This window comes from Neorhizobium phenanthreniclasticum (assembly GCF_040066075.1).
Taxonomy (GTDB): Bacteria; Pseudomonadota; Alphaproteobacteria; order Rhizobiales; family Rhizobiaceae; genus Neorhizobium; species Neorhizobium petrolearium.
The window spans coordinates 113,775-171,445 of sequence record NZ_JBEAAL010000011.1; the positions used below are offsets into that span (position 1 = coordinate 113,775).

The following is a 57,671-nucleotide window of genomic DNA, read 5'->3' on the forward strand; positions in this document are numbered from 1 at the left end:
TGGTCATTCGGTCGTCTTCTGCGCCATCATGGGCACGGGCATTGGCGGAGGGTTGGCAATCGACGGGCGGCTGGTGCGCGGCGCAGGCGGCGTCACCGGCGAATGGGGGCATGGCCCGATCCTCAACACGACCGTCGAACTCGACGGTGAGACGCTGCATATACCAAGGTTTTCCTGCGGTTGCGGCCAGTCTGGCTGCGTCGACACGATAGGCGGCGCACGTGGCATCGAGCGGCTGCACCACTTTCTGCACAGCCAGGAGGAGACGAGCTACCGCATCCTCGAAGACTGGCAGATCGGCGGGGCGAGGGCGGTGAAGACCGTTGCCGTCTGGCTTGAACTGATCGCCGACCCGTTGGCGCTCGCGGTCAATGTCACTGGCGCTTCGATCGTGCCGGTGGGGGGCGGGCTTGCTTCCGTGAGGCCGCTGATCGATGCGCTTGACAAGGCGGTGCGCAAACGCATCCTCAACCGTTTCGATCATCCGCTGGTGACACCCGCACTCCGCCAGGAAGACGGCGGATTGGTCGGTGCTGCCGTGCTCGGCCACCAGGGAGGCTGATTTGCCGGTGCTTCTCGAAGTCTGTGTCGATAGCCCCGAGGGGCTTGCCGCCGCCGTCACCGGCGGAGCGAACCGTGTTGAACTCTGTGCCGCGCTCGATGTCGGAGGCCTGACTGCACCGCCCGGCATGATGGCGCTTGCCGCAAGGGTACCGATCCCGGTCTATGCGATCATTCGACCGCGTGCGGGCGATTTCATTTTCGATGCCGACAACGAAGCGGCGATGATGACCGATATAGAGGCTGCGCGGGCGACGGGCCTGGCTGGCGTAGTGATCGGTGCGAGCCGACCGGACATGACCCTCGACCTGCCAATGCTCAAGCGTCTGATGGCATGCGCCGAAGGCCTGGGTGTGACGCTGCACCGGGCTTTCGACTTGGTTCCCGACCCTTTTGAAGCTTTAGAACAGGCAATCGAGCTCGGGGCCGAGCGCGTCCTGACTTCGGGTCTCAAGGTGAGTGGTCCGGAAGGGGTCGACCTTATCCGTCAGTTGATGGAGCAGGCGGAAGGGCGCATCTCGATCATGCCCGGCGGCGGTATCAACCTTTCCAACGTCGAGCGGGTCGTGCGCGAAACCGGGGTGCATGAAGTTCACAGCTCCTGCCGCCAGCCGGTCGAATGCAGGGACGAACGCGCGATTGCCTTCGGATTTCAGGCGCCTGTCTCCCACGAGACGAGTGGCGAGATTGTGCGCAAAATGCGGAGCCTGCTCGACAAGCTATGTTCAACGGGAATCTGATCGGCATAGGCGAGGCGATCTGCGGTGCTTTTTCCGCATGACGCCGGATATTGCTACTTCAGTTCATGCACAGAGACTGCGGAGCGTTTCGAGCTTCTTAAGTTCGACGCAACGAATGCTGCGCAGCTTGATCAGACCGGCCGAACGGAGTTTTGCGAAAACGCGCGACACCGTTTCGATTGTCAGGCCTAAATAGTCGGCGATATCCAAACGGCTCATCGGCAGGTCGAAATATTCGATCCCGCCCTGGCGATCCGCCATGTCGACCAGGAATCCGGAGATCCGCTCCACCGCCGTCTGGCGGCCGATCATCATGATATGCTCGTGGGCGCGCAGCATGCCGCGCAGCGCCAGCGTGAGAAGCTCCGGAGAGGCTTCGCCGTTTGCAGGGCGGCTGATGGCACGCAGCCCTGTTTGGGTAATGGCTTCGGCGAAGAAACTATGGGTCCGGTCTGCCTCGAACCCAAAGGTCTCCCCGGCCAGATGGAAGGCAATGACCTGCCTCCTTCCATCCGACAGCAGGCGATGCACGCGCACCGCGCCGAATTCGACCTGGTAAAATGTGCCGGCCTTGTCGCCGGGAGCATAGATTTCCGCTCCTGCATTGAAGGTGACGACGGAATATGTCGGCGGGAAACCCGCTGTCGGAGATACGATCGACATGGGCCGGCCCGGTGCAAGTTCCCGTCGCATAGCATGAGCGGCTGCGGTCTGCATATCGTCCTGCATATCGTCGATTCTCCCCTTTGCGATCTCAGGATGCCTCACGACGGAGCAGGGATAAATTCGGTTGTATCACTAGGGGTATTTACGTAGTGGAGGGGGAGGAAGCGGTTCGGACAAATTGTCAGGTTGCTCGTGCGACGTGTTTCACGAGATCCACCAGATCGGCGCCATCAAAAGGCTTTGTGAGGGTGAGCCATGGATTGTTCTCCATAGGCGGAGACATGCCGTCGGTGAGCAGGATAATCGCATGGCCCGAAGCGAGGAGTTCTTGCCGGAGGTCGTGATGGCCACGCAGTATCTGATCATCGACGATCATACAACGCACTGGCGTGACGGGAACCCGGCCCTTGCCCCAGGAATCATAGGCTTCGACCTGATATCCCTCCACCTCGAGCGCGAATGTCAGCGATTGCCGGAGACCAAGATCCGGAGCGATAACGATGATTATCCCCGATGATGCCAGCACAGAACTTCCCGCGGATGGGACGGTCGAACTACCGCTTGCATCAGGCCTCTAGAGGCTATCGGAGTTATGCGCTTTGCGTTAGATCAAGAAATCCAAAATAATTTACGGCCTCATTGCCAGGAGAAGCCGACGGCTATCGCCATGCGGACGAGCTGAGGCAAGCTCCTCGCCTTCATCTTGGCCATGACGTTTGCTCGATGTACCTCGACCGTTCGAGGGCTGATATCGAGATCATAGGCAATGGACTTGTTCGGAAGACCGGCAACGACGGCAGCCAGCACTTGCCGCTCCCGGTCGCTTAGGCTTTCAAGGCGCGTCAGCACTTCCGTTGTGCTGTCGACATCGAGTGGTTTGTCCGGGATCTGTCCGGCGGCACGCCGGATCGCTTCGATGATGATGATGTCTTCGAAGGGTTTTTCGATGAAATCGACAGCGCCAGCCTTCATCGCCTCCACGGCCATCGGAACATCGCCATGACCGGTGATGACAACTGCCGGGATCTTCGCGCGGGTTGAAGTCAATCTGCGGATCAGCTCGACACCCGTCATGTCAGGCATGCGCAGGTCCGTCACCAGTATGCCATTGCGGATGCTGGGCGCGAATTGCAGGAAGGATGAGGCCGTTTCATGGACGCGCACGGCAAAGCCGTTCATGGTCAGCATGAAGGCAAGGGACTTCCTGACCGCCTCCTCGTCATCGACGATATGGACCGTATAGTCACCTGTCTGCATTCTCACGTTCCCCCATGTCGATCGGAAGCGTGAAACGGAACGTCGCCCCTCCAGCCGGATTGCGCGACACCGTCATCTCCCCGCCGTGAGCTTCAATGATGCGTTTGGAAATCGAAAGGCCTATCCCCATGCCGCCTGCCTTGGTGGTGACGAATGGTTTGAAAAGCTGGTCGGTAATCTCGCCAGAGATGCCCGGCCCGGTATCCTGGACGATCACGGCCATCATGTCATCGTTTTCCTGGACGGTCCGGATTGCGAGCTCGCGCCGCGGGCTGCCTTGCATGGCTTCGATGGCGTTGCGCATCAGATTTGTCAGAACCTGCTGTATCTGTATGCGATCCGCTACGACTGTTTCCGTGCCAGGCGTGAACTCGAAAATCGTCTGGACACCTTTCTCGCGCGAACCGACAAGCGCCAAAGCGCCGGCGTCTTCGATCAGCCGGCGAATGTTCTGAGGCGATTTTTCCGTTTCGCCTTTGATGACGAATTCACGCAACTGCTTGATGATCTGCCCGGCGCGGAGCGATTGATTGGCGGTCTCCTCCAAAGCCTCGCGCATACGAACCGCAACCGGTTCGTCCATCTCGCGCAGAAGGCGTGCACACCCGTGGACATAGTTGGCGATGGCGGAGAGCGGCTGGTTCAGCTCATGGGCAAGGGTGGAGGCCATTTCGCCCATTTCATTGAGGCGCGCGAGCCGTGCCAGCTCTCCCTGCATTTCCTGCAGGCGCGCGGCCGATTCCTCCCGTTCCGTCAGGTCTCGGACGAAGCCTGTGAAGAAGATTTCTCCATCTGTACGAGTTTCGCCGACAGCGAGCTTCATAGGAAAAGTCGAGCCATCCTTGCGGCGTCCGAAGACGACGCGATCGATGCCGATGATCCGCTTTTCGCCGGTCCTCAGATATCTCTCCATGTAGCCGTCATGCTCCCGACGATAAGGCTCCGGCATCAGTATGCGGAGATTCTGCCCGATCACCTCGTCTTCCGAATATCCAAACTGACGGACCGCCGCCGCGTTGAAGGAGACGATCGTTCCGTCCTTGGTGGCGACGATGCTGGCATCAAGCACGGTGTCGAGCACGGAACGAAGCTGGGCCTCACGGGAATCCGCCTTGACCTGAGCTCTTTCGATTGCCTTGCGGGCGGAATGGAGCATTTGTCCGATCAGGGCTATGATCACGCCGACAATGCCGATGGATACCATTTCCGAAGATGTGGCACCTCGTGGCGAAAACTCCCTGATCGCATAGACTGACAGAAGCGAAAGGGCCACGGCGAAAAGAGAAAAGCGCATGCCGCCGATAACCGCGGCGATCAGAATTGGCGGGACGAAGAAGACGAATATCGGCCCCTCGACAGACACGCCGTAAAAGGCAAGGCGCAGCACAAAGGCGATCAGCACGCCCGCTGCCGCGATGAAGTAACCTTCGGCGGCAGAAAACCGACGACTTAAGAAAGATTGGATGAAATCATCCGTTCTATCGGCGACCGTGCGCATATCCATGATGCTCACCCGCCGCCGACTGCTCGAAGAAAAATCCCTTCCATCTGTGCATACGAAACCCAGCTGCCTCTCCCGGAACGACTTTTAGCATGATGTATGACACAACGTCCAATAGGGGGATGGTCACACTCTCGGCAGTGCATATGCTTTTTTCGTGTTTGCCCAAATAAAGAGAGATGGTCCGGTTCTGAAAAAGAAAAGCGGTGCTTACGCCGCTTTTCGCCGGTGACGGCCAGTCTTCTGAACTGATTGTGGCGAATTGGGCCACATTATTGCTGCGGGATGTTGGCGATTTTGACGTAGTCTGCCCAGGCCGCGACTTCTTTCTTCAGATATTCCTGGGCTTCTTCCGGCGTGCTGATGAAGATATCGCCGCCCTGATCGGTCACGAACTTCCTGACGTCGTCCTGGCTGAGGACTTCCTTGGTCCAGCCATTGATCTTGTCGACGATGTCCTTCGGCGTTTCGGAGGGAACCATCATGGCAAACCAGCCGACCTGATCCATCGGATATCCTTCCTCTGTCATCGTCGGAACGTCGGGTGCGCCTGGAATGCGCTTGGCAGAGCTGACGGCAAGCAGGCGATAGCGGCCCTCGCGAAGCTGGGAGAGCGAGAAAACCGGATCCTGGGCTGCGAAAGTCATCGCGCCGCTCATGATATCGTTCATCGAATCGGCGCTGCTCTTGTAGGAGACCTCAACCGTCTCCAGGCCGGCCTTCTCCTTGTAGATGGCGGCCAGAACCTTGCCGGAAGTGTTGTTGACGGCGTAGCTTGCGTTCGAACCTTCTTTTTTCAGGTATTCGGTGAGTTCCTTCATATTCTTGATCGGGCTGGAAACCGGTACGGCGATCATGTGCGGCTGCTTGTTGATCGTTGCAGCGATCTGAAGGTCCTTTACGACATCGATCGGTGGCTTCTTGAACATGTGCATATTGCCGGCGACGGCGCTGCCGGTGTGGAAGAAGATGGTGTAGCCGTCCGGCTTTGCGCGGGCGACATATTCGGCAGCGATATTGCCGCCGGCACCCGGCTTGTTCTCCACGATAATCGTCGCACCCGAGAGCTTTGCGATCTTTTCCGCAAAGTAGCGGACGATGACGTCTGCGCCGCTGCCGGCCGGAAACGCACAGATCATGCTGATAGTCTGGCTTGGAAAATCCGCCTGGGCAGCGGCTGGCGACAACCCGAGGACGGAGCCTCCGAATGCGAGCGAGGCTGCAAGCATGAAACAACGAGTGATCTTCTGCATAAAGTTCCTCCCAATGAACGACCCAGCGTTGCATCAAAGCCGGTCAGTCGCGTCTCCCAATGCGACTTAATGCAACATTGTATAATTATATTTGATTTAATCAACTGTTCCGGATAGAAAACGACGCACACAAAACTGCTTCCGGGAGAGGACAGAATGACCATCAACACGACAACCAGATCCGCTGCCGCGCTCAACCTTGACCGCTTTCGGCTCAGGAACTTTGTCGAGGGCTTGAATGCCGATGAGTTGGATGTCCGGGAGGAGAAAGTCGACCTCGCCGATGTCGCGGCCATCCTGCAGAACAATCCGAAGGCTGTCTGGTTCAGGAATGTCGGCCCGGAGGGGCAGGAACTGGTCGGCAACGTTGTCGGCAGCCGGTCGCGTCTTGCCAAGGCTTTCGGCGTGCCGGCGGGCGAGGTGGCTCTCGAAATGCGCCGCCGTCTGTCGCTGAAGCCCGAACTGGTCAAACTTTCGAAGGATGAGGCTCCGGTGCAGCAGGTCGTTTTGACCGGTGCGGATGCGGATCTGCTCAAATTGCCGGTCCACGTGCAGCACGCGCTCGACGGTGCGCCCTATATATCGGCAACGATCGATTACACGATCGACCCCAAGAACGGCCGCTACAACTGCGGCATGCGACGCCTGATGCTGCGTGGCCCGCAGGAAGCCGGTGTCGACCTGATCGCGCCCAGTGATCTTCGCGTCATGTATATGGCCTCTGCCGAACGCGGCGAGCGCCTTAACGTCGCCTATGTGGTCGGGTGCCATCCGATCGACATGGTTTCCGCGACGATGAAAGAGCCCGTCGATGAGCTCGAGCTCATTTCCTCGCTGAGGGCTGCGCCGCTGCCGGTCGTCAAATGCGTTACGAACGACATCATGGTGCCGGCCGATGCCGAAATGGTCATCGAAGGCTATTTCGACGAGCGTGGCTATGTCGAAAAGGAAGGCCCCTATGGCGAGTATCTCGGCTATTACGGCGTCGTGAAGACCAATCCGGTTTTTCACGTCACGGCGATCACTCACCGCAAGGATGCGCTGTTCCAGACCGCCACCATCAGCGGCAATCGCATGGACTATACTGATACGTCCAATCTTGAGGCGCTCCGCATGGAGATGAACGTCTGGAAGATCCTTGGCGAGGTGGTGCGCCAGCCGGTTGCCGTCTATGCGCCGGTCGCCGCCGGCGGCTCGATGAGCATGCGCTTCTCCATCCGCCAGACCTATCCGGGCGAGGCGCGTTCTGCGCTCTATGCGGTCCTTGGCGCGGTCGGCGTCAAGAACGTCTTCGTCGTCGATCCAGACATCGACATCTTCGACGACAGTCAGATGGAATGGGCGTTCGGCACGCGTTTCCAGGCGGACCGCGATCTCGTGATCGCCACAGGCGTGCGGCTGTCGCCTCTCGATCCGTCGCTGCACGGCGCCCGTTCCGGCGCGAAAGCCGGTTACGATCTAACCTGGCCGGTGCAGCATGCGCAGAACTGGGAACTGGTGACGCCACAGGCTCCTTCCTATCCTGGCGAGCGTTATCCTTCGCTCGAAGCGGCGCTGAAGGCGGGCCCGAAATATTTCGAGGAATTGATGGCTGCCGTCGGCAGCCGTGATGGCCGGGAGGTGGTGCGTGAGCTCGACACCTTCCGGTCGAGGGGGCTGGAGCGCGATGAGCGCGGCCGTTATTATCTTCCGAAATAGGCTGGATTACATATCGGCACGTTGTGCCTTGCTGGTGCGGCCTTCCGGCGAATGATCCGGAGGGCTTTCATTGTTGAGGTGATATCGGCTCGTTCAGTCCCTGAGGCTTTGTGCAGTTTCTCCACGACGTGGCACAGGTGCGGCACGTGCAACTCCCGCGTATCAGAACTGGAACCAGGATTGCGACTTTAGGTATTTTTTAGTGCATTGCGATGATGCTGTGGGAGTTTTTCAGCACTCGCTTGAATTCAATTGTCAATAGTCGCGGAAATTCTATAACCTGATACCGCATTGGCATCGGGGGCGACGCATGTTCCGATTGACGGAGTTTTCCGACATCGACTTGGATCGGCTGTTCCACCTCTCGCCCAATCCCTATGTCCTTCTCGACCGGGAATTGCGGTTCGTGAGGACAGACGATGCCTCTCTCGCGGCTATCGGGCGCAGCCGCAAAGAGCCTCTCCCGCGTCGTGTGCGCGATGCGTTTCGCGAAGCAAGCCCGGCAACGGGACGATCTCGCATATATTTGCCCCATTTCATAGGCGAGGAGGACGTCATTACCGAGAGCTCCAACGTGCCGATTACCGTGCTGCTGGTCGAAGACGAAGTCCTGATCCGCATATCGACGGCGGACCTCCTGCAGGATTCCGGCATGAATGTCGTGGAAGCAGGCTCGGCCGATGAAGCGCTTGCCGCCATGCGAGACCATCCGGTCGACATCCTCGTCACCGATGTGAATTTGCCGGAGATGAGCGGTCCGCAGCTCATCCTGAAGATAAGGGAAACGCTGCCACTCCTGCCGGTTATCTTCGCGACGGGCGACAATAACGTGCCGGGGGTGGAGGAGCTCGAACATTCCGCGGTGATCGTCAAGCCGTACGAATACGAAATACTCGTCACCCATATCCACGCTATGGTCCCGTCGCGAGACGGCGGCTGAGCCGCTAATCCTCCTTCATGCCGGTAGCCACTTCGGTCTTGCGCAGCAGCCAGAGGATGATGATGCCGATCATCGTTGCCGCGAACGCAACGACCCACATGCCGAATCCGACGCAAAGCCCGATGGCACCCGATAGCCACATGCTGGCGCCGGTGGTCAGCCCCTTCACGTCGCCGCGCGTGTAGATGATCACTCCGGCGGCCAGGAAAGCGATGCCGGCCGTGACCGCCTCGATAAGGCGGATGGGATCGATCCGGACAGTATTCGGCAGATCGCCGAACTCGTGCATGATTTGAAGGCCGACGAGTGTGAACACTGCGGCGGCAAGCCCGATCAGCATATTGGTGCGCAAACCCGCCGGGTTCCTGCGGAATTCCCGTTCGAGGCCGATAAGGCCGCAGAAAATTGTGGCGCCAATCAATCTTGCCAGCAGCACGCCGATCGTCACGGGCGCCTCGTGCGAAAATTCCTGAGCGAGACTGTTCAGCATGAGTGGTCGAGTTCCGATGTCACGTTTCAGTGACACAGGAACTGGTCCAGGCTCTTATGGTTCCGTCGCCCTGGTTGATGCTTTCAGATGTGCCCGCCGGCTTCAACAATGACCCTGGTTAGGCTGCCGGCTGCCGGAAAGAGTGGGATGAGGCAGGCCTGCAGGGCGTGATAGATGTCACCCTTGCCAGGAAAGAGGGTATGGACCGGGACGAGGTCTTCCGTCAGTTCCTCGTGCCAGCCGCCGTTCCCATGGTCGATGAACCGGCTCGCAATGGTTCCCCAGATCAGCCGATAGCTATCCTCATAGAAACGATCCGCCGGCAAAAGCTCATTCAGGAAATGCGCCGCTCCCACCGCCTCGCACATCGGCCACCAGAGCTTGCTCACCTTGGCCGGCCTGTCCTGCCAGTCGAGCGTGTAGAAGAAACCGCCTTTCTCCTTGTCCCAACCGAGTGACATGGACTGTACGAAGAGCGATTTCGCGGCCTCGGGCATCCAGGCGTGCTTCTTGCCGCCGAGGGTCCAGAGCTGTAATGCGAGGCGCGCCCATTCCAGCCAGTGGCCGGGCGTCGTGCCGGCCGGGCGGAACATCTCGTCGGGATGGTAATAATCCTTGTCGATTGTCCATTCCGCATCGAAATGCTCGGCGACCCGGAAGCCGACACTGCCGGCACACCGGCGGATGACGAGATCGGCGATGCTTTCGGCCTTGTCGAGATAGGCATTCTCTCCGGTCGCCTCGAAGGCGGCCATCAGCGCCTCTGTCAGGTGCATGTTGGAATTCTGGCCGCGATAGGTTCCGCCATCGACCGGCGTCCAGTCGCGATTGAATTCTTCCGCGATTGCGCCGTGGCGGGCTTCCCAGAACTTTGTCTCCAGGACTTCAGTGATGTCGGCCAGCATCCGGTCGGCGAGCGGGTGGCCGGCAACCTTGGCGGAGGAGGCGGCCAGCAGTACGAAGGCGTGGCCATAGCCCTGCTTGGCGGAATCGGCCGCGCCGTCATCATTGACCTGCCAGAAATAGCCGCCATGCTGCGTGTCGCGATGGCGTTCCCAGAGATAACGCATGCCGTGGTCGATCACGTCACCGGAGCCGGGACGGCCGAGCAGGTAGCCGATCGAGAAGCAGTGGACCATCCGCGCGGAAGCATGGATGCCCCGGGTCGGATTGGCGCCGCCGAGCGGTGCTCCCCGGTCATCGAGATCGAAGAAACCGCCTTTCTGGTTCACGGACCGGTATTGGAAGAAATCGAAGAGCCCGTCCGCCTGATCCAGCAGCCAGCGACGATGATAGGGAAGGCTCGCCCAGTTGGCGGCTATCTGACTGTTGTCGCTCATGGGATACCTCGGAATCTCTGGTGGGTTACGTAGCTCAACGCGTATAACGCCAGGTCGGTTTCCTGTCATCGCTGAATCCTCGACCTGGTCACATCAAATCCGATCCAAGTTATATATTGACATAAAGATATGTTTATGCGGTTATTGAACAATCCAAAGATGATAAGGATATGTCATGTTCGATGAACTTTTCGGCCCCGAAGCCTCTCGGCGCGACGGCGCGGAAATTCTTGCGGCGCTTCAGGCCGCAGCGCGGGAGCGCATCCTCGTCATCGACGGCGCCATGGGCACTCAGATCCAGGGCCTCGGCCTCGACGAGCAACAGTTCCGAGGCGAGCGTTTCGCCGGCTGCGCCTGCCATCAGCAGGGCAACAACGATCTTCTGATCCTCTCGCAGCCGCAGGCGATCGAGGAAATCCATTATCGTTATGCAAAGTCAGGGGCGGATATCCTCGAGACCAACACCTTCTCGTCGACCCGCATTGCCCAGGCCGACTACCAGATGGAGAATGCGGTCTACGACCTGAACCGTGACGGTGCGCGCCTGGCGCGCCGTGCAGCACTCAGGGCCGAGAAGGAGGACGGTCGCCGCCGCTTCGTCGCCGGCGCCATCGGGCCGACCAATCGCACCGCCTCCATTTCCCCCGATGTCAACAACCCCGGTTACCGCGCGGTGACATTCGACGACCTGCGGCTTGCCTATGGCGAACAGCTCGACGGCCTCATCGACGGCGGCGCCGATATCATCCTCATCGAGACGATTTTCGATACGCTGAACGCCAAGGCGGCGATCTTCGCCTGCGCCGAACGTTTCGCCGAGAAGGGCATCCATCTGCCTGTGATGATCTCCGGCACGATCACCGACCTGTCCGGCCGCACGCTCTCCGGCCAGACGCCGTCCGCCTTCTGGTATTCCGTGCGCCATGCCAGGCCGTTCACGATCGGCCTCAACTGCGCGCTCGGCGCCGATGCCATGCGCCCGCATCTGCAGGAGCTTTCGTCGGTTGCCGATACCTTCATATCGGCCTATCCGAATGCCGGCCTGCCGAACGAATTCGGTCGCTACGACGAGACGCCGGACGACATGGCGCGCCAGATCCGCGGCTTTGCAGAGGAAGGTCTGGTCAATGTTGTCGGCGGCTGCTGCGGCTCGACGCCCGAGCACATCCGGGCGATCGCTGATGCCGTCGCGTCGTTCGGGCCGCGCGAAGTGCCGGAGCACAAGCCGTTCATGGCGCTTGCCGGCCTCGAACCCTTCGTGTTCACGAAGGACGTGCCTTTCGTCAACGTCGGCGAGCGCACCAATGTCACCGGTTCGGCCAAGTTCCGCAAGCTGATCACCGCCGGCGACTTTACCGCAGCACTCGCGGTCGCCCGCGACCAGGTGGAGAACGGCGCCGCGGTCATCGACATCAACATGGACGAGGGCCTGATCGATTCCGAAAAGGCGATGGTCGAATTCGTCAACCTGATCGCCGCCGAGCCGGATATTGCGCGCGTGCCGCTGATGCTCGATTCCTCCAAGTTCGAGATCATGGAGGCCGGCCTGAAGTGCGTGCAGGGCAAGCCGGTCGTCAACTCGATCTCGATGAAGGAAGGCGAGGAGAAGTTCCTCGCCCAGGCGCGGCTCCTGCGCAATTATGGCGCGGCGGTCGTCGTCATGGCCTTCGACGAGCAGGGGCAGGCGGATACCTACGAGCGCAAGGTGTCGATTGCCGAACGGGCTTACAAGCTCCTGACCGAAGAGGCGGATTTCCCGCCGGAAGACATCATCTTCGACCCGAACATCTTTGCCGTCGCAACCGGTATCGAGGAGCACAACAATTACGGCGTGGCCTTTATCGAGGCGACCCGGACGATCCGCGAGAAGATGCCGCTGGTGCATGTCTCGGGAGGCGTCTCGAACCTCTCCTTCTCCTTCCGCGGCAACGAGCCGGTGCGCGAGGCGATGCATGCCGTGTTCCTCTACCATGCCATCCAGGCGGGCATGGACATGGGCATCGTCAATGCGGGCCAGCTCGCGATCTACGAGAACATCGATCCGGAATTGCGCGAGGCCTGCGAGGACGTGGTGCTCAACCGCCGCGACGACGCGACCGAGCGAATGCTTGAAATCGCCGAGCGTTATCGCGGCGCCGGAACCAAGGAAGCAAAGGCTCAGGATCTCGCCTGGCGTGAATGGCCGGTCGAGAAGCGGCTTTCGCATGCGCTGGTCAACGGCATCACCGAATATATCGAGGCGGATACGGAAGAGGCACGCCAGTCGGCCGAGCGGCCGCTGCATGTGATCGAGGGGCCGCTGATGGCCGGCATGAACGTGGTTGGCGACCTGTTCGGTTCGGGAAAGATGTTCCTGCCGCAGGTGGTGAAATCCGCCCGCGTCATGAAGCAGGCGGTGGCCGTGCTCCTGCCCTATATGGAAGAGGAGAAGCGCCTCAATGGCGGCGACCAGAAGAAGTCCGCCGGCAAGGTGCTGATGGCGACCGTCAAGGGCGACGTCCACGACATCGGCAAGAACATCGTCGGCGTCGTGCTTGCCTGCAATAATTATGAGATCATCGACCTCGGCGTCATGGTGCCGGCCACGAAGATCCTCGAGACGGCCATCAACGAGAAGGTCGATATCATCGGGCTTTCGGGCCTCATCACGCCGTCGCTCGACGAGATGGTGCATGTCGCCTCCGAAATGGAGCGGCAGGGTTTCGATATCCCGTTGCTGATCGGCGGAGCCACCACGAGCCGTGTCCATACGGCCGTGAAAATCCATCCGCGCTATGATCGCGGCCAGGCGGTCTATGTCAACGATGCGAGCCGCGCCGTCGGCGTCGTCTCCTCGTTGCTCTCGCCCGAAGCGAGGTCCGGCTATATCAGCACCGTGCAGGCGGAATATGCCAAGGTGGCCGCGGCCCATGCCCGTTCCGAGGCCGAGAAGACACGCCTTTCGATTGCGCGCGCCCGCGACAATGCGGAAAAGCTCGACTGGTCGGACTACAGGCCGACGAAGCCGCAGTTTACCGGCACGAAGGTCTTCGAGACCTACGATCTGGCGGAATTGGCGAAATACATCGACTGGACGCCATTCTTCCAGACCTGGGAACTGAAAGGACGTTTCCCGGCGATCCTCGAGGATGAGAAGCAGGGCGAGGCAGCCCGTCAGCTCTATGCCGATGCTCAGGAGATGCTGGAAAAGATCATCGCCGAAAAGTGGTTCCGGCCGCGCGCAGTCATCGGTTTCTGGCCGGCCAATGCGGTTGGCGACGACATCCGCCTCTTCACGGACGAGGGCCGCAACCGGGAACTGGCGACATTCTTCACGCTGCGCCAACAGCTTTCGAAGCGGGACGGCCGGCCGAACGTGGCGCTTTCGGATTTCGTTGCGCCGGTTGCGACGGGCCTTCAGGATTACGTCGGCGGTTTCGTGGTGACGGCAGGCATCGAGGAAGTGGCGATCGCCGAGCGTTTCGAACGGGCGAACGACGATTATTCGTCGATCCTCGTCAAGGCGCTGGCAGACCGTTTTGCAGAAGCCTTTGCGGAATGCATGCACACGCGTGTCCGCAGGGAATTCTGGGGCTATGCGGCGGACGAGACACTTTCCTCCGACGATCTGATCGCGGAAGCCTATGCCGGTATCCGGCCGGCCCCCGGTTATCCGGCCCAGCCTGACCATACCGAAAAGGCGACGCTGTTCCGGCTGCTCGACGCGGAAAACGCGACCGGTGTCGAGCTCACGGAAAGCTACGCCATGTGGCCGGGCTCGTCCGTTTCCGGCCTCTATATCGGTCACCCCGCATCCTATTATTTCGGCGTCGCGAAGGTCGAACGGGACCAGGTCGAAGACTATGCCAGGCGCAAGGGCATGGCGATCGAGGAGGTCGAGCGCTGGCTCGGCCCGGTTCTCAACTATGTACCATCGTCCGGCCGGGATGCAGTCGACGACGCAGCATAGGTGGAACGCGAAAGGGGCGCTGGATGGTGCCCCTTCAGCCTGCTCGCAAAGATTCGAAAACCTTTGATCCGTCATGCTCGGGCCTGTCCCGAGCATCTGCAAACCGCTGACGTCTGTAGATCCTCGGCACAAGGCCGAGGATGACGTCGAGAGTTATCAGGTTTGCCGGATCACATCACTCGCGGACGATCAGGAAGTCGCTGGCGTTGAAGCACAGCGTCACGGTCTCGCCCGCCTGTGGCATGACTGCGTCCGGCGCATTGAACATGTCGAAGGAAATCTGGTCACCGCCGACGTCGATCTTGGTGCGTATCACCGAGCCAAGGAAGTGCGAGGAGGTGACCTTGCCGGTCAGCGACGTATCGCCTTTGGCGTTGTCGGAAAGCGAGCCGGCTTCCGGGCGAAGTGCGATGGACAGTTTGTCGCCGCCTTTTAGCGCACCTATGGGTTCCCGCAACTTCACCACATTCTCGCCGACCTTGATCGTGTTGGCCGCAGGATCGACGACGACCGCGTCGATTATGTTGAGCGTGCCGACGAAGGAGGCAACGAAGCGGGTGGCAGGACGATTGTAGATTTCCGATGGCGTGCCGATCTGGTCGGCCCGGCCGGCATTCATGACGACGATGCGGTCGGAAATCGACAACGCCTCTTCCTGGTCGTGGGTCACGAAGACCGTGGTGATGCCGAGCCGGCTCTGGATCTGGCGGATCTCCTCGCGCAGCGACACGCGGATCTTGGCGTCGAGCGCCGAAAGCGGTTCGTCGAGCAGCAGGACTTGCGGCTTCGGGGCAAGTGCCCTCGCCAGTGCCACGCGCTGCTGCTGGCCGCCGGACAGTTGGTAGGGATAGCGGTCGGCGAGATGTTCCAGATGGATGAGTTCCAGCATCTCCTTCACGCGCGTCTCGATCTCGCTCTTCGGCTTGCCGGCAACCTTGAGGCCGAAGGCGACATTGTCGAAGACGTTCATATTCGGGAAAAGCGCATAGGCCTGGAAGACCATGCCGATATTGCGTTGGTTGGTCTTGAGCCGGTTCTGGTTCTTGCCGTTGATAACGACCGTTCCGTCGCTCGGCGTCTCGAAGCCGGCGATCATCCGCAGCACGGTGGTCTTGCCGCAGCCGGAGGGGCCGAGAAAGGAGACGAACTCTCCCTTTTCGATCGCCATGCTGAAGTCCTTCACGACCTGAACCTGTCCGAAACTCTTCTTGATGTTTTCGAGTACCAAGAACGACATGCAGGAAATTCCTCAAGGACGCGAAGGCGCCAGTTTGCTGAAACGGGACACGAGCTGGATGAGCCCCATCGAAAGCCAGGTGACGGCAAACGCGATGATGGCGAGCGCGGACGGCTCGTAGGCCTTGTTGGCGCCGACGAGTTGCAGGTAGGGGCCGAAGGCAGGGCGGTTGAGAAGCGCTGCCATGGTGAATTCGCCCATGACGATCGCAAAGGTAATGAAGGCGCCGGACAGAACGCCCGACATGACGTTCGGAAAGATGCAGCGGAACATGATGGTCGGCCATTTGGCGCCCAGGATCTCGGCGGCCTCCGTCAGCGTTCTCACATCGATCGCCCGCATCGCCGTATCGACGGAACGATACATGTAGGGCAGTGAAAGCGTGATGTAGGAAAGCACGAGCAGCGCGTTCGTGCCCTGGGTCGAGCCGGTGAAGGGCAGCCAGGACGAGGAGTTGTAGAGGCGCAGGTAGCCGAAGACGATGACGATGGCCGGGATGACGAGCGGCATCAGGGTGATGAATTCGACGACCGGGCGCATCTGCGGCAGGCGCAGCCGCACCCAGTAGGCGGTCGGCACGACCAGCAGCATGCCGAAGATGATGGTGAAGAGCGCCATCAGCATGGAGAAGCCGAAGGTCTCGCGAAACTGCATATCCGAGAAGACGGATTGATAGGCGTCGAAGGAATATTCGCCGCGCCGCATGCGCAGCGAGAACTCGAAGGTGCCGATCAGCGGCACGAAGAAGTAGATCAGGCCGATGGCGATGGCGATCCAGGCCAGGATCTTGCTCGTCTTCATTTCTGCCACCGTTCAGCGCGGGTGCGCAGCCAGATGTAGAGGATGTTGGAGATGCCGGTGATGACGATCATGCCGAGTGCCAGCGCATAGCCGAGATTGGCGTTGTGCAGCACATCGCCGCGAATCTGGGCGTAGAGCAGGATCGGCACGATGTTGAGCGAGGAGCCGGTCAGCGCATAGGCCGTTGCGATTGCGCCGAAGGCATTGGCGAAGAGAAGCAGCGTCGTGCCCATCAGGCTTGGCCAGAGGATCGGAAGCGCCACCATGCGCCAATATTGCCAGGTCGAAGCGCCGAGAATTTCCGAGGCCTCGCGCCATTCCCTCTTCATGCCGTCGAGTGCCGGTGTCAGGATCAGCACCATCAGCGGAATCTGGAAGAACATGTAGGTGATGGTCAGGCCGAAGAAGGAGAGGATGTTGAAGCCGGTCGAGTAGAGGTTGAAGCCAAGCCAGTCGCGCAGCAGAATGGTGACGAGACCCGTGCGGCCGAGCGTGGCGAGGAAGGCGAAGGCAAGCGGTACGCCGGCGAAGTTGGACGCGACGCCGGAAAACGTCAGCAGCCCCGAGCGGACCCAGGGGGGTACGCCGCCGAGCACGATCGCCCAGGCGAGAAAGAAACCGATCACCGCGCCGCCGATGGATGATGCGACCGAGACCCTGATGCTGATCCAGTAGGCGCTCATGATCGACGGCGTGAAGAGGTCGACGATGTTCTTGAAGGTGAACTCACCGTCCGGCGTGAAAAAGGCGCCCGTCACCAAATAGAGCGTCGGGATGATCAGGAACATCAGCGCGAAGATCATGAACGGCGCGATGCCGAGCCAATCGACGACAATGCGGCGGTCGATGAAGGACGTGGTGGCGGTGCTCATGCGTTCCGGTTTCGCCCGAGAAAGAAGAAGGTCTCCCCGCAAGTCGCGGGGAGACTGATTGCGTCACATTACTGCACGTTGGCGCCGACAGTCGCATCCCACTTCGTGGTGATCGCGGTCTTGCCGGCTTCCTGCTCGGCAAGCGTCGGGAAAACGGCCTTTTCATAGGCTGCGGCCGGCGGCAGGGCGTCGAGGAGTTCCTTCGGGATCTTGTTGTTCTTGGCAAGATCATTGAAGCGGATCGGGTGGCAATAGCCCTTCAGCCAGCCGAGCTGACCTTCGTCCGAATAGAGGAATTCCATCCAGAGCTTGGCGGCGTTCGGATGCGGGGCGAAGGCGGAGATCGCCTGGACGTAGACGCCGGCGACGACGCCGGAAGCCGGAACGACGACTTCGACGGGCGGGTTGCCTTTGAGGCTGTCGCGCCAGGAGAGGCCGTTATAGTCCCAGGCGATGACGATCGGGGTGGAGCCTTGCGCGAGTGAGGCGGATTTGCCGATCACCGGAACGAAATTGCCGGCCTTGTTGACCTCGGAGAAGAACGAAAGACCGGCTTCGCCGGCCTTGGCTGCATCCTTTTCACCGGCAGCCAGACCAGCGGCATAGACGGCCTGAACAGCCTGGTTCGACGCGCGCGGATCGCCGGCGAGAGCGACGGAGTTCGCGAGCTCCGGCTTCTTCAGGTCGGCCCAGTCCTTTGGCGCGTCCTTCACGATGTCGGTGTTCACGACGAAGGAGAGAACGCCGTAATAGTCGCCATACCAGTAGCCTTCGGCATCCTTGGCGCTATCCGGAATAGTATCCCAGGTGGAGACCTTGTACGGCATCAGCAGGCCCTCTGCCTTGGCGGAAGGGCCGAAGGAGAGACCGACGTCAATCACGTCCGGAGCCTGAGGCCCCTTGTTGCCCTTGTTGGCCTTGATGGCTTCGATCTCGTCGCCCGAGCCGGCATCCGGGTTCAGTTCGTTCACTTCGATGCCGTACTTGGCCTTGAAGGCTGCGATCACGTCGCCATAGCCGCACCAGTTATGGGGCAGGGCGATCGTGGTCAACGTGCCCTCCTTCTTGGCGGCAGCAATCAGCTCGGCGCTCGGCTCGGCGGCGGCGAGGCTCGCCGAAGCGATGACGATGGCAGTCGTCATCGAAAGAAGACGTTGGGTCCTGTTGAGCACGGTATCCTCCTAGGGTTCAGGTCGCGTCGGGCGCGACTCGTAGAGCCAGTTTATGTATCGTATATGACAGCCCGGAGCGTGAGCATTTGCTCATAAATCCCGGATTTGCCGGCATATTCCATTTGCCTCCGATGTCAGTCGGAGCGGGTCTGACGGTTGGGGCGGCGGAAAAGTCTTGACCGCTCGAACAGGCCTTCCAGAGAGTTCATGCGTTCGCGTGTCTCCTCCCATGTGGCGCTCTGTACCGCCTCGATCAGCGCCTCCACAACGAAGAGAGTGATAACGGAAGAATCCCAGGCGGACGGCGCTTCGATCCGTATTTTGAAGACGTGTTGCGCGTATTTCGCAACGGGGGACGACCAGACATCCGTGAACAAGATGATGACGACGCCGTTTGCCTTCGCGGCCTCCGCCAGCGTCGCCATCTCCTGCTCGTAGCGGCGGATATCGAAAATCACCAGCACATCACCGGCGCTCATATTGAGCACGTGCTGCGGCCAGGAGCTGGAATTGTTGGAAATCAGCGTCGTCTTCGGACGGATGACCTGCATATGGGTGAAGAAATATTCTGCCAGAGCGCCGGTGATACGGCCGCCGACGAAATAGATGCTGCGATCGCGGTCACGCAAAAGTGCAGCCGCGTGCTCGAAGGTCGTCGTGTCCAGATCAGACAAAGTATCACGCAAGTTGGCAGTGATAGCATCGGCAAAACGGTTGAGGATATGTGTGCCGGGCGCGTTGGAGGCCCAGCGGTCGTGTTTCGCTATCGGGTTGGAGATCGTCGCTTCGAGCTCCTGGTGCAAATGCGACTGGAACTCCGGGTATCCCTTGTAGCCGAGCTTCTGCACCATGCGCGCGACCGTCGGCGTCGAAACGCCTGCATTGTCCGCGATCGTCGTGATGCTGCCAAGCCCCGACACGGGATAGTTCTCCAATAGGCTGTCCGCCAACTGTTTTTCCGCGCGCGTCAGGCTGTCGTAGCGAACACGAATGACATCCGATACGGTGCGTGCTGTTGGTGGCACGAAAGCTGTTCCCTCCGGTCTGCGCCGGTTTCCTGACGGAATTAACAATCGTTTCCGAGGAGAAGTCAACGGTGCTTTTGAAGAGAAATTTTCAGAATCTCATTGACGGCGACAGGAAAGTGAAGAATTCTCTTCTTATTCCCATTTTGATCAGATTGTGCGGGACGCATTGATGCTGGTGCAGTCGGAAGTTCTCGGCGAAATGGATGGCGAGCCCGTTGCCGTGGAAAATCCCAACGGCAGGGGAGAGGTGGTGCTGATCTGCGAGCACGCCTCGCAGCGCCTGCCGCAACGCTATGGCAATCTGGGGCTTTCCGACGAGGCCCTGTCGTCTCATATCGCCTGGGATCCGGGTGCGCTTGCGGTCGCGCGACGCATGTCAAAAAGCCTCGATGGGACCCTCGTCTATCAGCGTTTTTCCCGCCTTATCTATGACTGCAACAGACCGCCGGAGTCACCCGCGGCGATGCCGAGCGTCTCCGAAGTCTTCCGGATCCCCGGCAATGAAAACCTGACGGAGGACGAGCGCTCGCGCCGCACTGCCGCGCTTTATATGCCCTTCCACGGCCGTATCCGCGAGGAGATCGCAGCGCGACGGGAAAGAGGACAGCCGACGGTGCTCGTCACCATCCACAGTTTCACCCCGGTCTATTTCGGCAGGGAGCGGTCGGTCGAGATCGGCATCCTGCACGATACCGATAGCCGGCTTGCCGACCGGATGCTGAAAGCGGCGTCAGACACGCATCTCTACCGTGTCGAGCGCAACGAACCTTACGGCCCTGCGGACGGCGTCACCCATACTCTGGAAGTCCAGGCCTTGCCGGCCGGGCTTCTGAACGTGATGATCGAGATCAGGAACGACCTGATAGCAGACGAAATCGGCCAGGGGGTCACGGCCGATTTTCTGACTGGATTGCTGCGGGAAAGCCTCGCAGACATCCAGGAATAAGACCCCGGGGGAGCAGCGAAAGCTGCGGGCGCGCCGACACCGACAAAAGCGGGCGGCGCCATGGCATGTCGACTGGGGTGGGGCTGGCCATGGCGGCCAGCCGCCCGTTTCTTTGATCAGGAGAGAAGGGCATGGAAAGTTCATCTGCAGGTGTCAGCTACAAGAAGGCCGACGCATCCTATTTCGAAAAACGCGGGCTTTCCCGTTATGCAGGGGTCTGGTCGCTTTGGGCGCTCGGCGTCGGAGCCGTCATTTCCGGTCACTTTTCCGGCTGGAATTTTGGCTTTTCGACCGGCGGCTGGGGCGGCATGCTGGTCGCCGGCATCATCATCGCCATCATGTATGTCGGCCTCACCTTCTCGATTGCAGAGATGAGCCCGGCCCTGCCGCATACGGGGGCGGCCTATTCCTTCGCTCGGACGGCCATGGGCCCTTGGGGCGGATTTGTCACCGGACTTTGTGAAAACGTCGAATACGTTCTCACGCCGGCAGTCATCGTTACCTTTATCACCGCTTACGTGAACCAGATCTTCGGTTTCGATCCCGCCTATTCGCCGCTTATATGGATAGTCTTCTACGCGATCTTCCTGGCGCTGAACGTCTTCGGCCTGGAACTGTCCTTCAAGGTGACCTTGGTCATCACGGTCCTGTCGCTGGCGGTTTTGGTGTTCTTCTGGATCAGCGCAATCCCGAGCATGGATTTCTCCCGCTGGGCCCTGAACATCGGTGTCGGCCCGGATGGCGCCGCGGTCGAACTGCCCGAGGGTAACGGTTCCTGGTTCCCCTTCGGCTTTTCCGGCGTGCTTGCGACACTTCCTTTTGCCGTCTGGCTCTTCCTCGCGATCGAGCAGCTTCCGCTGGCGGCGGAAGAATCCGTTGATCCGAAGCGCGACATGCCGAGAGGTATCATTCTCGGAATGATAACGCTGATGGTCTCGGCCTTCATGATCGTCCTGCTCAATCCGTCGGTACCGGGTGTTGGTTCCTTCCATCTTGGGTCGTCGCTTGAGCCGCTGCTCGACGGGTTCAAGGCGGTCTACGGCGATAGCGGCGTGGTGGTCCTTGGTCTCGTGGCGCTGACGGGCCTTATCGCCAGTTTCCATACGATCCTGTATGCGCAGGGGCGTCAGGTTTATTCTCTGTCTCGTGCCGGCTATTTCCCAACCGCGCTGTCCGTGACCCATCCGATCTACAAGACGCCGTACGTTGCGATGGTCGCCGGCTCGGTTATCGGTCTTGCGGTCATGCTGGTGATCTGGTTCTCGCTCGGCGCGGAGCAGGGCGGCAGCATCATCGGCAGCGTATTGCTCAACATGGCGGTCTTCGGCGCGATGTTCTCCTACATCATGCAGGCGATTTCCTTCATCATCCTGCGCAGGAAATTGCCCAATATCGAGCGACCCTATCGTTCGCCGCTTGGCATTCCGGGGGCCACCTTGACGATCATCATCGCCGTCGTCACGCTGCTCTACCAAATCCAGGATCCGAACTTCACCAAGGGCGTGCTCTGGGTCGTGGTCTGGTTTGCCATCGCGATCGCCTACTTCGCGGCCGTCGGCAGGCATCGCCTGATCCTCTCGCCGGAAGAGGAATTCGCGATGGAGCACAAGGAGGCGGCTTCGCTCGCCTGATTGCATTGAATAGGCGCGGCCGCCGGGTCGCGCCTCCCATTTTTCAAGCAGTGGATGAAACGCATGGCCGCAAGTTACTCCTTCGACGATCTGAAGCTCGACGTCGCCGCGGGGCGCATCGATACCGTCATCGCCGCCCAGGTGGATATGCAGGGGCGGCTGATGGGCAAGCGGTTTCAGGCAGAATATTTCATCGAGGGTGCCTGGAAGGAAACCCATAGCTGCAACTATCTGCTGGCGACCGACATCGAGATGGAAACCGTTCCCGGTTACAAGGCGTCGAGCTGGGAGCAGGGCTACGGCGACTATACGATGAAGCCGGACCTTTCGACGCTGCGGAGACTTCCGTGGCTTGAGGGGACCGCCCTGGTCATCTGTGATGTGCTCGACCATCACACTCATGAGGAAGTGCCGCACTCACCTCGTGCGATCCTGAAGAAGCAGGTGAAGCGCCTGGAGGCGATGGGTATGACCGCCTTCATGGCCACCGAGCTCGAGTTCTTCCTGTTCGACCAACCCTACGACAGCGCCCGCGAAGGCGGATACCGCAACCTCAAGCTCGCCAGCGCCTACAACGAGGACTACCACATCTTCCAGACGACCAAGGAAGAGGAGGTGATGCGGGCGATCCGCACCGGTCTGCAGGGTGCCGGCATTCCGGTCGAGAATTCCAAGGGGGAGGCGTCGGCCGGCCAGGAGGAGATCAATGTTCGTTATGCCGATGCGCTGACCATGGCCGATCGGCATGTGATCATCAAGAACGCCTGCAAGGAGATCGCCTGGTCGAAGGGGAAAGCCATTACTTTCCTTGCCAAGTGGAACTACGGTGCCGCCGGCAGTTCATCCCATATCCACCAGTCGCTCTGGAACTCGGACGGCACCACGCCACTCTTTTTCGACAAGGATGGCGAGTATGGCATGTCGGATACCATGAAGCACTACGTGGCCGGGCTGCTCGCGCACGCAAGCGAGATCACCTATTTCCTGGCACCCTATATCAATTCCTACAAGCGCTTTATGGCAGGCACGTTCGCGCCGACCAAGGCCGTCTGGTCCAAGGATAACCGCACGGCCGGCTACCGCCTCTGTGGCGAGGAAACCAAGGCAATCCGCGTGGAATGCCGCGTCGGCGGCTCCGACCTCAATCCTTATCTCGCGATGGCTGCATTGATCGCAGCGGGCATTGACGGGATCGAAAGGAAGATGGAATTGGAATCCGCCTTTGTCGGCGACGCCTATCACGGCACGGACGTGCGGGAAATCCCGAAAACGTTGCGCGATGCGACGGAGCTGATGTCCTCGTCCGAACTCCTTCGAACCGCGTTTGGTCATGACGTCATCGACCACTATGTCCGGGCCGCTCGCTGGGAGCAGGAGGAATACGACCGCCGGGTTACGGACTGGGAAGTGGCACGAGGCTTCGAGAGAGTTTGAGATAAACACACACAAACACACATAGATATTGTGATTGTTTTCTTGATGGCTTATTGTCGGATTTTCTGGAGTATAGGAGTTTGGCAATGGGTAAATACGAGCCATTGGGTGAATATCTCCGCAAACAGTCGCGGACGCAGATTCCGATGACGTTTCGTGAGATAGAACGGATTTTGGGAAGGGAGCTTCCCGCCTCCAAATCGCACCGTGCCTGGTGGAGTAACAACGCCAGTAACAATGTCATGACGAAGCAGTGGCTTGCTGCTGGATATGAAACAGAAGCCGTGGACATTGCCGGGGAGAAGCTCGTGTTTAGGAAGGTGGAGGACACGCTGCCGACAGCAAAGCCTGACCATGAAATCTCAGACGAGGATTTGCCTGACCATCCAATCTTCGGCTGCATGGAAGGTACCATTACGATAATGCCTGGCGCGGATCTTACGGAGCCGATGGATTTCGAATGGGGCGAGAAGCTCTATAATGAGTAGCGGATTCCTTATTGATACATGCGGCGTGATATGGTTGACGCAGAGGCAGCCTTTCGCGGAGGAAGCAAGGTTCGCGCTTCGTCGCGCCTGGCATGACAAGGTGCCGGTGTTTGTTTCTGCTGTCACCGCCTGGGAGATGGGAATGCTGGTCGCGAAAGGGCGCATTTCGGAAACCAAGTCACCCTTGAAGTGGTATCAGGATTTCCTTTCGGGGGCTCAGGTTGCGGAACACGACGTAACAGCCGAGCTATTTATAGCTTCGTCATTCCTGCCGCAGCCTATCCACAAAGACCCAATTGACCGCATACTGATTACTACAGCGCGTGAAAACGACCTGACCATCATCACGCGCGACCGCGCGATCCTTTCCTACGGTGCGGCGGGACATGTCCGCACGCTCGCATGCTGAATTCCTGGAGTATGTACCAATGACCATGATCCAATGTATCTCGCCGGTCGACGGTTCGGTCTATGCCGAACGTCCGGCGATGTCGCTCGAAGACGCGGTGGAGGCGGTGGGCCAGGCCCGCAGGGCGCAGAAGGCATGGGCGAGACGACCGCTTGAGGAACGCGTACAACTCGTGTTGAAGGGTGTCGCGCGGCTGAACGAGATGGCCGATGAAGTGGTGCCGGAACTGGCCTGGATGATGGGGCGCCCGGTCCGCTATGGCGGTGAATTCAAGGGCTTCAACGAGCGTTCCAACTATGTCGCGTCCATTGCGGCGGACGCGCTGGCGCCAATGGTGCTCGAGGACAGCGCCAGCTTCGAGCGCCGCATCGAGCGTGAACCGCATGGTGTCGTCTTCGTGATCGCGCCCTGGAACTATCCCTATATGACGGCGATCAACACGGTTGCGCCGGCGCTCATGGCTGGCAATACGGTGGTCCTGAAACACGCTGCCCAGACATTGCTGGTCGGCGAGCGCATGGTGCGTGCCTTCGTGGAGGCGGGTGTACCGGAAGACGTCTTCCAGAACCTTTTCCTCGATCATGAGACGACGGCGAAGCTCATTTCCCAAGGGCTTTTCAATTTTATCAATTTTACCGGCTCCGTCGAAGGCGGCCGTTCGATCGAGCGGTCGGCGGCTGGAACCTTCACGGGGATCGGCCTCGAACTCGGCGGCAAGGACCCGGGTTATGTGATGGAGGATGCCGATCTCGATGCGGCCGTCGATACGCTGATGGACGGCGCCACCTACAATTCCGGCCAGTGCTGCTGCGGCATCGAGCGCATCTACGTGCACGAATCGCTTTACGATCGGTTCGTCGAAAAGTCGGTTGCCTGGGTGTCTAACTACAAGCTCGGCAACCCGCTCGACAAGGAAACGACGCTCGGGCCGATGGCCAACAAGCGGTTTGCCAAGGTGGTGCGCGAGCAGATCGCCGATGCGGTTTCGAAGGGGGCCAAGGCCCTAGTCGATCCGAAGCTTTTTCCGGCCGATGACGGCGGCGCCTATCTCGCGCCGCAGGTGCTTGTCGATGTCGACCATTCCATGCCCTTTATGCGCGAAGAGACCTTTGGTCCTGCCGTCGGGATCATGAAGGTGAAGACTGACGACGAAGCAATCGCCCTGATGAACGACAGTCGGTATGGCCTGACCGCTTCGCTGTGGACGGAAGATGCGGACCGCGCCGGCAGGATCGGTCGCGAACTCGAAACCGGCACCGTGTTCATGAACCGCTGCGACTATCTCGATCCGGCACTCGTCTGGACCGGTGTCAAGGAGACGGGTCGGGGCGGCTCGCTTTCCCTGCTCGGCTTCCACAACCTGACCCGCCCGAAATCCTATCACCTGAAAAAGGCCACGAAATGAATATCGTCGCGAACTGGAGCTATCCGACCGCCATCAAGCTGGGGCGCGGGCGGATCAAGGAATTGGCGGACGCCTGCAAGGCACTGGGCTTGAAGAAACCGCTGCTTGTCACCGATCGGGGACTGGCGTCAATGGCGATCACCGCCCATGCGCTCGACGTGCTCGACGAAGCCGGCCTCGGTCGTACGGTTTTCTCTGAGGTCGATCCCAACCCGAACGAGAAGAACCTCGAAGCAGGCATCAAGGCATACAAGGATGGCGGTCATGACGGTGTTGTCGCGTTTGGCGGCGGTTCGGGCCTCGACCTCGGTAAACTGATCGCCTTCATGGCCGGTCAGACGCGGCCGGTCTGGGATTTCGAGGACATCGGCGACTGGTGGACACGCGCCGACGCGTCGAAGATCGCGCCGATCGTTGCCGTCCCGACCACGGCGGGCACGGGGTCCGAAGTCGGGCGGGCAGGGGTGCTCACCAACTCTGCGACGCATGTGAAGAAAATCATCTTCCATCCGAGGATGTTGCCGGGCGTGGTGATATGCGATCCGGAGCTGACGGTTGGCATGCCCGGGGTGATCACCGCGGGTACCGGCATGGATGCTTTCGCCCATTGCCTGGAAGCCTATTGCTCGCCCTTTTATCATCCCATGTCGGCTGGCATCGCGCTTGAAGGCATGCGGCTTGTGAAGGAGTTCCTGCCGCGCGCCTACAAGGATGGCTCGGATATCGAAGCCCGCACCAACATGATGTCCGCGGCTGCCATGGGAGCCGTCGCCTTCCAGAAAGGGCTTGGTGCAATCCACTCGCTCTCGCATCCAATCGGCGCGATCTACAACACCCATCACGGCATGACGAACGCTGTCGTCATGCCGCCGGTGTTGCGCTTCAATCGCACGGCGATCGAGGAGAAGATAGCTCGCGCCGCCGCCTATCTCGGCATTTCCGGCGGCTTTGACGGCTTCTACGACTATGTCCTATCCCTGCGTTCGGATCTCGGCGTGCCGGAAAATCTCACGGCCATGGGTATTGCGCCTGATCGGGTCGATGAACTCACGGCGATGGCGATCGAAGATCCGAGCTGCGGCGGCAATCCGGTGCCGATGACACTCGAGAATACCAAAGCTCTTTTCCTCGAGTGCTTTTGATCCGGCTGTCCACGGATGGTCGTTAACTGAACCCTGGAGGCGCAAAACCTCCGGGTTTTCCACATTTTAGAGCCGAAAGCTAAATTTCCTGAGTGATATTAATGATTGCTAAATTTACAATTCGTTAACCATGTTTCGCAAGGATGGTCCCCAAGACACCATGTTTACCGGTGTCCTCGTGAGCGATGCGGCTCAAGACTTCTTCGAGGACCGAAAATGCCTGTAATTTCCTTTGCCAATGCCAAGGGCGGGGCCGGAAAGACGACTGCGGCGCTGCTGCTTGCCACCGAACTTGCCCATCAGGGGTTTCGCGTCACGGTTATCGATGGCGATCCGCAACGCTGGATCAGTCAGTGGTTCGAGACTTCCGGCCACGTTCGCAACATCGAGGTCATATCCGAGGTCACCATCGCCTCTCTGCAATGTCATCTGCGCGAGATGGGACCACGGACCGACTATTTCATCATCGACCTTGCCGGCGCCCGTGACGCGCTGGTCACCACCGCGATCGGCCTTTCGGATCACGTGATGATCCCGGTCCAGGGCTCGGCCATGGATGCCAAAGGTGCGGCGCAGATCCTCGATCTCCTGTCCTTCCTGAAGGACAAGGCCAATCTCGACATCGCCCATTCGGTCGTGCTCACCCGCGTGACCTCGATGGTCACCACCAAGGCGCTGCTCATGATCAAGGGCTTGCTGGCGGCCCGCGGCGTCCACGTTCTCGATACGCCGATCGGTGAGCGCATCGCCTTCAAGGAGCTTTTCGAGATCGGCGGCACGCTCCACACGCTCGACCCTGCGAAGGTCAGCAATGTCGATAAAGCCAAGGAAAATGCCCGGGCGTTCGCGGAGGAAGTCATGCGCCTGATGCCGGCGAAGGTAATCCGGACCGGTGCGCCACGTATCTTCGGTTTCAGGCGAAGCGCTGCCTGACGCGGATCAATGCCCAGGTCCTGTTCAGCCCGGGGCTTGCTTGTGACGCGGTCGGTTCGAAAGAGCCGGCCGCGCTGCATTTTGAGCGAGATTCCCGATGCCAGGCGGCAAGAAACTCAGATGGTGCTGAAGGGCTTTGCAGCGGCTAAAGGAGAATAACCGAGACCTATTCCACGAATTCCACGGTTGCTCCGGTTTTCACCATCTTGGCAAGCTCGGTTGCATCCCAGTTGGTCAGTCGCACGCAGCCGTGGCTGTTGGTCTTGCCGATCTTGGAGGGTTCCGGCGTGCCATGAATGCCGTAGGTGGGCTTGGAGAGTGCAATCCAGACCTTGCCGACCGGGCCGTTCGGGCCAGGCGGAATCTGCAGGATCTGGTCATTGTTGCCCTGCTTGAAGTTGATCTTGGGATTGTAGGTGTAGCCTGGATCCAACGCGACACGCTGGACCGTGTGCGTGCCAGTCGGGGAGGGCGTATCGGTCGAGCCGATCGTGGCCGGATAGGCGGCAATGAGCTGATTGTCGGCGCCGTAGGCGAAGACCTGTTTCCTGCCTTTGTCGGCGACGATGCGGGTTACCTGGCCGGCCTTCGGCTGACCCGGATTGACGACCTTGATGATTGTGCTCGGAATTGTGAAGTCCACGCCCGGATTCAATGCTTTCAGGTAGTTTTCGTCCATGTGGAACTGTTCGGCGAGCTTCTCGGTCACCGATGTATAGGACATGGCGGGCAGTTGGGCCTTGTGGGCATAGTCTTCCGGGATCGCAGCAACATAGGGACCAGCCGCATCGGCGGCGGTAATCGTATAGTCGATGATAGGTAGACCGCCCGAATAGGTCAGGCGCTGCATGATGTCCTCGGAATTGTTCGGATCGAGCGTCTCGCCGGTCATTTCCTGCCAGGCGGCGATCGCCTTGTTGACATTCTCTCCGAGATGACCGTCAATGACGCCGGGTGAAATGCCTTCCCGATCCAGGAAAACCTGAAGAGCAGCAATCTCTGCCTGCGGCTTTTTAGTCACTGCAATGATCGGCTTTTGCGGATGCAGACTTTCTATGGCCTGCTGGTCCGGCTCGATCGACGCTTCCTGGGGATAGCTGTCGTCTGCGCCAGGCATCGGCTGCTCGTCCAAAGGCATGCGAGTGACCGAACCTGAGCCCGGTATTGCGCCGGTGACGCTGCCCGGTTCACCTGGTCGGTAGTCGCGGTAATCCTGATAACCATAACCGTCCTGATAGCCGCCGAGATCGCGGAAGCGACGATAGCCGCCGGGAGCTGGCGGATATTCTTCGGCGCGGGCGGGCCGATATGTCTCCTGACGTATCTCGGTCGCCAGAACATTGCCGTAGCGGTCGATGAACACGCGACGGCCCATGCCATCGCGGCTGATGACGACGTCGCCGCGATCGGGCACATAGTCGAGGATCGCACCATCAGGGGCGACCAGGATCGTATCTGCCGGATAGCGATCGTACCGGCTTTGTGCCTCGGCCGAAGGGATCCCCTGGATCGCGGTCAAAACGACGAGGCTGGCGCTTGCGAAAAATAACCGCTTCACGATGTCACCGAGTTCCTGTTTGCTCTCTACACGTAATCGGGAAATCGGCCGTTCGTTCCCGCTCCATACCCTATCGCCACAGACAAGGTAATTTTGACGGTAGTGTGAAAAAAGTGAATTCGTGATGAACATGGCGTTAAATTCTCGTCGCGATCAGTTAGAGACTTTTGCGAATCCGTGAAGGGAATGATTATGAAGGCGTTTTTTGCGGCCAATGGCCCGAAGCTTTTCCTCGACGAAACCTCCATGCTCGATATCGGCGGCTGTTTCATCGGCGAAACCGACCTTTCGCCCGGTCGAGCGATTCCCGATGACGGCGATCCACGAATCGATCACTCGCTCGAAGGTTTTCTCTTCACCTGCGGACCGGATCACATTCGTCACCCGGAGCCGATCGAAGGAACGGGTAACGGCAAAAAGTATCCGCTGCATGGCTCCTTCTCGTCGCACCCGGCCGAAATCCTTTTCTGGGATGCCCAGGGGGAGGATGCCGAATGTCATGCGCGGGTTGTCGTGAAGATGGCGACGGGCGAACCAGCCCTCTTGGAGCGCCATTGGCGGATCGACGGGCAGACGGGCGAGGTAAGCCTCTCGGACAGGGTGACCAATACAGGCCCGAAACCGTTCTACCCCGTACATATGTACCACATGAATATCGGTGCCTGGCTATTTGACGAGCATGTGCGGCTCACCGGAAAGATGTTGGAGGGAGGCGGCTTTCCCTGGACGTTTGGCAATGATCCCGGTGGCGTCTTCTGTGTGACGGCACTACAGCAAGGCGAGCAATGGGCGGAAATCGCACTCGGTCCGATTGCCGCCATCGACGGGTTGACGCTGAAGGTGAAATTCAGGACCGAGACACTGCCGCATCTGCAGATCTGGCGGAACCAGAAATCGCCCGCGCATGTTCTTGGAATTGAGCCGGTTTCGCATCGGCTGGCGAGCCGCTACGAACTCGCGGAAAAGGGGGAGCTGGCGCTGCTGAAGCCGGGTGAGAGCATTGACTACGGATTGCGGTTCAGCTTCGGCTGACAGGTGTTTCATCTGCGATTGACGCCCCCGCGGCACCGTCGTAATGCTTGCGCCGCGATAAAACGGAGATTGCACCATGGATATCCGACAGATCAACGACGAGTATTCCGTCACGGGTCAGATCACCGTCGAGGACCTAGACAGGATCAAGGCGATGGGATTCAAGTCGATCGTCTGCAATCGCCCCGACGACGAGGAGCCGGGCCAGCCGAAATTCGCCGACATTGCAGCACGCGCCAAGGAACTCGGTCTCGACATCCGCCACATCCCGGTCGGCCGCATGGGCGTCGACGCGGAAGGCGTGAAGGCCATGGTCGACGCGCTCGATGAATTCCCGCGCCCGATGCTCGGCTTCTGCCGTTCCGGTGCCCGGTCGACGGCGATCTACGAGAAGAGCCAGCATATCCGCGGCTGAGATTTTCGCGCCTCGTGCCCGGCGTACGGGGCTTCCTCCCGCAGCTCAAAATCCAGGAGCATTTCCATGAGCATCAAGCGCATCGAGCCCGGCGCCCGCATGAGCGGCGTCGTCATCCACGACAACACAGCCTATCTGGCCGGCCAGGTGGGTGAGGGCGAAAGCGTCACCGATCAGTGCAAGTCGGCGCTCGCTGAAGTGGACCGCCTGCTGGCAGCTGCCGGCTCCGACAAGTCGAAGATCCTGCAGACGATTATCTATCTCTCTGATATCGCCTATTTCGGCGAGATGAATGCTGTATGGGAAGCCTGGATTGATCCGGCAAACCCGCCGGCCCGCGCCACCAGCGAAGCTAAGCTCGCTGCGCCGAAATACAAGGTCGAGTTCATCGTTACGGCTGCGATCTAACGACCCTGACCCTCTCTCCGGCTTGCGGGGAGAGGGGATTGCCCCATGTGACCTCCGAGGTCGTGGAAAACGGTGCGGCATGTTTCCTTCGCCCCGCTTGCGGGGAGAAGGTGCCGGCAGGCGGATGAGGGCAAACCCCCTTATGCCTTTTCCCTTATCTGGGTTAGTGTCCGTGCGGGCGTGATGGCTTCCGGATCGAGCTTCACCTCGATGATCGCCGGCTTGCCGCTGGCGCGGGCGCGCAGATAGGCCGGGCCGAAATCCTCCGTCCTTTCGACCAGCTCGCCATATCCACCGAAAGCTCTCGCGTAAGCCACGAAATCCGGATTGACGAGGTCGGTGGCGCTGACGCGCCCCGGATATTCCCGTTCCTGGTGCATGCGGATCGTGCCATAGATGCCGTTGTTGATGAGCACCGTGATGATCGGCAGGCCGTAACGCACGGCGGTTATGAATTCCTGGCCGTGCATCATGAAGCAGCCGTCACCGGCAAAGCATACGACTTCGCGCTGGGGAAACAGCTGTTTGGCCGCGACGGCAGCCGGCAGGCCATAGCCCATCGAACCGGACGTCGGGGCGGACTGCGTGTTATATTTGCGGAAGCGGTGGAACCGGTGCAGCCAGGTCGCATAGTTGCCGGCGCCGTTGGTGAAGATCGCGTCATCCGGCACGTTCTCTTCGATCCATTGCATGATCGGCCCCATCTTCACCGGTCCCGGTCCTGCTTCCGGCGGCGTCGACCATTTGAGATAGGATTCGTGCATGGACGCGGTACGATCCGCCCATGCGGGCGAGGCGGGGGCTTCAAGCTCTTTCAGGGCGGCGACAAATTCCGTGGGTGCGGCGCAGATCGCCAGATCCGGGCGGTAGATACGGCCGAGTTCTTCCGGATCGGGAAAGATGTGGACCAGCTTCTGCTTCGGATAGGGAATGTCGATCAGCGTGTAGCTGGAGGAGGGCATTTCCGACATGCGGCTGCCGAGCAGGACAAGAAGATCGGCCTCCTTGATTTCCTTCGCGAGTGCCGGGTTGATGCCGATGCCGGCATCACCTGCGTAGCAGGGATGGAGGTGGTCGAAAAGCATCTGGCGCCGGAACGAGCAGGAGACCGGCACCTTGAAGCGGGTGGCTAAGTCGGCGAAATCGGCATGCGCCTCTTCGCTCCAGCGCGTGCCGCCGAGGATGAACATCGGCCGCTTCGCTTCTTTGAGCGCCGTTTCAAATGCCGCGATCTGGCTTTTGCCCGGATGGCTTTCGACCGGCATGTAGGCGCGGGCCTCCGCTGCTTCGACCTCCTCGATCAGCATGTCTTCCGGCAGGGTCAGCACGACCGGGCCGGGGCGGCCGGAGGTTGCGACCGCGAAGGCGCGCGTGACAAATTCCGGAATGCGGCGGGCATCGTCGATCTCACCCACCCATTTGGCAAATTCCGTGAAGGCGCGCCGGTATTCGACCTCCTGGAAGGCCTCACGCTCCCGCATTTCGCGGGCGACCTGGCCGATAAAGAGGATCATCGGGATCGAATCCTGCCGGGCGATATGCAGGCCGGCCGAAGCGTTCGTGGCGCCTGGCCCGCGGGTCACCATGCAGATGCCCGGCTCGCCCGTCAGCCGGCCCCAGCTGTCGGCCATCATCGCCGCACCGCCTTCCTGGCGGCAGACGATGACGTCGATTCCGCTTTCGTAAAGCGCGTCGAGCACGGCGAGATAGCTCTCCCCCGGGACGCAGGAGATGCGCTTTACTCCGTTCGCCTTGAGGGCTTCGACGATGAGCTGGCCCCCGGTTTTCGTGGCGGTCTTCATTTCTGTTCCCCCCTCCTTTCCATGTCTTCCAGTTCGGCCAGCACGTCTGCGGTATGTTCGCCGAGCGCCGGGCTCGGCCGATGGTAGGCAAGTGGTGTCTCGGACAGCACGATCGGGTTGCGCACGCCGGCAATCACGGTACCGTCCGCTGCTTCGAGATCGATCCGGAGCCCGCGCGCCTTCACCTGCGGGTCGTCGAACATTTCCGCGATCGAGTTGATCGGGCCGGCCGGTATGGCATTCTCGCCGCAGGCGGCAAGCAGATGTGCCTTTTTCCATTTCATCGTCTCGGCAACGACCAGCCGCCGCACCTCGCCGCGATTGGCGACACGGGCCTTGTTGGTCGCAAAACGCTCGTCCTCGGCAACCTGTTCGATCCCCAGGAGGCGGCAGAAGCGGCGGAACTGGCCGTCATTGCCGACCGCAAGGATCAGGTGTCCATCTTCCGTCGGCACGACTTCGTAAGGCGAGATGTTCGGATGCGCATTGCCAAGCCGTACCGGTGCCTTGCCGGAGATGAGGTAGTTCATGTTCTGGTTGGCGAGCACGCCGGCCTGGACGTCGAGCAGCGCCATGTCGATATGCTGACCTTCGCCGGTCCTGATGGCATGAATCAGCGCTGCCTGAATTGCCGTTACGGCGTAGACGCCGGTGAAGATGTCGGCGATGGCGACGCCCGCCTTCATCGGTTCGCCGTCCGGCTCTCCGGTAATCGACATGAAGCCGGACATGCCTTGGACGATATAGTCGTAACCGGCGAGGCTGGCATAGGGGCCGTTCTGGCCAAAGCCGGTGATGGAGCAGTAGATCAGTTTCGGGTTTATCTTCCTGAGGCTCTCGTAGTCGAGGCCGTATTTCATCAACCCGCCGAGCTTGAAATTCTCGATCAGCACGTCCGCCCTGGCAACAAGCCGGCGAACGATCTCCTGGCCTTCCTCCGTCTTGAAATCGACGGTGATGGATCGCTTGCCGCGGTTGGTCGAGTGATAATACGCTGCCGAAAGATTTTCGCCGTTCTTCCCTTCGACGAAAGGCGGACCCCAGGCGCGTGTATCGTCGCCGCCGTCCGGATTTTCCACCTTGATCACGTCGGCGCCCATATCTGCCAGCACCTGTCCGGCCCAGGGGCCGGCGAGAATGCGAGCAAGTTCGATAACGCGGATGCCCGAAAGTGGTGGTTTCTTGTTCGTCTGGTTCATATCATGGGGTCACGGTTGACTTGGCGGCGCCGGTGATGGGCTCCATGGAAGCCACGCGCCTTTCCCGCCAGATGATGTAAAGGCCGGAGCCGATGATGATCGATATGCCGAGCCATTTCATCGGATCGGGGAAATCGCCGAAGACCAGCCAACCGAGCAACGTCGCCGAGACGATCTCGAAATACTGAAGAGGGGCGATCACCGAGGCAGGCGCCGCCCGATAGGCATAGACGGCCAGGATACCGGAAAGGGCGGCGAACGCGCCGACGCCGGCGAGCCAGGTGAAGGTCAACCAGTCCGGCAGGGACGGCGCGAGGAACGGGATGCCGGTCCGGTCGCCGACGAGAAGCAGCAGGCCGGAGATCGGAATGCCCCAGAGTGCCATCTGGAACTGCATCGACCATGGATTTTCGCGATGCGCCAGTGCCCGGGTCAGGAGCGCAAAGATCGCCACGCCGAGGGCGGTGACGATCGGCAGCAGGGCGACGAAGCCGATTTCCTGAAAGCTCGGACGGATAACGATCAATGCCCCGAGAAAACCGATCCCGCAGGCTGTGTAGCGACGCCAGCCGATGGTTTCCTTGAGAAAGATGCTGGAGAGCACCGTCAGGATGATCGGCTCGACAAAGAAAATGGCGACCGCGTCGGCAACCTCCATGACGGCAAGCGTCGCGACGAAGCAGATCATGGAGAGCGTAATCACCGTTGCGCGGATCGCATGGTAGATGCTGAGCTGCCATGAAAAGGTGCGCCACGAGCCGTTCCACAAAACGAATGGCAGCATGCAGAGCGCCTGGAAAAGGAAGCGGGCAGCAGTGATGAAAGTCGGCGAAGCCGAGTCGGTGGCAAGCTTGGAGAATATGTCGATGAAGGGCGCCATCAGCATGGCAAGGATCATCAGTCCGAGACCATGGACGATTCGGGTCTCGGGTGTCGAGGCAGCAAGGCTTGCAGACGACGAACTCATGAACCTCCTATAGCCGTGCATGACAGCGGAAGCACTTGAATAAATGTCATGAACTCATTCCATTTTAGATGACGAGCCGGTTTTGACGACAGGTGCTGCAGGCGGCAACGCGGCTTTCGCCCAGGATGCGAATTCAGCAATGGCGCGGGTGCGGACCGTGTCGTTCAGCGTTTCATGTCGCGTGCCCGGCCAGATCTTCGTGGTCACGTTCAAAAGACCATTCTTCTTGAGATGTTCTGAGAGCCAGAGAATTTCGCGGCCGCCGTTGGTGGCCGGATCCTCCGCGCCGCAGACCAGATGGATGGGCAGATCCTTTTGCAGGCTGCCGATCAGCGCCGGCGCGCGGAACGTCATCTCGAAAAGGTCGAGCCAGAGCGAAACGCTGGCGCCGAAACCGCAAAGCGGGTCTGCGATATAGGCATCGACGACGTCCCGGTCGTGGCTCAGCCAGTCGAATTCGGTGCGGTGGCCGGGGATGGATCTTCCCCAGGCTCCGAAAGTGAGTTTCGGCAGAAGGCCGCTCGGCACGTCGGAGCCCTTCAGGGCTTTTTCGGTGAGGAGGATCGCCTGCGCCGCACGCCCGGCAATTCCCGGATGGAAATTTGAGTTCCAGACGGCGACCGCGTCGAAACTTCCAGGAACGTCGACCGCGGCGCTGAGCGCAATGAGCCCGCCCATGGAATGGCCGAAGAACAGAATCGGCAGGCCGGCATGGGCATCCGCTGCCATATCGCGCATGGCCTTCACATCTTCCAATACCAATCGCACGCCGTTACGCCTCGCGAAACGACCGATCGGCGCATCGGACGCCGTCGTCTCGCCATGGCCGCGGTGATCGAAGGCATAGACGTGGAAGCCGTGCGAAGCCATGATCTCGGCAAACGGTCGGTAGCGTTTGGAATGTTCAGCCAGGCCGTGGGAGATCAGCAAGATGCCGCTGACCGGTCCTGCAGCCGGCTGATAGTGATAGGCAAGACTTGCCCCCGTCGGGCTCGAAAGCCGCCTCGTTTTGTCGAACATCCCCATCCTCCCATCACTCTGCGCTGTTTATGCGCGATTTTCTTGCTTATGCATCGGATTTTTCCGAAAAGCGCTTCACACTTTTCGGTCCGATGCACTACATAGCGGCAAACAAAATTCCCCCGTGGAGTAATTTATCCGATGGCACGTCAGTTCATTTACCACATGTCCGGCCTTAACAAGGCCTACGGCAATAAGAAGGTTTTGGAGAATATCCATCTGTCCTTCTATCCCGATGCGAAGATCGGCATCCTCGGCCCGAACGGCGCCGGCAAGTCGACCGTGCTCAAGATCATGGCCGGCCTCGATACGGAATATACCGGCGAGGCATGGCTCGCGGATGGCGCGACACTCGGCTATCTCGCTCAGGAGCCGCAGCTCGATGAGAGCCTGAACGTGCTCGGCAACGTGATGGAAGGCGTTGCCGACAAGAAGGCGATTCTCGACCGCTACAACGAACTGATGATGAACTATTCCGACGAGACGGCGGAAGAGGGCGCCAAGCTCCAGGACATCATCGACAGCCAGAACCTCTGGGATCTCGAAAGCCAGGTGGAGATGGCGATGGAGGCGCTCCGCTGCCCGCCGGGCGACGCGACCATCGACAACCTCTCCGGCGGTGAAAAGCGCCGCGTCGCGCTCTGCCAGCTCCTGCTGCGCCAGCCCGACCTGCTGCTGCTCGACGAACCGACCAACCACCTCGACGCCGAGACCATCGCCTGGCTGGAAAAGCACCTGCGGGAATATCCCGGCGCCATCCTGATGGTCACCCACGACCGCTACTTCCTCGACAACGTCACCGGCTGGATCCTCGAGCTCGACCGCGGCCGCGGCATTCCCTACGAGGGCAACTATTCCGCCTATCTGCAGGCCAAGGCGAAGCGCATGTCACAGGAAGAGCGCGAAGAGGGCGCCCGCCAGAAGGCGCTTGCCCGCGAGCAGGAGTGGATCGCCTCCAGCCCGAAGGCCCGCCAGGCGAAGTCCAAGGCCCGTATCCGCGCCTATGACGAACTGGTCAAGGCGGCGGAGGATCGTCGTCCCGGCGAAGCGCAGATCATCATTCCGGTCGGCGAGCGGCTCGGACAGGTGGTCATCGAGGCGGAGAACATCTCCAAATCCTATGGCGACCGCGTGCTCTTCGAAAATCTCTCCTTCAAGCTGCCGCCCGGCGGTATCGTCGGCGTCATCGGCCCGAACGGCGCCGGCAAGACCACGCTGTTCCGCCTGATCACCGGTCAGGAAAACCCGGACAGCGGTGATATCCGCGTCGGCGACACCGTCCATCTCGGTTACGTCGACCAGAGCCGCGATTCGCTCGACGGCAACAAGACCGTCTGGGAGGAGATCTCGGGCGGCAACGACATCATCAAGCTCGGCAAGCACGAGATGAACTCCCGTGCCTATTGCGGCGCCTTCAATTTCAAGGGCGGCGACCAGCAGCAGAAGGTCGGCACGCTTTCCGGCGGCCAGCGCAACCGCGTGCATCTCGCCAAGATGCTGAAAGCCGGCGGCAACGTGCTGCTGCTCGATGAGCCGACCAATGACCTCGATACGGAAACCCTCTCGGCGCTCGAAGATGCGCTCGAAAGTTTTGCCGGCTGCGCGGTCATCATCAGCCACGACCGGATGTTCCTCGATCGTCTTGCCACCCATATCCTTGCTTTTGAAGGCGACAGCCATGTCGAATGGTTCGAAGGCAATTTCGAGGATTACGAAGCCGACAAGATCCGTCGTCTCGGTGCTGATGCGGTAAATCCCAAACGCGTCACCTACAAACGCCTGACGCGCTGAGCAAAAGGCACTTCGACGAATTGTTGAGCCCCGTTTCGGCGGGGCTTTTTCATGCTTCTCATTTAAGTCGCACCTTATAAATGCGAGAAATTACTCCAACTATTTGATAGTGGGGCCGCAAGAAAGCGCAAAGACTCTGCTTCTAGGTTCTCAACGATAGCAGGACCATGTCCGTTCGGTCCTTGGCGCCATCATGAGGATGGGAGACTGGGGAGTGATTGATCGCCATGGCCCGTTTCATTGAACGTCTGTCTTTTCGGACTTCTCTGGCACTTGTCGCTGTTATACCAACCGCTGCTGCGATCGTCCTCGGTGCGGCTTTGGGGCTGAGTGCCTATGAGAACTACAGGCAGTTCGACAGGGCGCGGACGCTTACCAAACTTGTAGGGCCGGCCGGTAGCATGATGAATGCGATCTCCGCTGAAAGCTATGCGGGACCTGCTGAGCGCGATGCAGCGCGCAAGAACGCGGATACGATCGAGAAGGCTCTGGTCGACAACTATGCTCGCATCAAGTCGCAGGGCATGGCCGACCGCGGACTTGAGGAGACGATTACCGCCCTGGAGGATCGTTACGCCCGCATGGGCGAATTCCGCGCCAAGATCGATGCCGGCGACAAGAACCCGCTTCTTACCGCACAATATCTCACGCCTTTGTCACAGCAGACGCTCGATACTGTGGCTCGTGTTGCCAACCTGACCGAGGATCGCGCGCTGGCGCGCGCCATTGATGGCATTCATGCATTGGTGCAGGTCAATAATGGCTATGCGATTGTGACCCGGATGGGCCAGCAATTCGCCAAGAATGGGACGCTGACGTCCGAGGAAGTGGCCCGTTATGTTCAGGGTCGCCAGCAGGTGCGCATCTACGAAAAGCATATGCGTGCTGCACTGGCGCCAACGGTGCTCGCCAAGCTTGACGCTTTCTGGAACGCGCCCGACGGTGCGTTCGCAGTTGATCTCCTGAAGACCTTCGATGCCCTGAAACTTTATACGCCCGCTGCCACGGACTACGACCAATGGACTGCCGCGATGGAAAAGCGCAGGTTGCTCTCGGCCGATCTGGTCGAGGAGGCTTCCGGAGAGCTGGTACGTCTCGCCGACGACCTGACGATGGGCGCTTCCAACAGGTTATTGACGATCAGTGGAGTGCTCGTTGCCTTGATCGCCGTCGTCGCCTGCTTCAGTTTCCTTGTGGCCTCCAGCCTGTCCGGTTCGATCCGCCGTATCAGTGGCCGGATGGCGAGCCTTGCTGCAGGCAATACCGAGGAAGCCATTCCCTATGCGGATCGCAAGGACGAGATCGGCGACATGGCGCGCTCGGTCGAGGTCTTTCGCGAAGCGGCCATCCGCAACAATGAACTCGAAGCAGAGGCTGATGCCAGCCGCCGCCGTTCGGAGGCCGAGCGTGTCGAAATGCAGCGGCAGACGGAAGCCGAGGCCGAGGCCCGTCTCAACCAGGCGACCGGTGCGCTTGCCGCGCACTTGCGACGCCTCGCCAACGGGGACATGCTCTGTGAGGTGAATGAAGCCTTCGCGCCGCAATTCGAAGGTCTGCGGCACGACTTCAATACGTCGGTCCGCCAGCTCCGCGATGCACTTTTGAGTGTCGGCAACTCGGTTTCGACCGTTACCAGCGGCTCGAAGGAAATCTCGGATGCCTCGGATAACCTGTCCAAGCGCACCGAACAGCAGGCCGCCTCGCTGGAGGAGACAGCAGCTGCTCTTGAAGAGATCACCGCCAATGTGGTCGCGACGTCAAAGCGTACCTCCGAGGCTCGCGATGTCGTCCGCGATGCCCGCGCCCGCGCCGACCAATCGGGGCACGTCGTTCGCAATGCGGTCGCAGCGATGGAGCGGATCGAGAAGTCGTCGCACCAGATCGGCCAGATCATCGGCGTCATCGACGAGATCGCCTTCCAGACCAATCTCCTGGCGCTCAATGCAGGTGTCGAGGCGGCGCGCGCCGGCGATGCCGGCAAGGGCTTTGCCGTCGTCGCCCAGGAAGTGCGCGAACTCGCGCAACGCTCCGCGAATGCCGCGAAGGAAATCAAGGCGCTTATCTCCAACTCGGCGGTTGCCGTGGGCGAGGGCGTCAAGCTGGTGAGCGATACCGGCGAAGGCCTTGGCGTGATCGAGCACCTGGTCCAGACCGTCACCGCCCATATGGACGCGATCGCGACTGCGGCCCAGGAGCAGTCGGCAGGGCTGGCGCAGGTCAACACTGCCGTCAATCACATGGACCAGTCGACTCAGCAGAATGCGGCGATGGTGGAAGAGATGAATGCCGCTGGCGCTGGTCTCGCACAGGAAAGCGCCAAGCTTAGCGATCTGCTGTCGCACTTCCAACTCGGGGGCAGCAGCGCAACCTCTCCGCTTCGCGATGCCGCCGCTCGCATGCGTGCTCCGGCAGCGCCTGTATCAGCTCCTCGGCCTGCCACACCCACCCGCCAGGCCTCTTCGCGCGCGCCAGTCTCTCACGGCAATGCCGCGGTGGCGCAGTCCGCGGAGGAGTGGGAAGAGTTCTGATCGCGACAGAGATCATCGGAGAGATCGATCAGGCGGATTGGGAAGGGCGGTCTTCGGGCCGCCTTTCCTCGTTCTGCCGATCCCTTGCCGCATGGATCGTTTAGTGCTTGCATAAAGTCGCAAAATCACATAAACATATCTTTATATGTTGATTGGCTGGAGATGTGTCGGAATGGGTATGGCGCTGGATACGCTGGTGGATGTCCTGAAGACTGCAGGCGAGCCCACGCGCTTCCGCCTGCTGGCGTTGCTTGCAGCCGGAGACCTTACCGTCACCGATCTCACGGAAATACTGGGACAGTCGCAGCCGCGCATTTCGCGGCATCTGAAGCTTTTGGCCGAGGAGGCTTTGATCGACCGCTACCAGGAGGGGGCATGGGCCTATTTCCGGCTGAAGCAGGACGGGAAGGCGGCAACGCTCGTCAGGACCCTGCTGGCCGCCTCCTCCGAGGAGGACCCGGTGCTTCTGCGCGACAGCGAGCGGCTTGCGACCGTCAAACGCCTGAGATCAGAACATGCCCAGGCCTATTTCAGCCGCAATGCATCCGAATGGGATGAACTTCGCCGGCTGCATGTCAGCGACGCCGCCGTCGAAGCGACACTGCTAAAGCTTGTCGGCACGACGCCGGTCGACTCGCTTCTCGACCTCGGTACCGGCACGGGCTGGATCCTGCAGCTACTATCGAAGCTTTATCGCCGCGCCATCGGCATTGACGCGAGTCGCGATATGCTCGCAGTGGCGCGCGCCAATCTCGATAAGGCCGGCATCGTCAAGGCCTCGGTCCGACACGGCGACATCCTCAACCTGCCGCTCGAAGGGCAGGATTTCGACCTCATCACCATTCATCAGGTGCTGCACTTCCTCGATCAGCCGGAACTGGCGATCGCGGAAGCCGCCCGCGTGCTGCGGCCGGGCGGGCGGCTGCTGATCGTCGACCTTGCTCCGCATGCGCTCGAATATCTGCGCGATGACCACGCCCATGTGCGTCTCGGCTTTTCCCATCAGGTAATGGCGGAATGGCTTGAGAAGGTCGGCCTCGAAGTCGAAGAGGCGATCGATCTCGGTTCCGGCAAGGAAGGTGCGCTGACTGCCACCGTCTGGCTCGCCCGCGACCGCAGGCTGCTCATCGCTTCGCATGCACCCGCTGAAACCCAAACCGCGCCTTAAGGGAGCTGAATCCATGACCGCACACCGCGAATCTTTCAGCGTCTCCTTCGAATTCTTTCCGCCGAAGTCGGATGAGATGGAAATCCAGCTTTGGGAAACCGTCGAACAGCTCTCCGGCTGGGACCCGGATTTCGTCTCCGTGACTTACGGCGCGGGCGGTTCCACCAAGGAACCGACGCTTGCGGCTGTGACGCGGATGATCGGCGAGGAAAAGCTTCCGACGGCGGCGCATCTGACCTGTGTCGATGCTTCGCGTGACGAAATCCGCTCCGTCATCGAGGAATACCGCGCCGCCGGAGTTCGGCGCATCGTGGCGTTGCGCGGTGATCCGACCAGCGGGATCGGCACGGCCTATGCTCCTCATCCCGAAGGCTTTGCCGAGACGGCCGATCTGGTGCGCGCCCTGGTGGAATATGGGGATTTCGATGTGTCGGTATCCGCCTATCCCGAAAAGCATCCGGAAAGTGCCGATCTCGCGGCAGATATCGACACTCTGAAGCGCAAGGCGGATGCGGGTGCTGCGCGGGCGCTCAGCCAGTTCTTTTTCGACAATGATATCTTCGAGCGCTACCTCGAAAAGGTTCGGGCGGCCGGAATCGGCATTCCCGTCGTCCCGGGTATCATGCCGATCCAGAACCTGACACAGCTCAAGCGCTTCGCCAGGCGCTGCGGCTCCTCCGTGCCGGCTTTTCTCGACGCCCGATTCGAAGGATTGGACGAGAAGCCCGAGGAACGTGAAAAGGTTGCCGCCGATATCGCCGCCGAACAGATGGAGGATCTGGGCCGTCGCGGTATCCGCGATTTCCACATCTATACGATGAACCGTGCGCCGCTCGTCTCCGCCGTGTTGCAACGCCTCGGGCGTCGACAGATCAGCAGCCCTCGTATTGCCGCTGCCTGAAAATGAAAAACGCATGCTCCTTTGCGGGGAGCATGCGTTTCATTGGAAGTGCTGATATCAAACGGTCACGGATGCGAGATATATGACCTGTTAGTGGGAACCTCGTGGCGGCTCAGATGAAGAGCATGGATACCACGAACACGAACGCTGCACCGACTATCAGGACATTCAGAGAGTATGTACGTCCCATGTCTGCCTCCTTGCGTTGACCGTTAAATTTTATGTCGTTTTCGTGGCGCTTGGAAAGCAGATTCTATGCTGCACTGCCGTTGGGAACGAAACAAGTTTCACGGCTTCTTTCTATATATAACTGATTATATTGCCTAAATGTCCCACGAAGATTCGTGCGGCAAAAGTTAAAAACCGGTACACGACTGTTAATATCCGTCATATTTCGTGAGGGTTCCGTCCTCTTACGAGACTTTCTTCGGCTGATTGCTGCGATAGCGAAGAAGCCTTCCGTCGAGCAAAACGAGGCCGAGGCCGATCAGCAGCATGCCGATCAGATCAGTCATCCCCAACCGTTCGCCGAGGAAAAGCGCTCCCAGCAGGATGGCGCTCGGAGGAACGACGAGCGTCACGAGGGAGGCATTGGTGGCACCCGCCATGCTCAGAATCCGGAAGAAGAGCAGGTAGGCGAAAGCGGTTGAAAGAAGCGCCAGAGCCAGGATCGCCAGCACTGCATGGGCGGATGGCACGGGCAACATCCACGGCCTGTCGGCGATGAGCGAGACGGGCAGCATGATCAGTGTCGAGGCGGTCAGTTGTCCCGTCGCGGATACCGGTGCCGGCAGGCTGCGGAAGCGCTTGCCATAGGTGCCGGCGACGCCATAGGAGACTGCTGCAAGCACCGGCAGCACCAGCGCCCAGAGGGGAGCAGAGGCGGCATCCGTCACGCTCGGACCGATCAGCACCGCCGTGCCGGCCAGGCCGGTCAGGCAGCCTGCCAGTTTTGCCGTCGTCAATTTTTCATCCGTCGTCCAGCGATTGGCGATCAGCACCGTCCAGATCGGCGTGGTGGCGTTGAGGATAGAGGCAAGGCCTGCGCCGATCTCGGTTTGACCGAAGAAGATCAGCGTGTGGGGCAGGGCATTGTTGACGAAGCCCATGACGAGGAATGCGCGCCAATGGGTTGCAAGCGTCTCATAGAGGCCGAAACGGCCATGGAGATAGATATGCAGGGCGAGCGCCGCGAGGAAGAGGCGCAGGAATACCAGAGTGAAGGGCGGTACTTCCAGGACCGCGACGCGTGCGAAGAAGAATGAGCCGCCCCAGATCAGTCCGAGCAACAGGATAAGCGCCCAGGCGGAGGCACTGGGCTTCGGATTGGTGGCGCTCGTCATGCGGTTCTCCCTCTCATTGAAGCGAGGAATAGCCGTCAAATCACGGAGTCGCCACCCGAATCTTGAATGATAGGATACCGCTTGCTCACAGGGCCGACAGAAGCGCCTGGGTCGGCCAACCGTCCGCAGGCATGCCAAGCCGTGCCTGTTCCTTCTGGACCGCGGTGCGCGTGCCCGAGCCCAGGATGCCGTCCACCTTGCCGACGTCGTGCCCGAGCGCTTCGAGCCTGGTCTGCAGCGCCTTCATGCCGGTATCGTCCAGGCCCAGGTCGGGCGTGCCTTTCAGATAGGGCGGGGCGCCGGAAAGCCGGGTCGCAAAATAGGCGGCGGAAGTTGTGTAGATGAAGGATTGGTTCCACTCGAGGTAGATGCCGAAATTCGGGTATGTGAGGAAGGCGGGTCCCTTGCGGCCCTGCGGCAGGATAAGCGCCGCCGGTAGGTCACCGAAGCTCGTGTCATTGTCGCGCGGGGTCACGCCCAGCTTGAACCATTCGCTTGCCGGAATCTCGTTGCCAAGCCCGGACTTTTCCCATGGGAGGCTTTCCGGAAGTGTTACCTCCTGGATCCAGGGCTGACCGGCCTTGAAGCCGAGACTCTGGATGAATTTTGCCGCCGTCAGGATGGCGTCCGGCGCGCTGCCCTTGACGTTGACATGGCCGTCGCCATCACCGTCGATGCCATAGGCGATAATGTCCTCAGGCAGCATCTGGACCTGTCCGACCTCGCCCGCCCAGGCGCCGGTATTGGTGGCAGGGTTCAGGTCGCCATGCTGCACCATTTCAATCAGGGCGATGAGTTGCGGGCGAAAGAGTTCGGGTCTGCGGCAGTCATGCGACAGTGTCACCAGTGCATTGCGCGTATTGAAATCACCTTGGACCGCGCCGAAATCGGTTTCCATGGCCCAGAAGGCGGTAATGACGCCGGGGGCTACGCCGAATTCGCGTTCCGCACGGGCAAACACATCGGCATATTGCTTCAGTTTCTGACGGCCGATGTCGAGGCGGGCCTGGCTCACGGTGCGCTGCGAGAATTCGAGAAAGGTCTGGCGGAAAACGCCCTGGGCGCGATCGCGGGAGAGCACCTTCTGGTCGATCTGCGCGCCGGCAAGCGCCTCATCGGCGGCGCTCGCCGGAATGCCCTTGGCAACGGCTTCCGCCTTCACACCTTCGAGGAAGGCTCCGAGATCGCCGCCGCAGCCTGGCGCGGGCGTCTGGGCGAGCGTGTTTGAAGCAAGACAACCGGTGATGACGGAGGCGAAGGCAAGGCGGCGGACAAATACGGAGGACATTCGGGGTTCCCAGAGTGAATGAGCACCGCCCGTTTCCGAAAGATTTGTGACCGAAACGTGGGCATTGGTGCGGCTGCCGCAGTTATTACCGCAACGCATCGTACAGCGCCAGATGGCTATTCCGCAGAGGCGACGGTCTTGTTGTCGCTGACGGTCGCAACCCAGCTGTTCCAGTTCTTGGCCGTGCCTGCAAAAACGTTGATATCTGTCTCGCCCTTGATGCCCGGCACAACGCCGGTCGAGGTATATTGCCAGAAGGCCCACCGGCGGCCGGCATAGATTTCGCCCGGATGGGCGGCAACTGACCGCAACCAGAATTGATAGTCGTTGAAGCTGCCGACCAGATTGTCCCGGTGGAAGTCGACCGATGTATAGATGATCGGACGCTTGCCGTAATGGGCTTCGAGACGGTCCATGAAACGCTGCAAGACGTCGCGCACGGTCGCTGAATCGGGCCGGAGCTTGCAGGTCGGGGAGGCGTGGTTCCATTCGGCGTCAAGCACCGGCGGCAGGGTGACGGCTCCCCTCGGCACATTGGCGATAAACCAGTCGGCCTGTTCGTCGGGTGTCGAGCAGAAATAATAGAAATGATAGGGCGCGTGAGGGATTCCGGCAGCCGCGGCACCGCGCCAGTTCTTTTCGAACGTCGGATCGATGCGATCCTTGCCCTCGGTCGCCTTGATGAAGACGAAGGCTATACCGGACTTCTTCACGGTCGCCCAATCGATGCCGTCGCCATTCCATTTGGACAGATCGATTCCGTGGACTTCGTGCCGGCCGGGATGATTCTTGCCGAAGTCCTGCGGATCGCTGTCCTTGAACGGCAGTTTCTTGACCGATGCAGTCTCGACGAAATCATAGTCGGTGGACGTACAGCCCGTCCCGAGGATCGCGGTCGCAATAAGGGCGAGAAGGAGCCGAGGCATGGATGTCCCGTGTTGATGCTGTGCAGGAAGCCACTTGCCCGCGAAGCAACACACGGGAAGCGCAAAGCCCATATTCGCCATATCGTCGTAAAAAGTCGGTTAGGGCAAGAGGGATTCGTGCCGGCGGCACCATGACGAGCCGGTTCAGCCGCGCCGGCGGATGACCGCATACCAGGCATAACCCCAGCCGATCTCCTCGAAGATCATATCGGCGTCTGCCGCGGTCAGCCTGCTTTCGAGCACCGCGTGCAGGTTGGCGCGAGGTGTCACGTGGAAGCGTGTGAGCCAGGCCTTGAGCAGCCGCCCGAACCAGCCGGGCAGCTGTTCCTGCTGGCCGAAATCGACGATATGCAGCGAGCCGCTCGGCGCCAGCGCCGCAAGGGCGGCATCGATTGCCTTTTCCCAGTCGGGAATCATCGACAGCGCATAGGAGATCAGGATGCGGTCGAACCCTGAAACGCCGAAATCCCCAGCCTTGAAACTGGTGGCGTCGGCGACGCGGAATTCCGGCGCGACCGGCTTCCTGCGGAAATTGGCTTGGGTACTCTCCAGCATTTCGGCGGAAATATCGAGACCGTAGAGCTTGGCGGTCGGATAGTGCCGGTGAGCGAGCAGGAGGTTGCGGCCCGTGCCGCAGCCGACTTCGAGCAGCGTCGCGCCGGGCGGAACATGCAGCCCGCCGATCGCCCGATCCCGCCCGAAGAGATAATACTTGCGGGTAAGATCGTAGATATGGCGCTGATACCGGTACATCCGGTCCATGCGTTCGGCATGATCGTGGGACAAGGAAGCGCTCGCCATATCCGTCGCCATCAGGCTCTCTTCACATAGATGTGGAAGCCGCCGTAGATCGCCGAGCGGTCCTGAAGGTTGAGCTCGTGGGAACGCGCCTCCAGATACAGCCATTGATCGAGCAAGGCGGGAGAAAGGCGGCCATCGAGCACGCTCTTTTCCGCGGCCGTGCGGAAGATCACCCGAGCGCCCGGAGCGGCCGTTCGGGTGATTTCCGACCATAGGTCGTTCAGCTGCTGATCGTTCATCCAGTCCTGCGCGTCGAGCAGCACGTAGCGATCGACGGTTGCGGCCGCCTTCTGCGCCAGAAGCTCCGTGAAGCTGGCGTGATGGACGGTGACACGCTCTGCGTTGCCACGGATGGCGCGATAATTCTCGGCCTTGAGATAGGTCGGCAGCGTGCCTTCCTCCGGCTTCGGATAGCGGCGGACGAAGGCCTGCCAGGCGAAATAGTTGTCACGGAGCGGGAAATGGCAGGCGAGCTTTTCGAGGCGCTGGCGAAGAACCGGCGCGATCGAGCCATCCGATGCCAGGCTCGCCAGTTCGTCATATTGCTGCGGTGGAATGCCGAGGCCGAACAGCGAACTCTTGCGGCTCGTAACCCAGCGGATCAGCGGCTTGTCGAAGAGGGGGGCTACGCGGTCGTCGAAGAACTGGCGCTGTTCGCGTAGCGAGCGCGCGTTCGCCATGTCCTTGAGATTGATGCCGTGCAGGCGGGCGATGGCGTGGCCGGCGCCGATGAACCGGCCGAGCAAGCCCGTCTTGTAGATATTGCGGTCGAAGACTTCGATGCGGCGGCGGCCCGAGAGTGACCGTTTGTCCCAATAGGCGCGGGTGGCAATATCGAGGTTCGGAGCGATGAAGGCATCGTAGCTCTTGCTGTTGGAGCGCACCCCGTCCATGCCGAAATGGCGCACGACATCGCCATGTCCGGGCAGATGGCGGAAGGCGGCAAGCTTCAGCCGGTTCAGCGCCACGTGATGCGGGTTGAGGTCGACCACGTCGATCTTCTTCGGAGAGCGGGAGAGATAGGCGAGCATATTGCAGCCGCCGGAGCCGATGGTCACGATCGTGTGCCCCTCGCCAAGCTCCATCGCCGCCATATCGACGTCCGGGTCTTCCCAGATCTGCGGATAGACGAGGCCGGAGAAAAGCAGCCCGAAAAGCCTCTCCGAAAAACCCTGCCGCGAAAGAGCCTTATGCTGCAGAAGCGCGTCCTTCAGCTTCTGGTTTTTCCGAAAACCGGCTTCCTGTGCAATATCCGCCATGGTCGAATCCCGCCTGTTCAAGGTTTCAGCGCGTGTAAACCCGTCGTGCAACAGATTGATGACGCAGCCTGTGGCCTGCGGGTTGCGGATGTCCGAAAGGCCCTTCCACGATAGGGAGAATCCTGATTGCATGCGGCGTGCGCAACGGGAGACGGGCATGCGGTTGTTGATCCGGATTGTGAAGATCGTTTTGGGCGTTGTCGTCGTCGGTCTCATCGGCCTCGGAATCGGGCTTTACACAGTGCCGCCGGAATTGTTCCGCGTCGGCAGCGGCTACGCGGCGAAGATCGTGTGCTCCAATGTGTTCCTTGCAGGACGTGATAGCGATGAGGTCCTGGCCGTCGATGTCCAGGCGCCGGGGCATCCGCTTCTCAAGCTTATGCGGGTTTCCGTCGACCCGGCGGACAAGCGCGTGCGTGCGGCCCTTCTTGGCTTCATCGCCGGCAATGACGCGGTCTACCGCGAAGGCCTGGGCTGCGCCGTCACACCGGACGGCAATCCGTCTGCTGCATTGAGATTGAGTCATGCCGCGCCGCGGCCGGCTGATGAAAATGGTCTCTGGCCGGAAGGCGGGAAAATTGAATCCGACCAGAAGGTTGCGGAACTTCTTTCAGATACCGATCTCGTTGGACCGAATATGCGGGCGGTGGTGGTCGTAAAGAACGGGCGGATTGTCGGCGAGGCTTACGGGACCGGTTTTTCGAAGGATACGCCACTGCTCGGCTGGTCGATGACCAAGACGGTCACCGCCACGATCATCGGCACGCTGATCCGCGACGGCAGGCTTTCGCTGGAGGACAGGAGCCTTTTCCCGCAATGGCAGGACGATAAGCGTGCCGATATCCGGCTCGCCGATCTGCTGGCGATGGAAAGCGGTCTTGCCTTCAACGAAAATTACGGCACGGTCGCGGATGTCACACGCATGCTCTACCTTGAGCCGGATATGGCGAATTTCGCTATCGTTAAGCCCCTCGAAGGCGACCCAGGCTCTCGCTTCAACTATTCCTCCGGCGTGGGCGTGATATTGTCGAGGGTCTGGATGGACAGGCTCGGCGACAAGGCGGCTGCGCTCGCCTATCCCGGCAAGGCGCTGTTCGATCCGCTCGGCATGACAAGTGGGGTGATGGAAACGGATGAAGCCGGCACGTTTGTCGGCAGTTCCTATATGTACGCCACGGCGCGTGATTGGGCGCGGCTGGGTTTGCTCCTCGCGAATGATGGCATGTGGAACGGCAATCGTATCCTGCCGGAAGGTTTCGTCGGTGAGATGCATGAGCCGAACCGGACTTCGAATGGCCGCTATTCGAAGATGCAGACCTGGCTGCCCGCCAGCAGCAGCGGACTCCCCGCCGACGCGTTTTTCCTCGACGGGCACGATGGCCAGAATGTGGTGGTCATTCCGTCGCTTGATCTTGTCGTCGTGCGGCTCGGACTGACACCGGACTGGGAACCTTACAGTCCCTTGCCGCTTGTCGCGGAAATCACCAGAACAGTGACGGCGCCCTGAGGCGCCGTTGTCCGCGGATCCTTATTTTTGAAGGACGTGCAGCATGTCCTTGCGCTTGGCGTCGTAATAGTAGCCTCGCGCATAGAGCCTGATGGCATTGTCGTTCTTATTGTCGGCGACGAGCCAGGCGCCGCGCAGATATTTGATGGCGTATTTGAGATTGGTCTCGGCGTCGAGCAGGCCTTCCGGCGGACCTTCATAGCCCATCGATTTTGCGGTCGAATACTTGATCTGCATGAGGCCCCAATAGCCGTTCTTGTGATAGGCCTTGGGGTCGTAGCGGCTCTCACGATGCACGACGCGATGAACGAGCGATTCCGGCACGCCATATATGCCGGCATAACGCTTGATGAGCATGTTCAGCTGCGGCGGCGCGTCGGAAGCGGTTACCGGCAGCGGATCGCCGGGAGCGGGCGGAAATTCCATGGCAGAGAGCGCAGCAACAGCCTTTGGCTGGGCGGCGTAGGCGAGCGTCGTGGTATCCGGCCGCTGCGGACGTGGCGTGGGGACGACCGACTGCAGCGCCACCATGTCCGGCGTGAGCTCCGGCTCGTCGAGCGCGATCGCCTGAGCGGCGGCCGGTTGGATCCTGCCTTCCGTAACGGCGGGTGCGACCAGAGGAGAGGTGATACGACCACTTTTGGAAGCGGCAAGAATGGTGGACGTCGCGGGAACAGGTGCGGGGGCAGCCGCAACAGATGCTACGGCGGTGGATGTCGCCGGCGTCGCCGGCTGCACCGGAAGCGCTGCAGGCGCGAAGGCGACGAGCGGAGCCATGGTCGGAGACGCCATCGCAGCCGTCTGAACAGATGCCGCTTCGACTGCAGGCGGGACGGGAACAGCAAGCCTGCCTGACTTGGCAAGTGCGATTGTCGGCTGGGTGCCGGCGAGTTGTGCTGCGGCGGCTACCTGAGCGGCCGTCTGGGGCTGTTGGCCAACCGGAAGGTCGGACCTGTATTGGATGACCGATCCCCCGTCGGCGGATGCCGTTTGCATCGATCCGGCTGGCTGGCCGTTCGCCGGGGTCGTCGTCTGAGTCGCCGCCAGCCGGGGCTCTCGTTCGACGCTGGAACATCCGGCAAGAGCTGAAGATATGGCGCACGCCACCGCCGTCCCGCGGCCGAGCAATCGGATTATCGCCATTGAGTCGCCTTCATGAAGAATTGGTTACCCCAGTCCGCCCAAATGCCACCGAAAGAGCATTTCCATTAACCTATTGGACGGCGGCCGGCAAGACAGGCCCGCTATGCGGCAATCCTGCGGTAACCCGCAGTAACCGCGCGCCGTGAGATGAATCGCATCTGCGGCTTGCGCGAGGCTGAATTGAGGGCAGGGATACGGCGCTTGCGGCCGATCACGCGGCGGGGGAAAAGCACGTGGATTCCGGCTCCGAACACCGCACAGACGAGAAATGTCGCCTGCATTTCGAGGAATTGCGGCAGGAGCGGGCGACTTGGGTCGATGAACTGCGCCAACGCGGCGGCAAGGACAATGGCGTAACGCGGGCCGAAGGCGGATTTGCCGAACAGGCAACCAAAAATCCGGGCGGCCCGGTATTCGGGGAGGTTGTCGTTATCGGCGACGAGGCCCGAGATCCGCGGATCCTGATAGGACCAGAGCACGTAAAGCATCAGATAGCCGAGACCTGCCCAGGAAAGCGTCTCCAACAGACGAGGCAGATAGAGGGCGACGACTGCGAGCGGAATGACGGCCATGATCAAGGCGGCCGATAATCCGACGGCAAAGCCCGGGATCGTGGCGACCGCCGTGCGGCGGCCGCGCTGAAGCGAGAAGCTGGCAGCAAGGCAGGCGAGGGGGCTCGGAAGAAGGACGAGAAAGATCGCGGTCGCGGCAAAAGCGAGCCAGGTATCAGCCGTCATTCCATTCCCTCCAGAACACCCGTTGGTGTCCTTTACATATCAAGCCTCGGCGAAAGGCTGGCCGATATAGTCCATCACTTCGCCGAACCATTTTGCCGTCAGATCGAAATGTTTTCCACCCTTGATTCTCGGGAATTCGATCGTTCGCAATTTTCCGTTCTGGTCTTCGTCATGGCCGGTCACGCCTGAAACCTTGTTCAGCGCACTTTCCACCGCAAGGTCGACCATGCCCTTGATCAGCATCAAATCGCCGGCATTCGCCGGGGCCGAGCGTGCGAAATAGCCGGATTTTTGCACCATGGAGCGTTCGGCGCCGAGAAGCGCGGCGAACTGCTTCTGGAACCAGTTTCCGACATTGATGGTATCGATCTTGACATGGCCGAAGGCATCGCGTTTGACGGCCTCGCCGGCGGCTTCCCGCTCGGCGACGATTGCGTCAAGGCAGGCGCCTTCCGACACGAAGAGCGTCACGAAACCGCGCTTGTCCATAACGTCCTTGAGGCGTGCGGCCTCCTTGTCGAGGTCGAAAGCCATCTCGGGCAGGTAGAGCCCATCGATGTTCTTCATCGCCGTGTTCATCATCAGGCCTTCGACATATTCATTGTTCCTAGTCTTCTGAATATAGGCGCGGGCCGTCGCGGCGGTAAGCCAGCCGCAGTGACGTCCCATCACTTCGTGAATCACAAGTGTGCGAGGGGCGGCACTCTGCTCGTTGGAAACGTGGTCGAAGAAATGTGCGCCGACTTCCGCCGCGGTCCAGGCACCGAGCGACTGCCGGATCGGCACCACGTCGTTGTCGACCGTCTTCGGCAGGCCGACGACGGTCAGGTCGTAGCCGTTGGCGCCAAGATAGGCGGCGAGGTCGGCTGCGGTCGTGTTGGTATCATCGCCGCCGATCGTGTGGAGGATGGTGACGCCGTCCTGCGCGAGGCGGTCGGCGGCGATGCGCAACGGGTTTTCGCCTTCTTTGACGAGGCCGCGCTTGACGCAGTCGGCGGCATTGGTGAGCTTCACGCGGCTGTTGCCGATCGGCGAGCCGCCGTAGCGATGCAGGAGATAGGCCTTTTCGCGCATGTCCTGGGTGATTTCGATGTGGTCGCCCAAAAGCACGCCCTGATACCCGGAGCGGTAGGCGACCATCTCGATCTCGGGCGCGATGTCGTTATAGCGTTCGATCAGCCCGCCGACGGCGGAAGACAGGCAGGGCGCAAGGCCTCCGGCGGTCAACATTGCTACTTTCTGTTTGGCCATCGTTCCTCCTTGACGCTTTCGCGTACAGCTCAAAAAACGAAGAAATGGATGCGCCAGAGATGGCCCCCCTGTAAAGTGAATTTCTCAAGAAAAACCGAAGCTTCCGTTCAGCGACCCCGGAGGATGGAATATAATCGATTCAACCACGCTGCGCGCCGGCCGCCCTTGTGGAAAACGGTTGCCCAGCGATCGCCCGTAGCGTGGGATGCACGGTAACCGATCGGTGATCGGTGGTGATTGTTCGGAAAACATGAACATAGTTTAATCCGAGACGGACCACCCACCTCCTTGCAATCGCAGGGATAATCTGGTCCATTGCAGTAATGATTTTCGATTTTTCCTGTCTGCAGATCTCCTCCCTCTGGGAACGGCTCCTTGGCGCGATCGGCGATGCGGCAGGCAGCGTGCTCGGCCGCGTGGTCGAGGCGATCCGCACGGTGTTCGAAGGCGATCCCGAAACGCGCCGGAAGGTTTCCTTTTCAGTGGCGATCATAGCGCTGTCCGCGAAGATGGCGAAGGCCGACGGAATCGTGACCGAGGCGGAGGTGAAGGCCTTCCAGCAGATTTTCGACTTCCCGGACGAGGAGGCGCGCAACGTCGCGCGGCTCTACAATCTCGCGCGTCAGGACGTGGCCGGCTACGAGGCCTATGCGACGAAGCTTGCAGGTCTGTGCAGCTCGGGTGCCTCGGAAAACTGCCCGATGCTGGAAAATGTCATCGACGGCCTGTTCCACATCGCCAAGGCGGATGGCCTGGTGCATGAGAAGGAACTCGCCTTCGTGGCCCGGATCGCTGAGATCTTCCGGATCGACGAGGTTCATTTCCGCCGCATCATGGCGCGCCATGTCCACCTCGATGGCGCCGATCCCTATCTGGTACTCGGTGTTTCGCCGGAAGACGATTTCGCAGATATCCGCAAGCAATACAGATTGCTGGTGTCCGAGCATCATCCGGACCGGCTGATCGCTCGCGGCGTACCGATTGCACTGCATGCGGCCGCCAACGAGCGGATGGCCGCTCTCAATGCGGCTTATGCGACGATTGCGAAAGAGCGCCGCGCTGCATGACGTTGTTCACCGCCGATTATGCCGGCGCTTCGGTCATGCCTTCTCCCAATCATGGTGAACGCGCGAACGGGCGCAAGCCCGACATGATCCTTCTGCACTATACCGGCATGGGCAGTGCCGACGGCGCGCTCGACTGGCTCTGCCGCGAGGAAAGTCAGGTTTCCAGCCATTATTTCGTCCGTGAGGACGGGCGTGTCGTGCAACTCGTGCCCGAGGCGCGCCGGGCCTGGCACGCGGGCAAAAGCTGCTGGGCGGGAGAAACGGACATCAACTCCTGTTCCATCGGGATCGAGGTTGCCAATCCTGGACATCCCGGTGGCCTACCCGGCTTTCCCGATACGCAAATCAGCGCCGTTGTCGAATTGTGTCGGGACTGCGGCTCAAGATGGGGAATTCCGGCCGAAAGGGTGCTCGGACACTCGGATGTTGCACCGATCCGCAAGGTCGATCCGGGTGAAAATTTCCCCTGGCAGGAATTGCACTTTGCCGGCGTTGGTCACTGGATCGATCCAACACAAATCAGCGGCGGGCGCTTCTTCCAGTACGGCGAAAGTGGTCAACCCATCGAAGCGTTGCAGTCCATGCTGTCGCTCTATGGGTACGACATTGAAATTACAGGGAACTTCTGTGAGCGGACGAAAGGTGTCGTTGAAGCTTTCCAGCGACATTTCCGGCCCTTGCTCGTGGACGGTATCGCTGATTTCTCCACGATTGATACACTGCATCGCTTGCTGAAGGCTCTGCCGAAATACAGCCATGTCTGATTGCAGGACGAGGCTTCAAATCCTGCGTTTCCAGCAAAAATTTTGCGCTGCCACATCATTTCCTTATTAAGACTTTCTAAAGAACCCGTTAGCGCAGCCGCCAGGTAGGACGGGGTTGCAGAGATAAACGATCAGGTTTCGTAGAACGCTGCGCCGTCTGTCCGGCGACGCGGCGAGGGTATCTGCGTCATGATATCCGCGAGCCTGTTGGTTCGGAGACATTCTTATTCGATGAAAAAACTGATCATTGCTGCCGCGGCGGGCCTTGCCATGCTTGCCGCGGAAACCGAATTCGTGCGCGCTCAGGATGGCAGCGAAGTCAAAACCTCCACCAACACTTCCAAAGTTCCCTGGGAAACGCGCGAAACCGGTTTGGCGGCGCCGACGGATGCGGACAAACGCCTCGTCCGGCAGACGCATTATACAAAGCTGATCGAGAAATATGCCGATGAATATGACGTCCCCGTCGAGCTCGCCAATGCAGTGATCCAGGTCGAGAGCAATTACCGCCCCACGGTCAAGGGAAAGGCCGGCGAGATCGGTCTTATGCAGATCAAGCCGGCGACGGCGCGGTTGATGGGATATGAAGGGCCGGACTACGGCCTCTACGACCCGGAAACCAATATCCGCTTCGGCATGAAATATCTCGCAGGTGCTCACGAGCTCGGCGATGGGAAAACCTGCGGCACCATTCTCAGATACAATGCCGGCCACGGAGCCAAGCGCATGAATCCCGTCTCGAAGCGTTATTGCAGCCGGGTGGAGGCGATCCTGGAAACGAAGCAACAGACTGCGTCGCTTTCGCCTGTGGCATTTTGATTCCGAAAACGGCTAGAAGTGCTTCGATAGAGGGCACTTCGGCCGGTGGAATCGAGAAAAGGGGCAGGGCATGACGGCGCGGTTCAAATACATCGTCATCGGAAGAGGCATGATGGGGGCTGCTGCGGCCCGTTACCTCTCGAAATGGACCAACGGCGTCGCGCTGATCGGTCCGGGCGAACCTGCCGACCATCAGCGCCATGAAGGCGTGTTTGCCAGCCATTACGACGAGGCGCGCATTACCCGGACGATCGATCCCGACCCTGTCTGGGCGCACCTCGCCAATCGTTCCATCGCCCGTTATGGCGAGATCGCCGCCGAGAGCGGTATCGATTTTTACTCCGAATCCGGTTGCCTGATCGTGGGGCCGAAGCGGGCCGACGGGCCGTCCTATGTCGGCAATGTCCTTGATGCGGCTGACAGGCTGGAGGTCGCGACCGAGACCTTGACCGACGCCGGTCTCGCAAACCGTTTTCCGTTCTTCTGCTTCCCGGGCGAGAGCGAGGGCGTCTGGGAGTCGAAGAATGCCGGTCATATCAATCCGCGCCGGCTGGTGAAGGCCCAGGCGCTGCTCGCCGAAAGGCAAGGCGCCGCGATTATCGCGGAGACTGTCTTCTCTGTGCGCCAGGAAGGCGATGCGGTTACCGTCACCACCGTTGAGGGCAACAGCTATTCAGCCGAAAAGGTCCTCGTCGCCGCCGGCGGATTTTCCATCAACGAGAATCTGTTGCCGCGGCGTCTTGATCTGAAGGTTTATGCCCGCACCGTGGCCTTCTTCGAGGTGGACGAGGCGGCGATGGACATTTTCGGCAAGGTGCCGTCACTGATCTGGAAATGGAACCAGGCGGAGGACGGCATCTATCTCCTGCCGCCGGTGCGTTATCCGGACGGCAGGATCTATCTCAAGATCGGCGGCGATCCGGACGATCTGCTGCTGCCGTCTGAACCGGATATCCGCGCCTGGTTTCGCTCCGGCGGTCGTGAAAGCACCCGGGCCCATCTGACGGAGGTCATGGCACGCCTGATGCCCTCGCTCGACCTTTCCCGCAATTCAATGGCGGCCTGCGTCACCTCCTTCACGCCGACGGATTATCCGGCCATCGCCATGACGGAGGCAGGCCGTATCGGAATCCTGAGCGGCGGCTGCGGCGCGGCAGCCAAGAGTTCGGACGAGATCGGCCGGCTTGGAGCTGAGCTGATCTTCCACGGGCGGATCGTGGATGACGCCTATTCGACGGATTTTTCAGCGGATTATCTGTAAACTCTGGTGTTCGATCCCTATCTCGTTTATGGACCGCATGCCAGTTGGCCGGGCAGCCGCGCTTTACCAATGCCGAAAGGCGGTGAGGTGAGGAAAGTCCGGGCTCCACGGAAACACGGTGCCGGATAACATCCGGCGGGGGCGACCCCAGGGAAAGTGCCACAGAAAGGAAACCGCCCCGCCTTTTCAACCGCTTGGAATGCAAGCGGCTGAGACGGCGGGGTAAGGGTGAAAGGGTGGGGTAAGAGCCCACCGCGCCTCTGGTAACAGGGGCGGCACGGTAAACCCCACCGGGAGCAAGACCGAATAGGGATGACGCGGGCCTACGCGAAAGCGTGGCCACAGCCGGTTTCCGGGCCAGTCATCCGGGTGGGTTGCGCGAGGCGATGTGCAAGCATCGTCCCAGATGAATGGCTGCCGCGTTCCGGTGTTCGCATCGGGGCCATACAGAACCCGGCTTACAGGCCAACTGGCATCGTCTCCCTTTGGTGCGGATTTTATCCAATTTTATCCCCAACACGAGGCGTCTGCAATATGAAGCGATCTGACGGCCCCGTCGTATCATTCCGGGATCCGTCGATCCGCGCGGGCCGGCAGGCGGATTGCGCCTAACGCGCACGGCCTGCCGAAGGCTGTTCGCCGGTGGCCGGTTATCGCCGTGGTTTTCCATTAGAGCTTCAGAAAATTCTTTTGGCTGCGGCGCTTTAACCGTTGCGCCAGATCGACTTGCAGCGCCTGCTCAAGGCGGTTCCTCCATCGGCTTCAATAACCCTTTGTTAAACTTAACGGCTTATAAATAAATCCGGTTTGGGAGCAGCTAGCG

General features: G+C 60.3%; 50 protein-coding genes and 1 other RNA gene (1 of these 51 only partly in view). 26 read left to right on the forward strand and 25 right to left on the reverse strand.

All coding sequences use genetic code 11. From position 1 onward, the window contains the following. Together ABK249_RS16050 and ABK249_RS16055 are read left to right on the forward strand one after the other, a co-directional pair. Window positions 1–562, forward strand: partial view of an ROK family protein gene (locus ABK249_RS16050; RefSeq protein WP_348863313.1) — the 3' portion only. The gene continues 413 nt to the left of window position 1, outside the view; 562 of the gene's 975 nt are visible here — the last part of the coding sequence; the start codon falls outside the window, past its left edge; it ends in the stop codon at window positions 560–562. 1 nt (window position 563) lies between these two features. Continuing rightward, on the forward strand, window positions 564–1,301 hold the full coding sequence (locus tag ABK249_RS16055) for a copper homeostasis protein CutC (RefSeq protein WP_348863314.1): 738 nt from the start codon (window positions 564–566) through the stop codon (window positions 1,299–1,301). A gap of 63 nt (window positions 1,302–1,364) precedes the next feature. On the opposite strand, the gene ABK249_RS16060 is transcribed toward ABK249_RS16055, so the two are convergent. The 5 genes from ABK249_RS16060 to ABK249_RS16080 form a co-directional block, all read right to left on the reverse strand. Beyond that, complete coding sequence (locus ABK249_RS16060) at window positions 1,365–2,030, reverse strand: helix-turn-helix domain-containing protein (RefSeq protein ID WP_415926441.1); 666 nt, start codon at window positions 2,028–2,030, stop codon at window positions 1,365–1,367. 118 nt (window positions 2,031–2,148) lie between these two features. Continuing rightward, window positions 2,149–2,493 carry a response regulator transcription factor gene (locus ABK249_RS16065; RefSeq protein ID WP_052182707.1) on the reverse strand — a complete coding sequence of 115 codons (345 nt, stop codon included), beginning with the start codon at window positions 2,491–2,493 and terminating at the stop codon, window positions 2,149–2,151. 110 nt (window positions 2,494–2,603) lie between these two features. Continuing rightward, entirely contained in the window at window positions 2,604–3,224 is a 621-nt protein-coding gene (gene fixJ, locus ABK249_RS16070; RefSeq protein ID WP_348863315.1) for a response regulator FixJ, read from the reverse strand. Continuing rightward, complete coding sequence (locus tag ABK249_RS16075; RefSeq protein WP_348863316.1) at window positions 3,211–4,728, reverse strand: sensor histidine kinase; 1,518 nt, start codon at window positions 4,726–4,728, stop codon at window positions 3,211–3,213. The genes fixJ and ABK249_RS16075 overlap by 14 nt, the downstream gene beginning before the upstream one ends. Window positions 4,729–4,997: 269 nt before the next feature. Beyond that, the gene (locus tag ABK249_RS16080) at window positions 4,998–5,978 is read right to left on the reverse strand and encodes a Bug family tripartite tricarboxylate transporter substrate binding protein (RefSeq protein ID WP_348863317.1); all 981 of its coding nucleotides are present in this window, start codon (window positions 5,976–5,978) and stop codon (window positions 4,998–5,000) included. A 156-nt stretch (window positions 5,979–6,134) separates the two neighbouring features. Between ABK249_RS16080 and ABK249_RS16085 the strand changes: the two genes are divergently transcribed. Then, the gene (locus ABK249_RS16085) at window positions 6,135–7,676 is read left to right on the forward strand and encodes a UbiD family decarboxylase (RefSeq protein WP_348863318.1); all 1,542 of its coding nucleotides are present in this window, start codon (window positions 6,135–6,137) and stop codon (window positions 7,674–7,676) included. A 310-nt stretch (window positions 7,677–7,986) separates the two neighbouring features. Continuing rightward, a complete protein-coding gene (locus ABK249_RS16090) occupies window positions 7,987–8,616 on the forward strand; it encodes a response regulator (RefSeq protein ID WP_348863319.1) in 630 nt (209 codons plus the stop codon). A 4-nt stretch (window positions 8,617–8,620) separates the two neighbouring features. Here ABK249_RS16090 and ABK249_RS16095 read toward each other — a convergent pair whose 3' ends face one another. Both ABK249_RS16095 and ABK249_RS16100 read right to left on the reverse strand, forming a co-directional pair. Beyond that, the gene (locus ABK249_RS16095) at window positions 8,621–9,106 is read right to left on the reverse strand and encodes an MgtC/SapB family protein (RefSeq protein WP_348863320.1); all 486 of its coding nucleotides are present in this window, start codon (window positions 9,104–9,106) and stop codon (window positions 8,621–8,623) included. A gap of 83 nt (window positions 9,107–9,189) precedes the next feature. Continuing rightward, the gene (locus ABK249_RS16100; protein WP_348863321.1) at window positions 9,190–10,446 is read right to left on the reverse strand and encodes an AGE family epimerase/isomerase; all 1,257 of its coding nucleotides are present in this window, start codon (window positions 10,444–10,446) and stop codon (window positions 9,190–9,192) included. 175 nt (window positions 10,447–10,621) lie between these two features. On the opposite strand from ABK249_RS16100, the gene metH reads away from it, so the two are divergent. Further along, the gene (metH, locus tag ABK249_RS16105) at window positions 10,622–14,395 is read left to right on the forward strand and encodes a methionine synthase (RefSeq protein WP_348863322.1); all 3,774 of its coding nucleotides are present in this window, start codon (window positions 10,622–10,624) and stop codon (window positions 14,393–14,395) included. A gap of 175 nt (window positions 14,396–14,570) precedes the next feature. Here the strand turns inward: metH and ABK249_RS16110 are convergent, their stop codons facing one another. From ABK249_RS16110 to ABK249_RS16130, 5 genes are all read right to left on the reverse strand, one after another. Beyond that, entirely contained in the window at window positions 14,571–15,632 is a 1,062-nt protein-coding gene (locus tag ABK249_RS16110) for an ABC transporter ATP-binding protein (RefSeq protein ID WP_037147615.1), read from the reverse strand. Between the two features lie 12 nt (window positions 15,633–15,644). Beyond that, window positions 15,645–16,433, reverse strand: coding sequence for an ABC transporter permease (locus tag ABK249_RS16115; RefSeq protein WP_037147612.1), 789 nt, complete (start codon window positions 16,431–16,433; stop codon window positions 15,645–15,647). After that, on the reverse strand, window positions 16,430–17,305 hold the full coding sequence (locus ABK249_RS16120) for an ABC transporter permease (RefSeq protein ID WP_227703097.1): 876 nt from the start codon (window positions 17,303–17,305) through the stop codon (window positions 16,430–16,432). The genes ABK249_RS16115 and ABK249_RS16120 overlap by 4 nt, the downstream gene beginning before the upstream one ends. A gap of 68 nt (window positions 17,306–17,373) precedes the next feature. Beyond that, window positions 17,374–18,477, reverse strand: a complete 1,104-nt coding sequence (locus ABK249_RS16125; protein WP_348863323.1) for an ABC transporter substrate-binding protein — start codon at window positions 18,475–18,477, stop codon at window positions 17,374–17,376. Window positions 18,478–18,611: 134 nt separating this feature from the next. Beyond that, window positions 18,612–19,502 (reverse strand): MurR/RpiR family transcriptional regulator, encoded by an 891-nt coding sequence (locus tag ABK249_RS16130; RefSeq protein WP_210053267.1) that lies wholly within the window; start codon window positions 19,500–19,502, stop codon window positions 18,612–18,614. Window positions 19,503–19,671: 169 nt separating this feature from the next. On the opposite strand from ABK249_RS16130, the gene ABK249_RS16135 reads away from it, so the two are divergent. The 8 genes from ABK249_RS16135 to ABK249_RS16170 all read left to right on the forward strand — a co-directional run bounded on the left by ABK249_RS16135 (window position 19,672) and on the right by ABK249_RS16170 (window position 27,893). After that, entirely contained in the window at window positions 19,672–20,451 is a 780-nt protein-coding gene (locus ABK249_RS16135; protein ID WP_037148543.1) for an N-formylglutamate amidohydrolase, read from the forward strand. A gap of 131 nt (window positions 20,452–20,582) precedes the next feature. Beyond that, complete coding sequence (locus tag ABK249_RS16140; RefSeq protein ID WP_037147603.1) at window positions 20,583–22,082, forward strand: amino acid permease; 1,500 nt, start codon at window positions 20,583–20,585, stop codon at window positions 22,080–22,082. A 63-nt stretch (window positions 22,083–22,145) separates the two neighbouring features. Continuing rightward, the gene (locus ABK249_RS16145) at window positions 22,146–23,516 is read left to right on the forward strand and encodes a glutamine synthetase family protein (RefSeq protein ID WP_348863324.1); all 1,371 of its coding nucleotides are present in this window, start codon (window positions 22,146–22,148) and stop codon (window positions 23,514–23,516) included. 86 nt (window positions 23,517–23,602) lie between these two features. After that, complete coding sequence (locus ABK249_RS16150) at window positions 23,603–24,004, forward strand: DUF7662 domain-containing protein (RefSeq protein ID WP_348863325.1); 402 nt, start codon at window positions 23,603–23,605, stop codon at window positions 24,002–24,004. Continuing rightward, the gene (locus ABK249_RS16155; protein ID WP_348863326.1) at window positions 23,997–24,413 is read left to right on the forward strand and encodes a type II toxin-antitoxin system VapC family toxin; all 417 of its coding nucleotides are present in this window, start codon (window positions 23,997–23,999) and stop codon (window positions 24,411–24,413) included. The genes ABK249_RS16150 and ABK249_RS16155 overlap by 8 nt, the downstream gene beginning before the upstream one ends. 19 nt (window positions 24,414–24,432) lie before the next feature. Then, entirely contained in the window at window positions 24,433–25,818 is a 1,386-nt protein-coding gene (locus tag ABK249_RS16160) for an aldehyde dehydrogenase family protein (RefSeq protein ID WP_348863327.1), read from the forward strand. Beyond that, window positions 25,815–26,960 (forward strand): iron-containing alcohol dehydrogenase, encoded by a 1,146-nt coding sequence (locus ABK249_RS16165; protein WP_037147598.1) that lies wholly within the window; start codon window positions 25,815–25,817, stop codon window positions 26,958–26,960. Before ABK249_RS16160 ends, ABK249_RS16165 begins: the two co-directional genes overlap by 4 nt. Before the next feature lie 216 nt (window positions 26,961–27,176). Beyond that, a complete protein-coding gene (locus tag ABK249_RS16170; RefSeq protein ID WP_348863328.1) occupies window positions 27,177–27,893 on the forward strand; it encodes a ParA family protein in 717 nt (238 codons plus the stop codon). 166 nt (window positions 27,894–28,059) lie between these two features. Here the strand turns inward: ABK249_RS16170 and ABK249_RS16175 are convergent, their stop codons facing one another. After that, window positions 28,060–29,451 carry a L,D-transpeptidase gene (locus ABK249_RS16175; RefSeq protein ID WP_415926442.1) on the reverse strand — a complete coding sequence of 464 codons (1,392 nt, stop codon included), beginning with the start codon at window positions 29,449–29,451 and terminating at the stop codon, window positions 28,060–28,062. 192 nt (window positions 29,452–29,643) lie between these two features. Here ABK249_RS16175 and ABK249_RS16180 point away from each other — a divergent pair, with 192 nt between their 5' ends. From ABK249_RS16180 to ABK249_RS16190, 3 genes are all read left to right on the forward strand, one after another. Further along, window positions 29,644–30,483: a DUF4432 family protein gene (locus ABK249_RS16180; RefSeq protein ID WP_348863329.1), complete on the forward strand. Its 840-nt coding sequence runs from the start codon at window positions 29,644–29,646 to the stop codon at window positions 30,481–30,483. A gap of 76 nt (window positions 30,484–30,559) precedes the next feature. After that, a complete protein-coding gene (locus ABK249_RS16185) occupies window positions 30,560–30,898 on the forward strand; it encodes a protein tyrosine phosphatase family protein (RefSeq protein WP_348863331.1) in 339 nt (112 codons plus the stop codon). 66 nt (window positions 30,899–30,964) lie between these two features. Beyond that, window positions 30,965–31,306, forward strand: a complete 342-nt coding sequence (locus ABK249_RS16190; protein WP_348863332.1) for a RidA family protein — start codon at window positions 30,965–30,967, stop codon at window positions 31,304–31,306. Between the two features lie 140 nt (window positions 31,307–31,446). Here ABK249_RS16190 and ABK249_RS16195 read toward each other — a convergent pair whose 3' ends face one another. Genes ABK249_RS16195 through ABK249_RS16210 form a run of 4 tightly spaced genes read right to left on the reverse strand, consistent with a single transcriptional unit; the run spans window position 31,447 to window position 36,294 of the window. Continuing rightward, window positions 31,447–33,108 carry a thiamine pyrophosphate-binding protein gene (locus tag ABK249_RS16195; RefSeq protein WP_348863333.1) on the reverse strand — a complete coding sequence of 554 codons (1,662 nt, stop codon included), beginning with the start codon at window positions 33,106–33,108 and terminating at the stop codon, window positions 31,447–31,449. Then, window positions 33,105–34,307, reverse strand: a complete 1,203-nt coding sequence (gene caiB / locus ABK249_RS16200) for a succinate--glutarate CoA-transferase (protein ID WP_348863334.1) — start codon at window positions 34,305–34,307, stop codon at window positions 33,105–33,107. The genes ABK249_RS16195 and caiB overlap by 4 nt, the downstream gene beginning before the upstream one ends. A 1-nt stretch (window position 34,308) precedes the next feature. Next, window positions 34,309–35,274: a DMT family transporter gene (locus ABK249_RS16205; protein ID WP_227703087.1), complete on the reverse strand. Its 966-nt coding sequence runs from the start codon at window positions 35,272–35,274 to the stop codon at window positions 34,309–34,311. A gap of 54 nt (window positions 35,275–35,328) precedes the next feature. After that, complete coding sequence (locus tag ABK249_RS16210; protein ID WP_348863335.1) at window positions 35,329–36,294, reverse strand: alpha/beta hydrolase; 966 nt, start codon at window positions 36,292–36,294, stop codon at window positions 35,329–35,331. A 141-nt stretch (window positions 36,295–36,435) separates the two neighbouring features. Here ABK249_RS16210 and ettA point away from each other — a divergent pair, with 141 nt between their 5' ends. The 4 genes from ettA to metF all read left to right on the forward strand — a co-directional run bounded on the left by ettA (window position 36,436) and on the right by metF (window position 42,682). Further along, window positions 36,436–38,085, forward strand: coding sequence for an energy-dependent translational throttle protein EttA (gene ettA, locus ABK249_RS16215; protein ID WP_348863336.1), 1,650 nt, complete (start codon window positions 36,436–36,438; stop codon window positions 38,083–38,085). Between the two features lie 227 nt (window positions 38,086–38,312). Beyond that, entirely contained in the window at window positions 38,313–40,613 is a 2,301-nt protein-coding gene (locus tag ABK249_RS16220) for a methyl-accepting chemotaxis protein (RefSeq protein ID WP_348863337.1), read from the forward strand. Window positions 40,614–40,785: 172 nt separating this feature from the next. Then, a complete protein-coding gene (locus ABK249_RS16225) occupies window positions 40,786–41,781 on the forward strand; it encodes an ArsR/SmtB family transcription factor (protein ID WP_348863338.1) in 996 nt (331 codons plus the stop codon). Window positions 41,782–41,794: 13 nt separating this feature from the next. Then, window positions 41,795–42,682 (forward strand): methylenetetrahydrofolate reductase [NAD(P)H], encoded by an 888-nt coding sequence (metF, locus tag ABK249_RS16230; protein WP_227703083.1) that lies wholly within the window; start codon window positions 41,795–41,797, stop codon window positions 42,680–42,682. A 413-nt stretch (window positions 42,683–43,095) separates the two neighbouring features. Here the strand turns inward: metF and ABK249_RS16235 are convergent, their stop codons facing one another. The 5 genes from ABK249_RS16235 to ABK249_RS16255 all read right to left on the reverse strand — a co-directional run bounded on the left by ABK249_RS16235 (window position 43,096) and on the right by ABK249_RS16255 (window position 48,299). Further along, complete coding sequence (locus ABK249_RS16235) at window positions 43,096–44,025, reverse strand: DMT family transporter (protein WP_227703082.1); 930 nt, start codon at window positions 44,023–44,025, stop codon at window positions 43,096–43,098. A gap of 85 nt (window positions 44,026–44,110) precedes the next feature. Beyond that, window positions 44,111–45,313, reverse strand: coding sequence for a lytic murein transglycosylase (locus tag ABK249_RS16240; RefSeq protein WP_227703081.1), 1,203 nt, complete (start codon window positions 45,311–45,313; stop codon window positions 44,111–44,113). 116 nt (window positions 45,314–45,429) lie between these two features. Further along, window positions 45,430–46,239 (reverse strand): glycoside hydrolase family 25 protein, encoded by an 810-nt coding sequence (locus ABK249_RS16245; protein ID WP_037147554.1) that lies wholly within the window; start codon window positions 46,237–46,239, stop codon window positions 45,430–45,432. A gap of 144 nt (window positions 46,240–46,383) precedes the next feature. Next, a complete protein-coding gene (locus tag ABK249_RS16250) occupies window positions 46,384–47,052 on the reverse strand; it encodes a class I SAM-dependent methyltransferase (RefSeq protein WP_348863339.1) in 669 nt (222 codons plus the stop codon). Beyond that, complete coding sequence (locus ABK249_RS16255) at window positions 47,052–48,299, reverse strand: BtaA family protein (RefSeq protein ID WP_348863340.1); 1,248 nt, start codon at window positions 48,297–48,299, stop codon at window positions 47,052–47,054. Before ABK249_RS16255 ends, ABK249_RS16250 begins: the two co-directional genes overlap by 1 nt. A 157-nt stretch (window positions 48,300–48,456) precedes the next feature. Between ABK249_RS16255 and ABK249_RS16260 the strand changes: the two genes are divergently transcribed. Continuing rightward, window positions 48,457–49,806: a serine hydrolase domain-containing protein gene (locus ABK249_RS16260; protein ID WP_348863341.1), complete on the forward strand. Its 1,350-nt coding sequence runs from the start codon at window positions 48,457–48,459 to the stop codon at window positions 49,804–49,806. Window positions 49,807–49,827: 21 nt separating this feature from the next. Here ABK249_RS16260 and ABK249_RS16265 read toward each other — a convergent pair whose 3' ends face one another. The 3 genes from ABK249_RS16265 to ABK249_RS16275 form a co-directional block, all read right to left on the reverse strand. Beyond that, a complete protein-coding gene (locus tag ABK249_RS16265; RefSeq protein WP_348863342.1) occupies window positions 49,828–50,949 on the reverse strand; it encodes a transglycosylase SLT domain-containing protein in 1,122 nt (373 codons plus the stop codon). Between the two features lie 101 nt (window positions 50,950–51,050). Further along, window positions 51,051–51,686, reverse strand: a complete 636-nt coding sequence (locus ABK249_RS16270; protein ID WP_348863343.1) for a LysE family translocator — start codon at window positions 51,684–51,686, stop codon at window positions 51,051–51,053. Between the two features lie 39 nt (window positions 51,687–51,725). Then, window positions 51,726–52,937 (reverse strand): pyrophosphate--fructose-6-phosphate 1-phosphotransferase, encoded by a 1,212-nt coding sequence (locus ABK249_RS16275; RefSeq protein ID WP_227703074.1) that lies wholly within the window; start codon window positions 52,935–52,937, stop codon window positions 51,726–51,728. A 323-nt stretch (window positions 52,938–53,260) separates the two neighbouring features. Here ABK249_RS16275 and ABK249_RS16280 point away from each other — a divergent pair, with 323 nt between their 5' ends. The 5 genes from ABK249_RS16280 (at window position 53,261) to rnpB (ending at window position 57,325) form a co-directional block, all read left to right on the forward strand. Further along, window positions 53,261–54,004, forward strand: coding sequence for a DnaJ family molecular chaperone (locus ABK249_RS16280; protein ID WP_348863344.1), 744 nt, complete (start codon window positions 53,261–53,263; stop codon window positions 54,002–54,004). Beyond that, a complete protein-coding gene (locus ABK249_RS16285) occupies window positions 54,001–54,768 on the forward strand; it encodes an N-acetylmuramoyl-L-alanine amidase (RefSeq protein ID WP_348863346.1) in 768 nt (255 codons plus the stop codon). The genes ABK249_RS16280 and ABK249_RS16285 overlap by 4 nt, the downstream gene beginning before the upstream one ends. Before the next feature lie 231 nt (window positions 54,769–54,999). Next, window positions 55,000–55,587 (forward strand): lytic transglycosylase domain-containing protein, encoded by a 588-nt coding sequence (locus ABK249_RS16290; protein ID WP_227703072.1) that lies wholly within the window; start codon window positions 55,000–55,002, stop codon window positions 55,585–55,587. A 70-nt stretch (window positions 55,588–55,657) separates the two neighbouring features. Continuing rightward, window positions 55,658–56,848, forward strand: coding sequence for an NAD(P)/FAD-dependent oxidoreductase (locus tag ABK249_RS16295; protein WP_227703071.1), 1,191 nt, complete (start codon window positions 55,658–55,660; stop codon window positions 56,846–56,848). Window positions 56,849–56,888: 40 nt separating this feature from the next. After that, window positions 56,889–57,325, forward strand: an RNA gene (gene rnpB / locus ABK249_RS16300) — RNase P RNA component class A. The last annotated feature ends 346 nt before the right edge of the window (window positions 57,326–57,671 follow it).

Bases quoted from the DNA above. Each gene is read 5' to 3' on its own strand.
- ABK249_RS16060 (WP_415926441.1), bottom strand. From the start codon at position 2,030: ATGCAGGACGATATGCAGACCGCAGCCGCTCATGCTATGCGACGGGAA.
- fixJ (WP_348863315.1), bottom strand. From the start codon at position 3,224: ATGCAGACAGGTGACTATACGGTCCATATCGTCGATGACGAGGAGGCG.
- ABK249_RS16075 (WP_348863316.1), bottom strand. From the start codon at position 4,728: ATGGATATGCGCACGGTCGCCGATAGAACGGATGATTTCATCCAATCT.
- ABK249_RS16080 (WP_348863317.1), bottom strand. From the start codon at position 5,978: ATGCAGAAGATCACTCGTTGTTTCATGCTTGCAGCCTCGCTCGCATTC.
- ABK249_RS16085 (WP_348863318.1), top strand. From the start codon at position 6,135: ATGACCATCAACACGACAACCAGATCCGCTGCCGCGCTCAACCTTGAC.
- ABK249_RS16090 (WP_348863319.1), top strand. From the start codon at position 7,987: ATGTTCCGATTGACGGAGTTTTCCGACATCGACTTGGATCGGCTGTTC.
- ABK249_RS16095 (WP_348863320.1), bottom strand. From the start codon at position 9,106: ATGCTGAACAGTCTCGCTCAGGAATTTTCGCACGAGGCGCCCGTGACG.
- ABK249_RS16100 (WP_348863321.1), bottom strand. From the start codon at position 10,446: ATGAGCGACAACAGTCAGATAGCCGCCAACTGGGCGAGCCTTCCCTAT.
- metH (WP_348863322.1), top strand. From the start codon at position 10,622: ATGTTCGATGAACTTTTCGGCCCCGAAGCCTCTCGGCGCGACGGCGCG.
- ABK249_RS16110 (WP_037147615.1), bottom strand. From the start codon at position 15,632: ATGTCGTTCTTGGTACTCGAAAACATCAAGAAGAGTTTCGGACAGGTT.
- ABK249_RS16115 (WP_037147612.1), bottom strand. From the start codon at position 16,433: ATGAAGACGAGCAAGATCCTGGCCTGGATCGCCATCGCCATCGGCCTG.
- ABK249_RS16120 (WP_227703097.1), bottom strand. From the start codon at position 17,305: ATGAGCACCGCCACCACGTCCTTCATCGACCGCCGCATTGTCGTCGAT.
- ABK249_RS16140 (WP_037147603.1), top strand. From the start codon at position 20,583: ATGGAAAGTTCATCTGCAGGTGTCAGCTACAAGAAGGCCGACGCATCC.
- ABK249_RS16145 (WP_348863324.1), top strand. From the start codon at position 22,146: ATGGCCGCAAGTTACTCCTTCGACGATCTGAAGCTCGACGTCGCCGCG.
- ABK249_RS16150 (WP_348863325.1), top strand. From the start codon at position 23,603: ATGGGTAAATACGAGCCATTGGGTGAATATCTCCGCAAACAGTCGCGG.
- ABK249_RS16155 (WP_348863326.1), top strand. From the start codon at position 23,997: ATGAGTAGCGGATTCCTTATTGATACATGCGGCGTGATATGGTTGACG.
- ABK249_RS16160 (WP_348863327.1), top strand. From the start codon at position 24,433: ATGACCATGATCCAATGTATCTCGCCGGTCGACGGTTCGGTCTATGCC.
- ABK249_RS16165 (WP_037147598.1), top strand. From the start codon at position 25,815: ATGAATATCGTCGCGAACTGGAGCTATCCGACCGCCATCAAGCTGGGG.
- ABK249_RS16170 (WP_348863328.1), top strand. From the start codon at position 27,177: ATGCCTGTAATTTCCTTTGCCAATGCCAAGGGCGGGGCCGGAAAGACG.
- ABK249_RS16180 (WP_348863329.1), top strand. From the start codon at position 29,644: ATGAAGGCGTTTTTTGCGGCCAATGGCCCGAAGCTTTTCCTCGACGAA.
- ABK249_RS16185 (WP_348863331.1), top strand. From the start codon at position 30,560: ATGGATATCCGACAGATCAACGACGAGTATTCCGTCACGGGTCAGATC.
- ABK249_RS16190 (WP_348863332.1), top strand. From the start codon at position 30,965: ATGAGCATCAAGCGCATCGAGCCCGGCGCCCGCATGAGCGGCGTCGTC.
- ABK249_RS16195 (WP_348863333.1), bottom strand. From the start codon at position 33,108: ATGAAGACCGCCACGAAAACCGGGGGCCAGCTCATCGTCGAAGCCCTC.
- caiB (WP_348863334.1), bottom strand. From the start codon at position 34,307: ATGAACCAGACGAACAAGAAACCACCACTTTCGGGCATCCGCGTTATC.
- ABK249_RS16205 (WP_227703087.1), bottom strand. From the start codon at position 35,274: ATGAGTTCGTCGTCTGCAAGCCTTGCTGCCTCGACACCCGAGACCCGA.
- ABK249_RS16210 (WP_348863335.1), bottom strand. From the start codon at position 36,294: ATGTTCGACAAAACGAGGCGGCTTTCGAGCCCGACGGGGGCAAGTCTT.
- ettA (WP_348863336.1), top strand. From the start codon at position 36,436: ATGGCACGTCAGTTCATTTACCACATGTCCGGCCTTAACAAGGCCTAC.
- ABK249_RS16220 (WP_348863337.1), top strand. From the start codon at position 38,313: ATGGCCCGTTTCATTGAACGTCTGTCTTTTCGGACTTCTCTGGCACTT.
- ABK249_RS16225 (WP_348863338.1), top strand. From the start codon at position 40,786: ATGGGTATGGCGCTGGATACGCTGGTGGATGTCCTGAAGACTGCAGGC.
- metF (WP_227703083.1), top strand. From the start codon at position 41,795: ATGACCGCACACCGCGAATCTTTCAGCGTCTCCTTCGAATTCTTTCCG.
- ABK249_RS16235 (WP_227703082.1), bottom strand. From the start codon at position 44,025: ATGACGAGCGCCACCAATCCGAAGCCCAGTGCCTCCGCCTGGGCGCTT.
- ABK249_RS16240 (WP_227703081.1), bottom strand. From the start codon at position 45,313: ATGTCCTCCGTATTTGTCCGCCGCCTTGCCTTCGCCTCCGTCATCACC.
- ABK249_RS16245 (WP_037147554.1), bottom strand. From the start codon at position 46,239: ATGCCTCGGCTCCTTCTCGCCCTTATTGCGACCGCGATCCTCGGGACG.
- ABK249_RS16250 (WP_348863339.1), bottom strand. From the start codon at position 47,052: ATGGCGACGGATATGGCGAGCGCTTCCTTGTCCCACGATCATGCCGAA.
- ABK249_RS16255 (WP_348863340.1), bottom strand. From the start codon at position 48,299: ATGGCGGATATTGCACAGGAAGCCGGTTTTCGGAAAAACCAGAAGCTG.
- ABK249_RS16260 (WP_348863341.1), top strand. From the start codon at position 48,457: ATGCGGTTGTTGATCCGGATTGTGAAGATCGTTTTGGGCGTTGTCGTC.
- ABK249_RS16265 (WP_348863342.1), bottom strand. From the start codon at position 50,949: ATGGCGATAATCCGATTGCTCGGCCGCGGGACGGCGGTGGCGTGCGCC.
- ABK249_RS16270 (WP_348863343.1), bottom strand. From the start codon at position 51,686: ATGACGGCTGATACCTGGCTCGCTTTTGCCGCGACCGCGATCTTTCTC.
- ABK249_RS16275 (WP_227703074.1), bottom strand. From the start codon at position 52,937: ATGGCCAAACAGAAAGTAGCAATGTTGACCGCCGGAGGCCTTGCGCCC.
- ABK249_RS16280 (WP_348863344.1), top strand. From the start codon at position 53,261: ATGATTTTCGATTTTTCCTGTCTGCAGATCTCCTCCCTCTGGGAACGG.
- ABK249_RS16285 (WP_348863346.1), top strand. From the start codon at position 54,001: ATGACGTTGTTCACCGCCGATTATGCCGGCGCTTCGGTCATGCCTTCT.
- ABK249_RS16290 (WP_227703072.1), top strand. From the start codon at position 55,000: ATGAAAAAACTGATCATTGCTGCCGCGGCGGGCCTTGCCATGCTTGCC.
- ABK249_RS16295 (WP_227703071.1), top strand. From the start codon at position 55,658: ATGACGGCGCGGTTCAAATACATCGTCATCGGAAGAGGCATGATGGGG.